Below are 56,511 nucleotides of genomic sequence, written 5' to 3'. Positions count from 1 at the left end.
CGGCGGCCTTCTGCGCCACCAGCATGATCTGGCGGCCAGCTTCCATGGCCACTTCGAGCGCCTTGATCGACTTGGGGCGACCCACGAAGAGCGGGATCACCATGTGGGGGAACACGACCACGTCGCGCAGCGGCAGCAGCGGCAGCGTGATTTGTTCAGCAGGCAATATCGGGTGTCCGGACATTGAGGAATCCTCTCTTTCTCAAACCGATGTAGGGCTTGAGCGATCAATTGCAAGAAGCCGTGGCGGCGCGAAGCCGCTGGCTGGGGCCGGACTGCGGGTTCGAACGCGCTTCAGGCGCTCGCTTTCTGCTCTCGGTAGACGAGCAAGGGTTTGGCTTCGTCTTCGATCGTGTGTTCGTCCAGCACGACCTTGGCCACGCCGTCGAGTGTGGGCAAATCGAACATCGTGTCGATCAGCGATTGCTCCATGATCGAGCGCAGTCCGCGCGCACCGATCTTGCGCTTGAGCGCCTTGCGGGCGATCGCCTGCAGCGCAGACGGGCGAATCTCGAGTTCCACGCCGTCCATCGCGAACAGCTTCTGGTACTGCTTCACAAGCGCGTTCTTCGGTTCCGTGAGGATGCGCACCAGCGCGTCGTCGGTCAGTTCGCCCAGCGTGGCGACCACCGGAAGGCGGCCGACGAGCTCGGGGATCAGCCCGAACTTGATCAGGTCTTCAGGTTCGACGTCGCGGAACACCTCGGAAACGCGCTTCTCGCTCTTCGCGTGAACGGTGGCACCGAAGCCGATGCCCGACTTTTCAGAGCGGTTCTGAATGACTTTCTCGAGACCGTCGAAAGCGCCGCCGCAGATGAAGAGGATGTTGGTCGTGTCGATCTGCAGAAAGTCCTGGTTCGGGTGCTTGCGCCCGCCCTGCGGCGGCACCGAAGCCATCGTGCCTTCGACCAGCTTCAGCAAGGCCTGCTGCACACCTTCACCCGACACGTCGCGCGTGATCGACGGGTTGTCGGCCTTGCGGCTGATCTTGTCGATCTCGTCGATGTAGACGATGCCTCGCTGCGCCTTGTCGACGTCGTAGCCGCAGTTCTGCAGCAGCTTCTGGATGATGTTCTCGACGTCTTCGCCCACGTAGCCGGCTTCGGTGAGTGTGGTGGCGTCGGCGATCACGAAGGGCACGTTGAGCAGGCGCGCCAGCGTCTGCGCCAGGAGCGTCTTGCCGGAACCGGTGGGCCCGATCAGCAGGATGTTGCTCTTGGCGAGCTCGATCTCGTCTTTGGTGCGGCTCATGTGCTTGAGCCGCTTGTAGTGGTTGTAGACCGCGACCGACAAGGTGCGCTTGGCCACGTCCTGTCCGATCACGTACTGGTCGAGGCTGGCCTTGATCTCGCTCGGCACCGGCAGGTCCGACTTGGCCGGTTTGGTTTCTGCGCCCTCGGCCGGCACTTCATCGCGAATGATGTCGTTGCACAGCTCGATGCACTCGTCGCAGATGAACACCGACGGGCCGGCGATCAGCTTCTTCACCTCGTGCTGGCTCTTGCCACAGAACGAGCAGTACAGAACCTTTTCGCTCGACGAGCCTTTTTTGTCGGCCATAAAAGTGGGGGTTTCTCAGGGCGTGGCAGGAGTGTTGAACGGATGATAGTTCAAAAGAAAACGGGGCCTTCCGGCGAAGAAAGGCCCCGTTCGTGGTGTTGTTGCGCAGGCTCTCGGCCGGCGCCACCGGTCGGCCGGAATCAGCCCGCGGCAGCGGGCGGCGTGGCGCGGTGCAGCAACACCTGGTCGATCAGGCCGTAGGCCTTCGATTCTTCCGGGTTCATGAAAAAGTCACGTTCCATGTCGGAACGGATCTTCTCGATGCTCTGCCCGGTGCGTTCGGCGTAGATCTGGTTGAGCTGCTCGCGTGTCTTCAGGATCTCGCGGGCATGGATCTCGATGTCGGTCGCCTGGCCTTGGGCGCCACCCGACGGCTGGTGAATCATCACGCGCGAATTCGGCAACGCGAAGCGTTTGCCCTTCGCACCCGCCATCAGCAGGAACGAGCCCATGCTGGCGGCGACGCCCATGCACAGCGTCGACACGTCGGGCTTGATGAACTGCATGGTGTCGAAGATCGACAGGCCAGCGCTCACCGAGCCGCCCGGCGAGTTGATGTAGAGCGAAATGTCCTTGTCGGGGTTTTCGCTTTCCAGGAACAACATCTGGGCGACCACGAGGTTGGCGGTCTGGTCGTTCACCGGGCCGACCAGGAAGATCACACGCTCGCGCAGCAGTCGGCTGTAGATGTCGTAGGCGCGCTCACCGCGGCCGGAGGTTTCGATGACGATCGGGACCATGCCCAGACCGTTGGTATCAAGCGCGCTCATGGCTTTCCTTGCAGAGGGAGATGGACGATAGGTTGGGATCGATTATGTCGCCACAAGAGCGAAGCGCGGGAATCGTTCGCCGCAACGCAAAAGAGCGCCGGCCTCGCGGCACGGCGCTCTCGCGAGACAGATCCGGAAATCAGTTCGCCATCAGTTCGTCGAACGGCAGAACCTTGTCGTTGACCTTGGCCTTCGACAGAACGAAGGCCGCCACGTTGTTTTCGACCACCACGGCCTCGACTTCGGCCAGCCGCTGGCGGTCGCCCAGGTACCAGCGCACCACTTCGGCCGGCTTTTCGTAGCTCTGCGCCATCTCTTCGATGTGTGCCTGCAACTGGTCGGGCTTGGCCTGCAGGTTGTTGCTGCGCACGAGTTCGCCGACGACGAGGCCCAGACGCACGCGCTTCTCGGCCTGCGGTTGGAAGATCTCGGCCGGAATCGGCGCCGTGTCGGCGTCCTTCACGCCGCGCTTCTTCAGGTCGGCGCGCGCCGCTTCGGTCATGCGCTCGACTTCGCCGCTGACCAGCGCCTTCGGCACGTCGAGCTCCGAAGCTTTGACCAGCGCGTCCATCACATTGGCCTTGTTGCGCGCCAGCACGCGGAACTTCACTTCGCGCTCGAGGTTCTTGCGCACGTCGTTGCGCAGCCCTTCGACCGTGGCGTCGCCGATGCCGAGCGACTTGGCAAACGCCTCGTTCACCTCGGGCAGGTTCTGCGACTCGATCTTCTTCAGCGTGACGAGGAAGTCGGCTTCCTTGCCAGCCACGTCCTGCCCCTGGTAGTCGGCCGGGAACTGCAGCGGGAAGGTCTTGGACTCGCCCGACTTCATGCCACGCACGGCGGCATCGAACTGCTCGAGCATCTGGCCTTCGCCGATCAGGAACTGGAACGCCTCGGCCTTGCCGCCGTCGAACGGCACGCCGTCGATCTTGCCTTCGAAGTCGATCGTCACGCGGTCACCCAGCACCGCCGGCTCAACCGCCGGGCGCTGTGCGAAGGTGCGGCGCTGCTTGCGCAGGATGTCGATCGTCTTGTCGATGGCAGCATCGGTCACCTCGGTCGACACACGTTCGACTTCGGCGCCGCTCAGGTCACCGACCTTGATGTCCGGATAGACCTCGAAGGTGGCGTCGAAGGCGACCTGGCCTTCTGCCGCGCCCTCTTTCTCGGTGATGCGCGGGGCACCAGCCACCCGCAGCTTGGCCTCGTTGACGGCCTCGGAGAACACCTGGCCGACCTTGTCGTTCATCACTTCGTAATGGACCGAGTAGCCGTAACGCTGCGCGACCACGCTCATCGGCACCTTGCCCGGGCGGAACCCGTCGGCCTTGACGGTGCGCGACAGCTTCTTCAGCCGGGTCTCGACCTCGCTGTTGATCGTGGTGGCAGCCAGCGTCAGCGTGATGCGGCGCTCGAGCTTATCGAGGGTTTCAACTTGAACGGACATGGTGTTTGAGCTCTGTAAATTTCATTGCTGGTGCGCGGGGCGGGACTCGAACCCGCACACCATTGCTGGCGTCAGGACCTAAACCTGGTGCGTCTACCAATTTCGCCACCCGCGCGAACGGCCTGCGGCCCGGCGGAAAACCCTTCCACCCGACCCGGCCTTCTCGGCGAACTGCGGATTTTAGCCGTTCGCGGGCGCCGTTTCGGCTCTGGCCGGTTTGACGCGGAACCAGGCCGCGTACATGGCCGGCAACGACAGCAGCGTCAGCGCGGTCGCCACGAGCAGGCCCCCCATGATGGCCACGGCCATCGGGCCCCAGAACACGCTGCGCGACAGCGGGATCATCGCCAGCACCGCCGCCGCCGCGGTCAGGATGATCGGGCGGCAGCGCCGGACCGCCGCTTCGACCACCGCCGTCCAGGCTGGCACACCACGCTCGCGGTCCTGTTCGATCTGGTCGATCAGGATCACCGAGTTCCGCATGATCATGCCCATCAGCGCAATCACGCCGAGCAGCGCCACGAAACCGAACGGGCGGTTCAGCACCAGCAGGGCTCCAGCCACGCCGGCAATGCCGAGCGGCGCCGTCAGGAACACGAGCACCGAGCGGCTGAAACTGTGCAGTTGCAGCATCAGCAGCGTGAACATGATGAAGAGCATCAGCGGCGCACCGGCCGCGATCGAGCCCTGGCCCTTGCTGCTTTCTTCGACGGCTCCGGCCACCTCGATGCGGTAGCCGGGCAGCATCTTGTCGCGCACCGGCTTGAACAAGGGGTCGAGTTGTGCCGTCACGGTGGCACCTTGCAGGCCTTCGATGATGTCGCCTTGCACGGTGGCCGCGTAGTCGCGCCCTTCTCGCCAAAGCACGCCCGGCTCCCACACGAAGTTGGCTTTCGCGATCTGGCTGATCGGGATGCTGCGGCCGCTCGTCGTGGGCAGGTAGCCGTTGCCCAAGTCGGTGAGCGCGTCGCGCTCGTCGAGGGGCTGGCGCAACACGATGTCGATCAGCTTGTCGCCGTCGCGGTACTGGCCGATCGTCGTGCCGGTATTGATCGTGCGCGCCGCCTGCGCGATCGACTGGCTCGAGACGCCGAGAGCGCGCGCCTTGTCCTGGTCGACCTCGAGCCTGATCACCTTGACCGACTCGTTCCAGTTGTCGTTGATGCCGCGCAGGTTCGGGTTGCCGCGCATGATCGCCTTCACCTCGTCGGCATAGGCACGCACCTTGGCCGGGTCGGGGCCGACGACGCGAAACTGCACCGGGTAAGGCACCGGCGGGCCGTTGGGCAACAGCTTGGCGCGGCCGCGCACTTCCGGGAATTCGGTCGCCAGAAGTTCCGGCAGCAGCTTGCGCAGCCGTTCGCGCGAGGCCATGTCCTTGGGCAGCACGACCATCTGGCTCGCGTTGCTCTGCGGGAAGATCTGGTCGAGCACGAGCACGAAACGTTCGGCGCCGCTGCCGACCCAGGTGGTGACGTGGTCAACACCTTCGAGGTTCATCACCCGCGCTTCGACGCGTTTGGTGACCGCTTCGTTGGCGGCGTAAGAAGTGCCTTCGGGGTACCAGAGGTCCACCAGGATCTCGGGCCGGCTCGAATCGGGGAAGAACTGGTTCTGCACCTTGCCCATGCCCAGCAGCCCGAGCACCAGCGTGCCGATGGTCAGCCCGATCGTGATCCAGCGGTGCTTCACGCACCAGTTCACCGTGGCGCGAAAACGCGAATAGAACGGCGTGTCGAAGAGTTCGTGCGGTTCACCAGCCACGCCCGCGTGCGGGCTGACCTTCAGGATGCGGGTGCCGAGGTAGGGCACGAAGTACACCGACACCAGCCACGAGATCAGCAGTGCCGCGGCCGTGACCGCGAAGATCGCGAAGGTGTACTCGCCGACGGTCGACTGCGCCAGGCCGATCGGCAGGAAACCCACCGCGGTGATCAGCGTGCCGGTCAGCATCGGCATGGCGGTGGCTTCGTACGCGAAGGTCGCGGCGCGCACCTTGTCGTAGCCCTCCTCCAGCTTGCGCACCATCATCTCGACCGCGATGATCGCGTCGTCGACCAGCAGCCCGAGCGCGATGATCAGCGAGCCGAGCGAGATCTTGTGCAGGCCCACGCCCCAGTAGTACATGGTCACGAAGGTGATCGCCAGCACCAGCGGGATGGTCACGCCCACCACCATGCCGGGCCGCCAGTCGATCGTGAACTTCCACGAGTTCGGCTTGAAGTGCAGGCCCAGGCTGATGAAGCTCACCAGCAGCACGATGACCACGGCTTCGATCAATACGCGCACGAATTCGCCCACCGACGTCGACACGACCTTCGACTGGTTCTGGAACTGGTGCAGTTCGATGCCTGCAGGCAGGTCGGCGCGGATCTCGGCCGTGACGCCCTGCAGCGCCTTGCCCATGTCGATGATGTCGCCGCCCTTGGCCATCGAGATGCCGAGCGCGATGACCTCGTGGCCCTGGTGGCGCACTTTCACCTGCGGCGGGTCGACATAGGCCCGCTGCACCTGCGCGATGTCGCCGAGCCTGAAGCTGTTGCCACCGGCCCGGATCGTGAACGCGCGCAGTTGTTCGACCGAGTTGAACTGCCCGCCCACCCGCACCTGCACGGAGTCGGTCGGCCCGTTGATCGTGCCGGCAGATTCCACGGCGTTCTGCTGGCCGATCTGCGCCAGCACGGTGTTGAAGTCCAGGCCCAGTTGCGCCAGCCGCTTCTGCGAAATCTCGACGAAGAGCTTTTCGTCCTGGGCACCGAACACCGCGACCTTGTTGACGTCTTTCACCTTCAGCAGGCGCTGGCGCACGCGGTCGGCCTGGTCTTTCAGCTCCTGGTAGGTGAAGCCGTCGGCCGAGAGTGCGTAGATCGAACCGTAGACGTCACCGAACTCGTCGTTGAAAAACGGGCCGATCACGCCGGCCGGCAAGGTGGCGCGCATGTCGCCGATCTTCTTGCGCACCGTGTACCAGATCTGCGCCATCTCCTTCGGCGGCGACGAGTCGCGCACCTGGAAGATGATCAGCGCTTCGCCCGGCTTGGAGTAGCTGCGGATCTTGTCGGAATACGGCACTTCCTGGAGCGTCTTCTCGAGCTTGTCGGTCACCTGCTCGGCCACCTGCTGCGCGGTGGCACCGGGCCAGAACACGCGCAGGGCCATCGCACGGAAGGTGAACGGCGGGTCTTCGTCCTGGCCGAGCTGGAAGTAGGCAACCGAGCCCAGCACCATCAGAACGATCAGCAGGTAACGCGTCAGCGCCGAATGGTCTAGCGCCCAGCGCGAGATGTTGAAACGCGAAGGCGTGCCCGCGTGCGCTGCGGGTTGTGCGGGTTCTTCGGGGGTCACGTTCGGGCCGCTCACTTGACGGTCACCGGCGTGCCCGCCCGCGCCGAAGCCGAGGCCGCCGAGGCGCCAGGCTCGACGTAGAACTTCACCTTCTGCCCCGGGTTCAGCACATGCACACCGGCCGTCACGACGATCTGTCCCGGCGCCAGGCCGCTCGAAACGACAACCTCGTTGCCGTCGGCGCCTGCGACCTGAACGGCACGCGAACTGACCGTCATGGCCTGCTTGTCGACCAGCCACACGCTGCTGCGGCCCTGTTCTTCACGCAAGGCCGATAGCGGCAGCTTGGTCACGCCCGGTGTCTGCGGCAACTCGACCTGCACCGCGGCGGTCTGGCCCAGACGAATGCTACTCGCCGAGGCGTTGCCGATGTCGGCCTTGACGAGGAAGGTGCGCGTGACCGGATCGGCGGCTGCCGAAATCTCGCGGATCGTCGCGGGCAAGGGCTCGCCGCCGGCGCCCCACAAACGCACCTTGAACCGCCCCGGCGTGGTCGCCAGCGCCTTGATCATGCCGACCTTGTCTTCGGGCACCGAAAACACCACGTCGCGCGGCCCGTCATGCGCCAGACGCAGCACCGGCGTGCCGGCGGCGGCCACCATGCCGGGTTCGAGATCGACCGCGGTGATCACGCCACTGGCGTCGGCCAGCAAGGTCGAGTAGCCGGCCTGGTTGCCTTGCACGCTGGCCTGTGCCTTGGCCTGCTCGAGCTGGGCACGGGCCGTCTTCAGGGCCGACTCGCGTCGTTCGAGTTCGGCGGCGCCGATGAAGCCCTGGTCGTGCAGGTCTTTGTAGCGCTTGAAGTCGGCGGCGTACTGGTCGAGGCCGGCCTGCGCCACCGCCACCGCGGCGCGCGAAGCGTCTTGCCCGAGGCGCAGGTCGGCCGGGTCGAGCTGGGCCAGCACTTGCCCGGCCTTCACCGAATCGCCGAGGTCGACGGCCCGCTTGAGCATCTTGCCGCCGACGCGGAAGCTCAGGCGCGATTCGGTGCGTGCACGCACCTCGCCGGCGTATTCGTAACTCCCCCCGGCCGACTGCGCCGCCACCGTCAGCGTGCGCACCGCGCGCACCGGGTCGGGCGCAGGTTCGGTCTTCGAGCAAGCCGCGAGGCCCAGGGCTGCGGCAAGTGCGATGGGCAGGGCGTGACGCATGGCGATCCTAAATGACTGACTGGTCAGTAATATATTCGGCGGTCTGGTTGCTGTCAAACGGCTGCGTGGCGAATCGCGAGCAACCCGTATGCCCGCCTGGCACGCAGCATGGACAATCACGGCCGTGAGCATCGACCACTACGAAAACTTTCCCGTCGCTTCCGTCTTGTGCCCGCCCGCCTTGCGCCCGGCGGTCGCCGCGATCTACTGGTTCGCTCGGACCGCCGACGACATCGCCGACGAGGGCGACGCCAGCGCGGCCACGCGGCTCGCCGATCTGGCCGCCTACCGCGCCGACCTGCTCGCGGCGGTGGCAAACGGCGCGCCGTCGCAGCGCTGGCCCGGCGTCTTCGGCCCGCTGCTGCGCACGATTCAGGCCCACAGCCTCCCCACTGCCCTGTTGCTCGACCTGCTGAGCGCCTTCGAGCAGGACGTGGTCAAACATGGCTACGCCGACCGCGCCGAGCTGCTCGACTACTGCCGGCGCTCGGCCAACCCGGTGGGCCGCCTGCTGCTGCACCTGTATGGCGTGCGTGGCGGCGAACAGCTGCGCCAGTCGGATGCGATCTGCAGCGCCTTGCAACTCGTGAACTTCTGGCAGGACCTGGGTGTCGACACGCGCCGCGGGCGCCTTTACGTGCCGGCCACCGACTGCGAGCGCTTCGCGCTGCCGGCCTCCGCGCTGCTCCAGGCTCGGGCCGACACGCCGGCCGTGCGCGCGCTGGTGCGAGAGCTCGTCGCCTGGGCCCGCGAGCTCATGCTGCAAGGCGTGCCGCTGGTTCACGCCGTGCCGGGCCGCGCGGGTTGGGAGCTGAGGCTGGTGGTGCAAGGCGGCTTGCGGATCCTCGACAAGATCGAAGCGCTGAAGTTCGCGACCCTGAGCACACGCCCTGCGCTGCGCTGGTACGACGCACCACTGCTGCTGTGGCGCGCGCTCTGGATGCGTGCACCGACCGCGCTGGTCGCCAGGGAATCCGCATGACGCCCGAGCAGTACGTGCAAGACAAGGCCGCGCGCAGCGGCTCGAGCTTCTACTACGCCTTTCTGTTCCTGCCACCGCCGCGGCGTGCCGCCATCACGGCCTTCTATGCGTTCTGCCGCGAAGTCGACGACGTGGTCGACGAAGTCAGCGACCCGGCCGTCGCTGCGACCAAGCTCGCGTGGTGGCGCAAGGAAGTGGCCAGCAGTTTCGGCGGCCAACCGAGCCACCCGGTGATGAAGGCGCTGTTGCCGCACACCGCCGACTACGGCATCACCGCGTCTCACCTGCTGGCGGTGATCGACGGTTGCCAGATGGACCTCGATCAGTCGCGATACCTCGACTACGCGGGCCTGGCGCACTACTGCCACCTGGTGGCCGGTGTCGTCGGTGAAGTCGCGGCCGGCATCTTCGGCCGCACCGACCCGGCAACCACCGCCTATGCCCACAAGCTCGGCCTGGCGATGCAGCTCACCAACATCATCCGCGACGTGGGCGACGACGCGCGCCGCGGCCGCATCTACCTGCCGGTGTCGGAGCTGAAGCAGTTCGACGTGAAAGCGCAGGAGATCCTGAACCGAGGCTACAGCGAGCGCTTCACCGCGCTGATGAAGTTCCAGGCCGAACGCGCGCACCGCCTCTACGACGAAGCCTTTGCGCTCTTGCCCGACGCCGACCGCGTGGCGCAGAAACCCGGCGTGATGATGGCCAACATCTACCGCACGCTGCTGCGCGAGATCGAAGCCGACAACTTCCAGGTGCTGCACCAGCGCACCTCGCTCACGCCGCTGCGCAAGCTGTGGATCGCGATGCGCACGAACTGGCGCGGCCGCTAGTGGCCGGGCCGCGCTCGGTTGCGGTCATCGGTGCGGGCTGGGCCGGTTTGGCGGCGGCGGTCGAGGCCGTGCGTTGTGGTCATCGGGTCACGCTGTTCGAGATGGCGGCGCAGGCCGGGGGTCGTTCGCGCGCTGTCGAGCTGGCCGGCACGGCGCTCGACAACGGGCAGCACATCCTCATCGGCGCGTACACGGAGACGCTCGCGTTGATGCGCACGATCGGTGTCGACATCGACCAGGCCTTGCTGCGCACGCCGCTGCGCATCACCTACCCTGAAGGCTCGGGCTTGCAGCTCGAAGCGGGCTCGCCGGTGTTCGCTTTCGCCCGCGCCGTGCTGCGGTTGCAGGCCTGGCACTGGCGCGATCGTGTCGCGCTGCTGGCCGCAGCCGCTGGCTGGGCGCTGCGTGGCTTCAACTGCGACCCGTCGCTCACGGTCGGGCAACTCACGCGGCGCTTGCCCGCGCGCGTGCGCCACGAACTGATCGACCCGCTGTGCGTGGCCGCGCTGAACACCCCGTCGTCCGAGGCCAGCGCGTCGACCTTCCTGCGGGTGCTCAAAGACGCGCTGTTTTCCGGGCCAGGGTCGGCCGACCTGCTGCTGCCACGCGTCAATCTGAGCGAGTTGCTGCCGCTGCCGGCCCTGCGCTGGCTTCAGGCGGCGGGGGCGGGCACGGTGCTGGCGCAACGCGTGAACCGGGTGGCGGCCGAAGGCGACCGGTGGTCGGTCGACGAACAGGTGTTCGATCGCGTGGTGCTTGCCACCAGCGCGGTCGAAGCCGCGCGGCTGACGCAAGGCCTCGCGCCGGACTGGGCCCGCATGGCCGCCGGCCTGCGCTACGAACCGATCGTGACGGTCTACCTGCGCAGCGAAGGCACGCGCCTTCCCGAGCCGATGCTCGCCTTGCGGGCCAACGCGAACGCGCCGGCGCAGTTCGTGTTCGACCGCGGCCAGCTTGGTGGCGCACCGGGCTTGCTGGCCTTCGTCATCAGCGGCGCCCAGCCGTGGGTCGACGCGGGCCAGGCGGCCACGCTCGACGCGACCATGAACCAGGCCAGATCGGTGCTGGCGGCATGCCTGCGAGGCCCGCTCGAGTCGGTTCAGGTGCTGTCGGAGAAGCGCGCCACGTTTCGCTGCACGCCGGGTCTGCAGCGCTCGCCGATGCGAATCGCTGCGGGGCTGCATGCCGCCGGGGACCACGTCATCGGCCCTTACCCGGCCACCCTGGAGGGCGCCGTCCGCAGTGGCGTCGACGCGGTTCGCGGGCTTGACTGAACCGCTCGCGCGAGGCACTTCAACGCGCCTTCGCTCTCCCGGATTGCAGCCCATGCTTTCGCCATGCAAAATTGCGTGGAGTTGACGGAGAATGCAGGCCATGGCGAAACGTGAGAACAAGACCCCGACGATCCAGGTGCTCGAACGCGCGTTCGGTTTGCTCGACGTGCTGGCGTCGTACCAGGACCCGGTATCGCTCAAGCAGATCAGCGAACAGACCGGGCTGCACCCGTCGACCGCCCACCGCATCCTCAATGACCTGACGATCGGCCGGTATGTCGACCGCCCCGAAGCCGGCAGCTACCGCCTGGGCATGCGCCTGCTCGAACTCGGCAACCTGGTGAAAGCGCGTCTCGACGTGCGCGACGCCGCCCTGGGCCCGATGCGCGAGCTGCACAAGCTGACGCACCAGCCGGTGAACCTGTCGATGCGCCAGGGCGACGAGATCGTGTACATCGAACGCACCTACAGCGAGCGTTCGGGCATGCAGGTCGTGCGTGCGATCGGCGGCCGTGCGCCGCTGCACCTCACGTCGGTGGGCAAGCTGTTCCTGGCCCACGACGATGCGCAGCGTGTGCGTGCGTATGCGACGCGCACCGGCCTGGCCGGTCACACCCGCAACAGCATCACCGACATCGCGGCGCTCGAGCGTGAACTGACGCGCGTGACGCAATACGGCACGGCGCGCGACGACGAAGAACTGGAGTTGGGCGTGCGCTGCATGGCCGCCGGGATTCTTGACGACCAGGGGCAGCTGGTGGCGGGCTTGTCGATCTCGGCGCCGGCCGACCGGCTGGAAGACGCCTGGCTCGACCGCCTGAAGGCGACCGCAGCGCAGATTTCGGCGGCGCTGGGCTACCGCGCCGTGCCAGAGGGCGTTGCGATCAGGAAGTGAGCCTGGGCAGGCCGACAACCGTCGGTGCGGGCGCGGCCGGCGTTTCGTTGATCCAGCGGCGCACACGCTCGGCGTCGCCGATGCGCGAGTACTTGCCGGCGGAATCGAGGAACACCATGATCAGCTGGCGACCGGCCAACTTGGCCTGCATCACGAGGCAACGGCCGGCTTCGGTGATGTAGCCGGTCTTCTGCAGGCCGATGTCCCACTCGGGGTTGCGCACCAGGCCGTTGGTATTGCGGAACTGCATCGGCCGGTTGCCGACTTCGACCAGGAATTCCGGCGAGGTCGACAGTTCACGAATGATCTGGTGCTCGTTGGCCGCGCGAACCAGCGTGGCCAGGTCGCGCGCGCTCGATTGGTTCTTGCTCGACAAGCCGGTCGGCTCGACGTAGTGCGTGTCGTTCATGCCGAGTTCGCGTGCCTTGCGGTTCATCGCCGCCACGAAAGCCTCGAGGCCGCCCGGGTAGGAGCGGCCCAGCACATTGGCAGCACGGTTCTCTGACGACATCAGCGCCAGGTGCAGCATTTCTTCGCGGCTGAGTTGGGTGCCGACCTTCAGACGCGAGCGGCTGCCTTTTTCGGTGTCGATGTCGTCCTGGCTGATGCTGAGCATTTCATTCAGCGGGAGCTTGGCTTCGGTCACGACCACGGCCGTCATCAGCTTGGTGAGCGACGCAATCGGCAGCACGGCGCCAGGGTTCTTGCTGAACAGCACTTCGTTGGTGTCGGAGTCGAGCACGAGCGCCACGCTCGACTTCAGGTTCAGCGCGTCGGCCGTGTTCTGCAGGCCGTAGAGTTGCCCGAACGAAGGGCGTGCCGGCTCGAAACGGACGACTCTGGCCACGTGGCGGGTCGATACGCGCCGGCTGGAACGCAGTACTTGTTTGGAAGCACGCGAAGAGGCGGCAGAGGCGGTGGCGCCCTTCTTCTTGGCGGCGGTGCGCTGCGCGGCGTCGGCGGACGAGGGCAAGGCGAAGGCTACAGCGGCAACCAACGCCAGCAGCCCGGTCGTTACAAATTTGTGAATGGTTGCCACAGCAGTCCTTTGCGCCAGTGCGGCGAATGTTAACTGAAAGGAAAAAAGCGCGCAAGATCAAAACCTTACGCGCCTTTTCTCAAGTCAGGACTTGGATGCCGGGTTCCGTGAAATAGTTACCCCTGTGCAGCGACGCGTTCGATCTTGCTGTGCAGCTTGTTCAACGCGGAAAGATAGGCCTTGGCTGACGCCACGACGATATCCGGGTCCGAACCCACGCCGTTGACGACCCGGCCGCCGTTTTGCAGCCGAACCGTCACTTCGCCCTGGGATTCTGTGCTGCCCGAGGTGATGGCATTGACCGAATAGAGCAGCATTTCGGCGCCAGTCTTGAGCTTCGATTCGATTGCCTTCAGGCTGGCGTCGACCGGGCCGTTGCCGTCGCTTTGCGCGTGGTGTTCCACGTCGCCAGCCGAGAACGCCACGCTGGCCTGCGGCCGCTCACCCATCTCGGAATGCTGCGAAAGCGCCAGCAACCTGTAGTGTTCGTGCTCGGCGGTCACCGATTCGTCCATCACCAGCGCCAGGATGTCTTCGTCGAAGATGTCGCTCTTGCGGTCGGCCAGTTCCTTGAACTTCGCGAACGCGGCGTTGACTTCGGCTTCCGATTCCATCTGGATGCCGAGTTCCGTGAGGCGCAGCTTGAACGCGTTGCGGCCCGAGAGTTTGCCGAGCACGATCTTGTTCGCTGCCCAGCCCACGTCTTCGGCACGCATGATCTCGTAGGTGTCGCGCGCCTTGAGCACGCCGTCCTGGTGGATGCCGGATGCGTGCGCGAAGGCGTTGGCGCCCACCACCGCCTTGTTCGGCTGCACGACAAAACCGGTGGTCTGCGCGACCAGGCGTGACACCGGCACGATCTGGGTTGCGTCGATGCCGAGTTCCAGTCCGAAGTAGTCGCGACGCGTCTTCACGGCCATCACCACTTCTTCGAGCGAGCAGTTGCCGGCGCGCTCGCCCAGGCCATTGATGGTGCATTCGACCTGGCGCGCGCCGCCGATCATCACGCCGGCGAGCGAGTTGGCCACGGCCATGCCGAGGTCATTGTGGCAATGCACCGACCAGACGGCCTTGTCGGAGTTCGGTATGCGCTGGCGCAGGTTCAGGATGAAGTTGCCGTAGAGCTCGGGGATCGCGTAGCCCACGGTATCGGGCACGTTGATCGTGGTGGCACCTTCGGCGATCACGGCTTCGAGCACGCGGCACAGGAAGTCGGGGTCGGAGCGGTAGCCATCTTCGGGCGAAAACTCCACGTCGCCCGACAGGCTGCGTGCAAAGCGCGTCGAGAGCTTCGCCTGCTCGAAGACCTGCTCGGGCGTCATGCGCAGCTTCTTTTCCATGTGCAATGCACTCGTCGCGAGGAACAGGTGCAAGCGCGTCGAGTGGCCACCTTTGAGCGCCTCGGCCGCACGCGAGATGTCGCGGTCGTTGGCGCGGGCGAGCGAGCAGACCGTGCTGTCCTTGATCGCGTGCGCGATCGCTTTCACGCACTCGAAATCGCCGTTCGACGAGGCCGCGAAGCCGGCTTCGATCACATCGACCTTCAGGCGTTCGAGCTGGCGGGCGATGCGCAGCTTTTCGTCCTTGGTCATCGAGGCGCCAGGCGATTGTTCACCGTCGCGCAAGGTGGTATCGAAGATGATGAGTTTGTCGGCCATGCGAATGCTCCTGGTGAATCCTGTCGATCTTAGGCGAGCGCCTGTTCGTTGCCCTGCTTGACCGCGCGGCTTGAGCGGCTCAGCCCCGAGACGATGGCCTTGAGCGACGCCGAGACGATGTTCGCGTCGATGCCGACGCCGAACAGCGTTTGCCCTTCGCCGATGCCATCGCCGACGCGCAGTTCGAGGTAGGCCACCGCACGCGCATCGGCGCCGCTGCCGATCGCGTGTTCGTGGTAGTCGAGCACACGCAGCGCGGCACCCGTCGCGTGGTTCAGGCCGGCGACAAAAGCGTCGATCGGCCCGGTGCCCGTGCCGTCGACGTGCAGGCGCTGCCCCGCCATCGTCACCTCGGCGCCCAAACGCACCGCGCCATCGCCCTGCTCTGCGATGACCGGGTTCGAGACCGCGTTACGGCCGGCGTCGCCGAGGCCGTACTCACACTCGAAGATGCGCCAGATGTCGGCCGCCACGAGTTCCTTGCCGCTGTCGTCCATCACCGCCTGCACAGCCTGGCTGAACTCGATCTGCAGGCGCCGCGGCAGTTCCAGCCCGTACTCGCTTTCGAGCAGGTAGGCGATGCCGCCCTTGCCCGACTGGCTGTTGACCCGGATCACCGCGTCGTAGCTGCGGCCCAGGTCTTTCGGGTCGATCGGCAAGTAGGGCATCTGCCAGACGTCGCCTTCTCTGCGCGCCGCAAAGGCTTTCTTGATCGCGTCCTGGTGCGAGCCCGAGAACGAGGTGTAGACCAGGTCACCGGCGTAAGGGTGGCGCGGGTGAACGGGCAGCTGGTTGCAATGCTCGACGCAGCGGCGCACTTCGTCGATGTCGGAGAAGTCGAGCTGCGGCGACACGCCTTGCGTGTACAGATTGAGCGCGATGTTGACCAGATCGACGTTGCCGGTGCGCTCGCCGTTGCCGAACAAACAACCTTCGATGCGGTCGGCGCCCGCCATCAGGGCCAGTTCGCCCGCGGCCGTGCCCGTGCCTCGGTCGTTGTGCGGGTGAACCGAGAGCACGATCGCATCACGCCGTGCCAGATTACGGTGCATCCACTCGATCATGTCGGCGAAGATGTTCGGCGTGGAATGTTCCACGGTGGACGGCAGGTTGATGATGCACGGGCGATCGATCGTCGGCTGCCAGGCCTCGGTGACCGCATCGACCACGCGTTTCGAGAACACCAATTCCGTGCTCGAGAACATCTCGGGCGAGTACTCGTAGCGGAAGTCGGTGTCGGGCTGCGCGTCGGCCAGCGTCTTCACGAGCTTCGTGTTCGTCACGGCAAGTTCCACGATCTGGTCTTCGCTCATGCCCAGCACCACTTGACGCATCACCGGCGCGGTCGCGTTGTACAGGTGCACGATCGCGCGCTTCGCGCCTTGCAGCGACTCGAAAGTGCGGCGGATCAGCGGCTCGCGCGCTTGAGTGAGCACCTGGATCGTCACGTCGTCGGGGATCAGGTTCTGCTCGATCAGCAGGCGCACGAAGTCGAAGTCGGTCTGCGAGGCCGAGGGGAAACCGACCTCGATCTCCTTGAAGCCGATGCGCAGCAGCATCTGGAACATCTTCAGCTTGCGGCCGCTGTCCATCGGCTCGATGAGCGCCTGGTTGCCGTCGCGCAGGTCGGTGCTGAGCCAGATCGGCGCCTCGGTCAGCACGGCGTCGGGCCAGCGGCGGTTGGCCAGGGCGACCGGGGCGAAAGGCCGGTATTTCTGCTGCGGGTTTTTCAACATGGTGGTTCCAGAAGAGTCGGGGTGGACCAGCAGCTGTTGAAAAGACAAACGGCCCGCTGCTGGTTGCATGCGGGCCGTTGAGGTCGAAACGTGTTGACGTGTGCGATCAGCGAGCCCGCGGGTCTCCTAGAAGAAGCAGTAGCGCGATCGCGGGCAGGAACGTCATGGATCGGACTCTAACACGCGCGAATCAGCGATGCAGGCCCTGCTCGTCGGGTTCGTCGGTCGACGTGGCAATCACGCTCACCGGCTTGCCCTTCATCCTGCGCCAGCCGTAGATCGCGTAGCCCGACAAACCATAAACGCAGAAGATCGCGAACAGCACCTTCGGCGGGTCGAGCGCCACCAACGCGATCGCCAGTGCGATGGCCACGATCACGATGAACGGGACGGTGCGCCGCGAGCCCACGACCTTGAAGCTGTAGAACGGCGCGTTCGTCACCATCGACAGGCCGGCAAAGAGCGTCACTGCGAAGGCCGTGTACGCCAGCGCCGGTATCTGCGAAACGCCCTTGAAGCCCGCGTCGTCGACGACCCAGATCAACCCGATCACGAGCGCCGCCGCGGCCGGGCTCGGCAAACCCTGAAAGAAGCGCTTGTCGACCACGCCAATGTTGACGTTGAAGCGCGCCAGCCGCAGCGCTGCCCCCGAGATGTAGACAAAAGCTGGAATCCAGCCCGCCTTGCCCAGGTCTTTGAGCGCCCAGATGTAGATGATCAGCGCCGGCGCGGCACCGAAACTCACCATGTCGCACAGGCTGTCCATCTGCTCGCCGAAGGCGCTCTGCGAGTTCGTCATGCGCGCCACGCGGCCGTCAAGGCTGTCGAGCACCGCGGCGCAGAACACCGCGATGCAGGCCAGCTCGAAACGGCCGTTGATCGCCATCACGATCGCGTAGAAGCCCGAGAACAACGCCGCCAACGTGATGGCGTTGGGCAGCATGTACAGCCCCTTGCGCCGTGGCCTTGTGTCGGCCACGGGCACGGGTTCGTCGTCAGGGTGATTCGGGGCTTCGTTCATGCGCCGGAGGATACCCTTGCGAGCTCAGTTCTTCGACTGATCGACCAGGCGGTTCTTCTTGATCCACGGCATCATCGCGCGCAACTGCTCGCCGACCACTTCGATCGGGTGCTCGGCGGTGATCCGGCGGCGGCTCATCAAGGTCGGCGCGCCGGCGCGGTTCTCGACGATGAAACTCTTCGCGTATTCGCCGGTCTGGATGTCCTTCAACACCTGCTTCATGACCTTCTTGGTCTCGTCGTTGACGATGCGCGGGCCGGTCACGTACTCGCCGTACTCGGCGTTGTTCGAGATCGAGTAGTTCATGTTGGCGATGCCGCCTTCGTAGATCAGGTCGACGATCAGCTTGAGCTCGTGCAGGCACTCGAAGTAGGCCATCTCGGGCGCGTAACCGGCTTCGGTCAGCGTCTCGAAACCGGCCTTGATGAGTTCGACGGCGCCGCCGCACAGCACGGCCTGTTCGCCGAACAGGTCGGTCTCGGTTTCTTCGCGGAAGTTGGTCTCGATCACGCCGGCCTTGCCGCCGCCATTGGCTGCTGCGTAGCTCAGCGCCAGGTCGCGCGCCTTGCCGGTCTTGTCGGCGTGCACGGCGATCAGGTGCGGCACGCCGCCGCCCTGCGCGTACGTCGACCGCACGGTGTGGCCGGGGGCTTTCGGGGCGACCATCCACACGTCGAGGTCGGCGCGCGGCACGACCTGGCCGTAGTGCACGTTGAAACCGTGCGCAAACGCGAGCGACGCGCCCTGCTTGATGTTCGGCTCCACGTCGTTCTTGTAGACCGTGGCGATCTGCTCGTCGGGCAGCAGCATCATGACCACATCAGCCTGCTTCACGGCGTCGCCCACGTCGGCGACCTTCAGGCCGGCCTTCTCGGCCTTGGCCCACGACGGCCCGCCCTTGCGCACGCCGACGGTGACCTTCACGCCGCTGTCGTTCAGGTTCTGCGCGTGGGCGTGGCCCTGCGAACCGTACCCGATGATGGTGACGTTCTTGCCCTTCACGAGGCTCAGGTCGGCGTCTTTGTCGTAGTAAACCTTCATGTCTATCTCCTTGGGAAAAATCGATTCGATGGGTGATCAGGCGGTCGTCGTTGGCAGACCGTTCAAACTCTGAGGATGCGCTCGCCGCGGCCGATGCCGCTGGTGCCGGTGCGCACGGTCTCGAGAATGGCCGCGCGGTCGATGGCTTCGAGAAAGGCGTCGAGCTTGCCGGTGTCGCCGGTGAGTTCGATCGTGTAGCTCTTTTCGGTCACGTCGACGATGCGGCCGCGGAAGATGTCGGCCATGCGCTTCATCTCTTCGCGTTCCTTGCCGACGGCGCGCACCTTGATGAGCATGAGCTCACGCTCGGTGAAAGCGCCTTCGGTCAGGTCGACGACCTTCACCACTTCGATCAGTCGGTTCAGGTGTTTGGTGATCTGCTCGATCACTTCGTCGGAGCCGGTCGTCACGATGGTCATGCGCGAAAGCGAAGCATCTTCGGTCGGCGCGACGGTCAGGCTTTCGATGTTGTAGCCGCGGGCAGAGAACAAGGCGACCACGCGCGAGAGCGCGCCGGCCTCGTTTTCGAGCAGCAAGGCAATGATGTGTTTCATGTGTCGTTGTGAGCGCGCTCTTCAGACCGCCGGCGGTAACCGGTCGGCCCTTGGCCACGCTGTTCCGAGTGAATGGATGAGAAGTGAAAACGCCGAAGCGGATCGGTACGTTCCACCGGAGCCCGGGCTCGGCGCGGTAACGCCCTGCCCCACGCCGGTGTTCAGTGCCTCACAGGTCTTCGGACCCCAACAGCATTTCAGAGATGCCCTTGCCCGCCTGCACCATGGGCCAGACGTTTTCGGTCGGGTCGGTGCGCACGTCGAGGAACACGGTGCGGTCTTTCAGGCGGATGGCTTCGCGCAGCGCCGGTTCCACGTCGGAAGGCTTCTCGATCTTCAGGCCGATGTGGCCATAGGCCTCGGCGAGTTTCACGAAGTCGGGCAGCGCGTCCATATAGCTGTGCGAATAGCGTCCGCCGTAGTCGAGTTGCTGCCACTGCCGCACCATGCCGAGGTAGCGGTTGTTGAGCGAGATCACCTTGACCGGCGTCTTGTACTGCAGGCAGGTCGAGAGCTCCTGGATGCACATCTGGATCGAGCCTTCGCCGGTGATGCAGAACACATCCGACTCGGGCTTGGCGAGCTTGATGCCCATGGCATACGGCAAGCCCACGCCCATCGTGCCCAGGCCGCCGGAATTGATCCAGCGGCGCGGCTCGTCGAAACGGTAGTACTGCGCCGCCCACATCTGGTGCTGGCCGACGTCGGAGGTGATGTACGCGTCGCTGTCCTTCGTCAGTTCCCAGAGCTTCTCGACCACGTACTGCGGCTTGATCACCTCGGTGCTGTTCTTGAACTTCAGGCAGTCACGCTTGCGCCACTCGTTGATCTGGCTCCACCAGGCCGACAGCGCTGGCACGTCGGGCTTGACGTGCGCTTCTTTCAGTTGCGCGATCAGTTCCTGCAGCACGTCTTTCACGTCGCCGACGATCGGGATGTCGACCTTCACGCGCTTGGAGATCGACGACGGGTCGATGTCGATGTGCACGATCTTGCGTTCGACCGAGGCAAAGTGCTTGGGGTTGCCGATCACCCGGTCGTCGAAGCGCGCGCCCACAGCCAGCAGCACGTCGCAGTTCTGCATCGTCATGTTGGCTTCGTACGTGCCGTGCATGCCGAGCATGCCCAGGAACTTCGGGTCGCTCGACGGCATGGCGCCCAGGCCCATCAGCGTGTTCGTGACCGGAAAGCCCAGCAGGTTGGCGAGCTCGCGCAGTTCGGCCGACGCGTTGCCGAGCACCACGCCACCGCCGGTGTAGATGTAGGGCCGCTTCGCAGCGAGCAGCAGTTGCACGGCCTTGCGGATCTGCCCGCCGTGGCCCTTGCGCACCGGGTTGTACGAGCGCATCTCGACCCGCTCGGGGTAGTGGAAAGGCGTGCGGTATTGCGACACGTCTTTCGGAATGTCGACGACCACCGGGCCGGGCCGGCCAGTGCGCGCGATGTGAAAGGCCTTCTTCATCGTCATCGCCAGGTCGCGCACGTCTTTCACGAGAAAGTTGTGCTTGACGATGGGGCGGGTGATGCCGACGGTGTCGCATTCCTGGAAGGCGTCGAGCCCGATCGCCGGCGTAGGAACCTGCCCGGTGATGATCACCATCGGGATCGAGTCCATGTAGGCCGTGGCGATGCCGGTGACCGCGTTGGTGACGCCGGGCCCCGAGGTGACGAGCGCCACGCCGACTTCACCGGTGGCACGTGCGTAGCCATCGGCCGCATGCACGGCCGCCTGCTCATGGCGCACCAGCACGTGTTCGATCGTTTCTTGCTTGTAGAGCGCGTCGTAGATGTAGAGGACCGCACCACCCGGGTAACCCCAGAGGAACTTGACGCCTTCGGCCTGAAGGCAGCGGACCAGGATCTCGGAGCCGTTCGGCTCGACGGCGGGAGATTGCGCTTGTGCCGAGGCGGCGCGCTTGACTTCTGCGGGTGACATATCCATGTTCAAGAGACCTTTGTGAATTTCTCTGACGAAAAACCATCGGTGCGCCTCTCCTCGTCCTTGTGAGACGGGTTTGGTGCCTGAGGGCCCAGCCACCCAGTGCCCCGGTTGGGCACTCGGCCTGAAGCCAATCTGTTGTGCAACCCGCGATTATGGCACCGCATTGCTGCATCGCCGCAACCCCGTGGGCCGGGTGACATAATCGCGGCCGTCTCTCCGGGCAAGCGCCTGCGGTCAGCTTTCATTGGCATCCGACAAAGAACTCTCCGACTTCCTCAAGAGCGTCGAAAAGCGTGCCTTCAAGCGGGCGCTGTATGCCGTTCGGGACGAAGATGCCGCCCTCGACATCGTGCAGGACACGATGATCCGGCTGGCCGAGAAGTACGTTGACCGCCCGGCGGCTGAACTCCCGCTGCTGTTCCAGCGCATCCTCTCGAACGCGACGATGGACTGGTTTCGCCGCAAGAAGGTGCGAACCGCCGTCGTCAGGAATTTTTCGGAGTTCGAAGGGCCAGACGGCGAGGATTTCGACATCCTCGAGACGCTGCAGGCGCTGGGAGGCTCACTGGCAGCGGAAAGTGCAGACGATTCCGTGTCGCGGGCGCAGATTCTGCTTGCGATCGAGGCCGAAGTGGCCCAGTTGCCCGGGCGTCAACGAGAAGCCTTCCTGCTGCGTTACTGGGAAGAACTCGATGTCGCCGAGACCGCTGAAGCCATGGGCTGCTCGGAAGGCAGCGTCAAGACGCACTGCTCCCGCGCGGTGCACACCTTGGCCAAGGCCTTGCAGACAAAGGGAATCACGCCATGAACAACCTGACCATTTCACCGCCGACCGCCGTTCCCTTTTCGCCGCAGCCTGCTGCGATCGACGCGGTACAGGCGCGTTTCGCCCTTCGCGTGGCGGCGCGGCTGACCGAGCGCTCGCTGAACCTCGAAGCCGACGTCGGCGAGCGCCTGCGCTTCGCGCGCGAAAAGGCGCTTGAAAAGGCCCGTGCCAGCCGGGCGGCCAGCGCCACCGCGCCGGTCGGCTCGGTGTCGGGCGGCGCCTTGCTGCTCGGCCGTTCCGGGTCGGGCTGGTGGATGAAGCTCGCCGCGGTGCTGCCGGCGCTGGCCCTGATCGCCGGCCTGCTGCTGATCCAGCAGTCGCAGACCAACGAACAGATCTCGGCCGCTGCCGAGATCGACGCGGCCTTGCTGGCCGACGACCTGCCGCCGGTGGCCTACAGCGACGCCGGGTTCGCAGAGTTCCTCAAGACCCCACGCGAATGACGGCGGCGGCCATGTCGCCCCCGAGGCTTTCCATCCGGCTCGGCGCGACCTGCATCGCGTTGTCGCTGTCGTTCGCCGTCGTGGGCGCGCTCGGGCTCGTTCATCAGGTTCAAGCCGCCGGAGCCTCCACACCGGCCCCGAAGAGCCCCAGCGCCCCCGCGGCGGAACGGGGCGTGCGCTGGCAAGACCTCAACCCGGCACAGAAATCGGTGCTCAAGCCGCTGGAGCGCGACTGGGCTGGCATCGATGAGCCGCGCAAGCAGAAGTGGCTGGAACTCTCGGCACGTTTCCCGCGCATGTCACCCGATGAACAGTCGCGCGTGCAGGCGCGCATGGCCGAGTGGGCCAAGATGACGCCGCAGCAACGCGGCCAGGCACGCCTGAACTACCAGGACGCCAAGCAGTTGCCGGCTCAGGACCGCCAGGCCCGTTGGGAGTCGTACCAGGCGCTTTCGCCCGAACAGAAGCGGCAACTGGCGGCGCGCGCTGCACGGCCGGCCGCGCCGGCTTCCTCGTCGACGTTGGCCGACTCGGCGCGCCGACCGGTGGCGCCTGCGACTCCGCTCGTGCGTGAGGCGCCCCAGGCCAAGTCAAATCTCGTGCCGAACCCGGCATTCGCCGTTCCGCGCAAGCCCGTCGAGCCGACCGTGACCCGTGCCGGCCCCGGCGCCACCACGACGCTGATGTCCAGGCGCCCGGCGCCACCTTCGCATCAGCAGACCGGCTTGCCGAAGATCGCTGCCACGCCCGAATTCGTGAACAAGGCGACTCTGCAGCCCAAGCGCGGGCCGCAGGCCGCGGCCACGCGCTCTGCAAAGGCTTCCGAAGCCGAGCCTGCTCAGCACCAATGACGGTGCATGTCGAGCGTGGTGCGGCCGTGGTCGCACCCAGCCTGTCACGCCGGATGGCGTGCTTTGTGTACGAAGGCATGATCCTGTTCGGGATCGGGCTGATACCCGGTGCCATCGGCGCGCTGTTCGTCGCGCTCACCGGCCACCAGCACCCTTTGCAAAGCGACACCGCGCTGCGCGTGATCACCTTCACCATCTATGCGGTGTACTTCACCTGGTTCTGGTCTGTGCGGGGCCAGACCTTGCCGATGCAGACCTGGCGCATCCGGGTGGTCACCGCCCAAGGCGCTGCGCTCACGCAGCCACGCGCGCTGGCGCGCTTTGTCGCCAGTTGCGCATGGTTCGCGCCGGCAGCCCTGATCGCCTCGTTGAACGGCTGGACGCGCTGGCAAGGCCTGGGCGCGATCGCCGTCGGGGTCGTCGCCTACGCGTTGTTGGCGTTGCTGCACCCGCAGCGCCAGTTCTGGCACGACGTGATCTGCGGCACCCGCCTCATCGATGACCGCGCCGCGAAGGCCGGCTGAGAGCGGCGCCGGCGCGGCGCCGTTCGAAAGGCACAATTCGGTCGCATGAGCAACCCACACAAGGGCCGGACCGGCCTCGACCGCGTGATCAGGGCGACCGGCTATTCGATGGCCGGTCTGAGCGCGGCCTATCGCGGCGAAAGTGCTTTTCGCCAGGAGTTCTGGCTCGCGCTGCTGATGTTCCCGCTGGCGTTCTGGATCGGGCGCGGCTGGGTCGAAATCGCGCTGCTGGCCGGCTCGCTGATGCTCGTGCTCATCGTCGAACTGCTCAACTCGGGCATTGAAGCCGCGATCGACCGCGTGTCTTTCGAACTGCACGATCTGTCGAAACGCGCCAAGGACCTGGCCAGTGCGGCCGTGTTCCTGTCGTTGCTGCTGTGCGCCGGCATCTGGCTGGCTGCGCTGTGGCACCGGTTCGTGGTCTGAGGGGGCGCCGATGAACTCGATGTCGATCTGCGTCTATTGTGGCTCCCGCCCCGGCGAATCGAGCCTGCATGCCAACGCGGCACGGGCCGTGGGCACCGAGATCGGCCGGCGCGGCTGGCAGTTGGTCTACGGCGGCGGGCGCGCCGGGCTCATGGGCGTGGTGGCCGACGCGGCCCTGGCGGCCGGTGCTTCGGTCGTCGGCGTGATCCCGCAGTCGTTGATGGCGCGAGAACTCGGCCACACCGGCTTGACCGAACTGCACGTGGTCGAGACCATGCACGAGCGCAAGATGATGATGGCCGAACGCAGCGACGCTTTTCTGGCTCTGCCCGGTGGCATCGGCACCTTCGAAGAGCTCTTCGAAGTGTGGTCGTGGCGCCAGCTGGGTTACCACGACAAGCCGCTCGGGTTGCTGAACGTGGCCGGGTACTACGACGCGCTGATCGCGTTCCTGCACCAGAGCCGTGACCACGGCTTCATGTCGCAGATGCAACTCGACCTTCTGCACGTCGATGTCGACCCGCTGGCCATGTTGCAGCGCCTGGGCGAGTTGTCGCCGCTCGCGACCGCGCCCGACGACTACCGGCGCATCTGAGCGCCGGCTCGAGCCCGCTGCCTCAGATCGCGTCGTCGTTGATTTCGCCGGTGCGGATGCGCACGACCTGTTCGACGTGCGTCACAAAGATCTTGCCGTCGCCGATCTTGCCGGTCTTGGCGGCCTTGACGATCGCTTCGATGCAACGCTCGGCGTCGCCGTCTTTCACCACCACCTCGAGCTTCACCTTCGGCAGAAAGTCGACCACGTACTCGGCGCCGCGGTAGAGCTCGGTGTGGCCCTTCTGGCGGCCGAAGCCCTTGACTTCGGTGACCGTGAGGCCGGTCACGCCGACCGCGCCCAGCGCTTCACGCACTTCCTCGAGCTTGAACGGTTTGACAATCGCGGTGATCTGTTTCATGGCCGGTTCCTGCAAGGATTGATCTCGCCCGAGTTTACGCGCGGAACTTCGAAGTGATGGGGTAGCGCCAATCGCGCCCGAAAGCGCGGTGCGTGATGCGGATGCCCACCGGCGACTGGCGGCGTTTGTACTCGTTGATCTTGATGAGCCGCGTGACCCGCTCCACGTCCTTGGCGTCGAAGCCCGCGGCCACGATCTCTTCGATGCCCTGGTCTTGTTCCATGTAGCGCTGCAGGATGCCGTCGAGCACTTCGTAGGGCGGCAGGCTGTCCTGGTCGGTCTGGTCGGGCCGCAGTTCGGCCGAGGGCGGGCGCGTGATGATGCGTTCGGGGATCACCTCGGCACCTTGCGCGTTCTTCCATCGCGCCAGGCGGTAGACCAGCGTTTTCGCCACGTCCTTGATGACCGCGAAACCGCCGGCCATGTCGCCGTAGAGCGTGCAGTAGCCCGTGGCCATCTCGCTCTTGTTGCCGGTGGTCAGCACGATGGAGCCGAACTTGTTCGACAAGGCCATCAGCAGCGTGCCGCGAATGCGCGCCTGGATGTTCTCTTCGGTCGCGTCTTCCTTCAGCCCCGCGAATTCTGCGGCCAGGCTCTGCTTGAACGCGTCGAACATCGGCACGATCGAGATCTCGTCGTAGCGCACGCCCAGGCGCTGCGCCATGTCGCGTGCGTCGATCCACGAGATGTCGGCGGTGTAAGGCGACGGCATCATCACCGTGCGCACGCGCGCAGCGCCGAGCGCGTCGACCGCCACCGCCAGCACCAGTGCCGAGTCGATGCCGCCGCTCAGCCCGATGATGATGCCGGGAAAGCCATTCTTGTTGACGTAGTCGCGCACGCCCACGACCAGCGCCGCCCAGGCCTGCGCTTCGATGCACGGCACTTCGGCCACGTCACCGAGCGAACTCCTGGCAGTCACCTCGACGATCAGCAGCGCCTCGTCGAACATCGGCGCGCGCGCCGTCACCTGGCCTGCTGCATCGAGCGCGAACGACGCGCCGTCGAACACCACTTCGTCCTGCCCGCCGGCCAGGTGCGAATACAGCAGCGGCAGCCCGAGCTGGCGCGCACGATCGGCCATGCGCTCTTCGCGCTCGGCCAGCTTGCCCAGGTGGAACGGCGACGCATTGAGCACGCACAACACTTCGGCGCCGGCCGCCTTGGCCGCCAGGCCGGGTTCGTCGAACCAGGCGTCTTCGCAGATGTTCAACCCGAACTTCAGGCCCTCCACCTCGAACACAACCGCGCCCTGCCCCGCGTCGCGGCCCGAGGCGAAATAGCGCCGCTCGTCGAACACCTGGTAGTTGGGCAACTCACGCTTGCAATAGGTGGCCCTGACGCGCCCCCCTTCGAGCACCGAGGCCGCGTTGTAGCGCTGCGGCACCGAGACCGAGTTCGACCTAACATCACCCCGATCACCAAACTGATGCGGATGCCCCACCACCACGAACAAGCCCGGCAAGTCGGCCAGCGCACGGGCGCAATCGGCCAGCGCTTCGGCGCAGGCCTGCATGAAGGCCGGGCGCAGCAGCAGGTCTTCGGGCGGGTAGCCGCACAGGCCGAGCTCGGGTGTGAGCACGAGGCGGGCTCCACTGGCATAGGCGTTGCGTGCCGCGTCGACGATCAGGCGGCCGTTGCCCGCGAGGTCTCCGACCGTCGCATTGATCTGCGCCAGAGCCACTTTCACCGAAGGTTTTGCTGACATATGCGCGACGAAGTGCGGGGCGAACCCGGGGCTGAAAAACAGGGGGCGAAAGAGCCGTTTGATTATGTCATTCGGGTCTTCGACGACCCCGCCGCGATCGACGCTGCGCAGTGGAACGCGCTGCTCGACGCCCAGGCTTCGTCGACACCCTTCATGCGCCACGACTACCTGCTGGCAATGCACACATCAGCCAGCGCCGTCGGTGCCACCGGGTGGATGCCGCAGTTCCTGGCGGTGACGCTTGACGAGGTGCTCGTTGCCGCGTGCCCGCTCTACCTGAAAGACCATTCCTACGGCGAATACGTCTTCGACTGGGCCTGGGCCGACGCCTACCAGCGGCACGGGCTGCGCTACTACCCCAAGCTGCTCGGTGCGGTGCCGTTCACACCGGTGCCCGGCCCGCGCCTGCTGGCGCGCGACCAGGCGGGCCGCCGCCTCTTGTTGCGCGCGATGCGCCAGTTCGCGCACGATGCCAAGCTGTCATCGGCGCACCTGCTCTTCCTCGACGACGCCGACGCACAGGCCGCGCGCGACGAAGGCTGGATGATGCGCAGCACGGTGCAATTTCACTGGCGCAACCGAGAGCCTGCGCCCTACGCCGACTTCACCGAATTCCTGGCCGGCCTGCAGCGCGAGAAACGCAAGAAGATCCAGCAGGAACGCCGGCGTGTGGCGGATGCCGCCGTCACGTTCACCACACACGTCGGCGCGGACATCGGCCAAGCCGACTGGGACTATTTCTACCGCTGTTACTGCCAGACCTACCGCGAGCATCATTCCACGCCCTACCTCACACGCGAGTTCTTCGCGCAGATGGCGACCGCGATGCCGCAGAACTGGCTGCTCTTCACGGCGTGGCGCGCGGGCGAGCGCGTCGCCGTTTCATTGATCTGCATCGACCCGGCTCGTCGGGCCGCATTCGGCCGCTACTGGGGCGCGACCGAACACATCCCGTGCCTGCACTTCGAGGCCTGCTACTACCAGCCGCTCGCCTGGTGCATCAACAATGGCTACGAACGTTTCGAAGGCGGCGCCCAGGGCGAACACAAGATGGCCCGCGGCCTGCTACCGGTGCAGACCTGGTCTGCGCATTGGCTCGCCCACCCGCAGTTCGCGCAGGCGGTAAGCGACTTCCTCGAGCGTGAAGGCACCGGCGTAGCGAACTACATCGACGAGCTCAACGAACGCCGGCCGTTCAAGACACCCGCCTGAACCCGGCTCACGGCCCCTTGAAGTCGCCAGCGAACGCCGACACAAAACGCTCGGGCGTGAGGTACTTGCGCAGTGCCGCGTTGACCTGCTCGAGCGTGAGTTTCTCGATCGCCGAGTCGACCTGCGCCGCGACGGCGAAGCTGCGCCCGAGGTAGAGGTTGTTCGCCAGTGCGCCGGCCACGCCGGCGTCTTGCGCGCGTGAAAGGCGCCGGAACGCGAGCACGCTGGTCTTCGCCTCGGCCAGTTCCTGTGCGGTAAAGCCGTCCTTGAGCGCACGCGTGGTCTCCTCCTGGAACGCGGTCTCGACCTTCGCGCGGTTCTGCGGCGCGTAGATGGCGCTCGCCTGCCAGGGCGAATTGGCGTCGAGGTTGTTCCACTGCACGCTGCTGCGCACGTCGTAAGACAGGCCCTCACCTTCGCGGATGCGCTTCCACAGGCGCGAGCTGCCGCCCGAGCCGAAGATGTGGTTGGCGAGCGTGAGCGCCGGGTAGTCGGCATCGGTGTCGGTCAGCGGCACGCCCAGTCGCACCAGCATGTAGGCGTTCTGCTTGTCGGGCGTGAGCAGCAGCAGGCGATCGGGCTTCACCGGCAGCAAGGGCTGCGGCACACGCGCAAAGGGCGCGGGGCTCGCCCAGCCGCCGAACGCGGCTTGCAGCGCGGCTTCGACTGCGGCTGCGTCCATGTCACCGACCGCCGCGAACTCGGCGTTCGACGCGCCATAAAAACGGGCGTGGAATGCGCGCAGCTTGTCGACGCTGACGGCGTTCACGTCTTCCACCATCTCTTCGAACGTGCGAGCATGGCGGACATCACCGCGCGGGTAGGTGTTGCCCAGCCTCGCCACGGCGTTTTGCGCCACCACGCTCGGCTCCTTGCGGCGTTGTTCGATGCCGGTCAGCGCCAGGCGGGTTCGCTCCACCAGCGCATCGGCCGGGAACACCGGGTTGCGCAACAACTCGCCGACCAGGGCGATCGCGGCCGGCAGGTGCTCACGACGCGAAGCGAGCGTCAAGCTCACGCGGCCGGCCGCGGCGCTGATCGAGAGCTGGGTCTTGAGCTTGTCGAGCCTGTCCTCGACCTGCTCGCGGGTGAGTGTCTTGCTGCCCTTGTCGATCAACTCGGCCACGGCGGTGGCGACTTCGCCCTGCCCCGACAGACTCGCCGCGTCGCCGAAGTGGAGCGTCAGCACCGCTTGCACGGCGCCACCACGCGAGCCCTTGGGCAACACGGCGGCCTTCAGCCCGCCGACCGAGAAGCGCCGGGTGCGCGCGTCGATGTTCGCGGGCGTGGCCTCGAACGCCTCGACCGGCGCTGCTGCCGCCTTCGGCTTGAACGCCTGCATCGTGCTGGCGATGTCGACCTGGGCCTGGGCCGGGGCGCGCTGTGGTTTATCGGTCGGCACGAAGGTGGCCAGCGTGCGGTTGTCGGCCACGAGGTACTGCTCGGCCACGCGCTGCACCTCGGCAAGGGTCAGGGCCTGGACCCAGTCACGCCGCAGGAAGAACAGGCGCCAGTCGCCGAGCGCGACCGATTCCGAGAGCACCACGCCCACCTTCTCGGGGTTGGCGAACGACTCCTCCCAGTTCGTCATCCACTTCAGCTTGGCACGTGCCAACTCGTCTTCGGTGATCGGCTCGGTGCGCACCGACTCGACGGTGGCCAGCATCTCGGCCTGGCCCTTTTCGACGTCCTGCCCCGGCGCGAAGTTGGCGATCGTGAACAGGGCGCTCGGGTCGGCCAAGCTCCAGGCAAAAGCGCCCGTGTCGGCAGCGAGCTGCTTTTGCGTGAGCCGCTTGTGCAGCCGCCCGGTCGGCGCTTCGCCGAAGATCACGCCGAGCAGCGTGGCGGCCGCGAACTCTTTCGTTCCGCCTGCCGGCACGTGGTAGCCGGCATAGCTCATCGGCGCACCCCCGGTGCGCCGCAGCGTCACGCTGCGCGGGCCGTCTTGTGCCGGGTCGAGCGTGTAGAGCAGCGGCAGCGTGCGGGTGGGCTTGGGGATCTTGCCGAAGGCTTCGGCCACCCAGGCCAGCACACGGGCGCGGTCGAACTTGCCCGAGACGATCAGCGTGGCGTTGTCGGGCTGGTAGTAGAGGCGGTAGAAGGCCTGCAGGCGCGGGATGTCGACGTTCTCCACGTCGGCACGGGCCCCGATGATCGAGTTGCCGTAGTGGTGCCAGTCGAACATCAGCGCCATCGACCGCTGCAACAGGATGCGGCTCGCGCTGTTCTCGCCCGATTCCATCTCGTTGCGCACGACCGTCATCTCGGTGTCGAGGTCCTTGCGCGCCACATAGCTGTTGACCATCGCGTCGGCCAGCCAGCCCAGATACCACTGCAGGTTGTCGTCGTTGGCGGAGAAGCTGGCGAAGTAGTTGGTGCGGTCGAACGAGGTGCTGCCGTTCGCGGCCATGCCGCGCTTCTGGAACGAGTCCCACACCTTCTCGTTCTTCGGCGTGCCCTTGAAGAGCATGTGCTCCAGCAGGTGCGCCATGCCGGTCTCGCCGTAGTTCTCGTGGCGCGAGCCCACGCGGTAGGTGATGTTGACCGTGGTCGTCGGCTTGGAGTCGTCGGGCACCAGCAGCAGTTGCAGCCCGTTCGGCAGCCTGTATTCGTCGATGCCTTCGACGGAGGTGACGCTCTGCAGCCCCGGTGGCAGGGCTTGTGCCATCGGCGCGGCGGCCGCGAACAGCGCCAGAGCAGAGAGAACGATCGAGCGCAGGAACTTCGGCATGGCACAAGCGGGTGGCGAGGGAGCCCGCAGTTTAGGGGCGGCCGAATGCCCCCTCGTGCGGCTGCGCTTCGGCTGCCGGCCCGCTGCGCCGCTTCAGGGCTTCTTGTAGCTGGCGATGCCGCTGCGAATCTCTTCCTTCGCGGCTTCGGGCCCTTCCCAACCCTGGATCTTCACCCACTTGCCCGCCTCGAGATCCTTGTAGTGCTCGAAGAAGTGCTGGATCGCCTTCAGGCGCATCTGGTTGATGTCTTCCGGCTTTTGCCAGTGGGTGTAGATGGGCAGGATCTTGTCGATGGGTACCGCCAGAACCTTGGCGTCGCCACCGGCTTCGTCTTCCATCTTCAGCACGCCGATCGGGCGGCACGTGACCACCACGCCGGGCGTGAGCGGGAACGGCGTGATCACGAGCACGTCGACCGGGTCGCCGTCGTCCGACAAGGTCTGCGGCACATAACCGTAGTTGCAGGGGTAGTGCATCGCGGTCGTCATGAAGCGGTCGACGAAGAGCGCGCCGGTGGCCTTGTCGACCTCGTACTTGATCGGGTCGGCGTTCATCGGGATCTCGATGATCACGTTGAACTGCTCAGGTGCCTTGGCTCCGGGGGTGACGTCTTGCAAACTCATTGTGGTTTCCTGCGGTGCTCGTACAAACCCCGATTTTATGTCGGCAATTTTTGCGGGCCTTGTTCGAAACTGACACCGCCGTACCGATGGAAAACACCATGCCGGCGTCGTTGCCTTGTCATGCCCCATCCCGTAGCATGCCGCGTGGTTCGGCGGGCCGCGCCAGTGCAAGTGCGGCCGGTCTGATTTGCAGGTTTTCACCATAGCACTCGACGAGGAAGGATCCCCCTTGATCACATCATCCATGGCGCTGTATTTCGCGCTGGCCTGCGGTTTGGCCGCAGTTGTCTACGGCTTCGTGCAACGAAGCTGGATCCTGAGCCAGAGCGCAGGCAACGAGCGCATGCAGGAGATCGCCGCGGCGATCCAGCAAGGCGCCGCCGCTTACCTGGCGCGGCAATACAAGACGATCGCCCTCGTGGGTGTGGTACTCGCCATCCTGATCGGCGTGTTTCTCGACGGCACCAGCGCAGTGGGCTTCGTGCTTGGCGCCGTGCTCTCGGGCGCCTGCGGTTTCATCGGCATGAACGTGTCGGTCAAGGCCAACGTGCGCACCGCACAGGCCGCGACCAAGGGCATCGGCCCGGCGCTCGACGTCGCCTTCAAGGGCGGCGCCATCACCGGCATGCTCGTGGTCGGCCTGGGGCTGCTGGGCGTCACGATCTTCTTCATGTTCCTCACCGGCAACGGCAACCTCACGCCCGACAAGACGATCTCGTCGGTGCTCAAGCCGATGCTCGGCTTCGCCTTCGGCGCGTCGCTGATCTCGATCTTTGCGCGGCTCGGCGGTGGCATCTTCACCAAGGGCGCCGACGTGGGTGCCGACCTGGTGGGCAAGGTCGAAGCCGGCATTCCCGAAGACGACCCGCGCAACCCGGCGGTGATCGCCGACAACGTGGGTGACAACGTCGGCGACTGCGCCGGCATGGCCGCCGACCTGTTCGAGACCTACGCCGTCACCCTCATCGCCACCATGGCGCTCGGCGCGCTGGTGGTCAAGGGCAGCGCCACGATGGCCGCCGTGATCTACCCGCTGATCCTCGGTGGCGTATCGATCATCGCTTCGATCATCGGCTGCTCCTTCGTGAAGGCCTCGCCCGGCATGAAGAACGTGATGCCGGCGCTCTACAAGGGCCTGGCCGTCGCGGGCGTGCTGTCGCTGATCGCCTTCTACTTCGTCACCACCAGCGTGATGCCGGCTGATGCGCTAGGCGCCGGCACGCACATGAAACTCTTCGGCACCTGCGCCGTGGGCCTGGTGCTGACCGCCGCGCTCGTGTGGGTGACCGAGTTCTACACCGGCACGCAGTACAGCCCGGTGCGGCACATCGCACAAGCTTCGACCACCGGCCACGGCACCAACATCATCGCCGGCCTCGGCGTCTCGATGCGCTCGACCGCGTGGCCGGTCTTGTTCGTGTGCGTCGCCATCCTGGTGTCGTACTGGCTTGCCGGCTTGTACGGCATTGCGATCGCTGCGACCTCGATGCTGAGCATGGCCGGCATCGTGGTGGCGCTCGACGCCTACGGCCCGATCACCGACAACGCCGGTGGCATCGCCGAGATGTCTGAGCTGCCGAAGAGCGTGCGCGACGTGACCGACCCGCTCGACGCGGTGGGCAACACCACCAAGGCCGTGACCAAGGGCTACGCGATCGGCTCGGCCGGCCTGGCGGCGCTGGTGCTGTTCGCCGACTACACCCACTCGCTCGAAGGCCGCGGCATGAGCGTGAGCTTCGACCTGTCGGACCCGAAGGTGATCGTCGGCCTGTTCATCGGCGGCCTGATCCCCTACCTCTTCGGCGCGATGGCGATGGAAGCCGTGGGCCGTGCAGCCGGCTCGGTGGTCGTCGAAGTGCGGCGCCAGTTCCAGGACGGCGCGATCATGTCTGGCAAGCGCAAGCCCGATTACAGCGCCGCGGTCGACATGCTGACCACGGCCGCGATCAAGGAAATGATCGTGCCGAGCCTGCTGCCCGTGGTGGTGCCAATCATCGTCGGCCTGCTGCTCGGGCCGGCCGCCCTCGGCGGCCTGCTGATGGGCACGATCGTGACCGGCCTGTTCGTGGCGATCTCGATGTGCACCGGCGGCGGCGCCTGGGACAACGCCAAGAAGTACATCGAAGACGGCCACCACGGTGGCAAGGGCAGCGAAGCGCACAAGGCGGCCGTGACCGGCGACACCGTGGGCGACCCGTACAAAGACACCGCCGGCCCGGCCGTGAACCCGCTGATCAAGATCATCAACATCGTGGCGCTGATGATCGTGCCGCTGCTCTCGACCTCGGGCACCGGCGGCGCTTCGGCGCACATGGCGGCACCCGCAGCGCCGGCGGCGGTGGTGGCTGCTGCGGCACCGTCGATGGCGGTAGCGGCGGATGCGGCTTCGTTCAAGGTCGAAGGTGGCGTCGTGAAGTTCTACTTCGCCACGGGCAAGGCCGAACTGGCAGGCGGTGCCGACGCTGCACTCGCCGACGTGGCCAAGGGCGTGGCGGGCGGCAAGAAGGCCGTCGTCAGCGGCTACACCGACGCGACCGGCGATGCCGCGAAGAACGAAGAGCTCGCCAAACAACGCGCCTTCGCGGTGCGCGACGCGATCAAGGCGGCTGGCGTGGCCGAAGACAAGATCGAATTGAAGAAGCCCGAAACGCTCACGGCCAGCGGCGCGAATGCCGAAGCCCGCCGGGTCGAGGTGTCGCTGCAGTAAGAGGCAGCGTCCGCAAAGACAAAAGGCCCGTGTTCTTGCGAACACGGGCCTTTGCTTTTGAGTGGTCGGAACGGCAGGATTTGAACCTGCGACCCCTTGTCCCCCAGACAAGTGCGCTACCAAGCTGCGCTACGCCCCGATGAAGCCAGGATTATAGATTGAAGCGGCGCACTGGCCGGCCGTCACACGGTCAGCAGGCTGCGGATCGAGATGAGTTCTTCGCGCATCTGCGGCATCGACAAGGTCAAGGTGGAGACCTCGGGCTGCGGCAGGTCCGACACGTCGACGGCCACGGCCTCGGGCGCTTCCGGCAAGTCTTCTAGATCGGGCAGTTCGTTGTCGTCGAAGGCTTCGGGCACCTGCACCGAAGCGCGGCCTTGCCCGGCTTCGGTGAGCCGGTTTCGGGCGCCACTGATCGTGAAGCCCTGTTCATACAACAACTCGCGGATCCGGCGGATCAACAGCACTTCGTGGTGCTGGTAGTAGCGGCGGTTGCCGCGCCGTTTCATCGGCTTGAGCTGCGTGAACTCCTGCTCCCAGTAGCGCAACACATACGGCTTCACGCCGCACAACTCGCTGACCTCACCGATGGTGAAGTAACGTTTTGCGGGGATGGCTGGGAGCGCTTTCTCCATGAAAATCAACAAGATCGATGGGGAAAGCTAAGACTTTACTCGAACTCCTCCTCTGGCGGGATGTCGCCTTGGACAACGCCTTTCAATTTGTGACTAGCGTGAAAAGTTACAACATTTCGAGCCTTGATCGGGATCGCCTCGCCAGTCCGCGGGTTGCGCCCGGGGCGCGGTGCCTTGCGGCGGATGTTGAAGTTGCCGAACCCCGACATCTTCACGTCGTCGCCCGACACGAGCGTGGCGTGGATCAGGTCGAAGAAGGCCTCGACCATGTCCTTGGACTCGCGCTTGTTGAGCCCGAGCCTCTCGAAGAGCAGCTCGGCGAGTTCGGCTTTCGTGAGCGTGGGCGTCTCGATGGTCGGCAGTTGCACGGCACGCACCGGCAGCACGCTGTCTGATTCGTCGTCACCGTGCTCGAGGTCGGGCGGGTTCATGCCAGCCATCTCCTAGGCCCGCAGCCGCACGCCGAGGCGTTGGCTCAGTGCCGCCAGCACGTCGGCCACGACGGCTTCGATGCGCTCGTCGGTCAAGGGGGCCTCGTCGTCGAGCAGCTCGAGGCGCACCGCGAGGCTGCGCTCGCCGGCGGCCATGTCGGCCGGCACCACTGCGGGTTTGTAGACGTCGAACAGGCGCGCTGACCGCACGAGGCCTGTGTGGGCGGAGGCGATCGTGTTCATCAGGCTGTCGTGCGTCACGGCCTCACCGGCAATCACGGCCAGGTCGCGCCAGACCGACTGTTGCCGCTGGATCGGCGCAAACGCCGGCAGCTCCCGCTCCATCAGCGCCGCCATGTCGAGCTCGAACAACTGCGGCGCAGCCGGCAGTTCGTAGGCCTGGCGCCACTTGGGGTGCAATTCGCCGGCAAACCCGACCGGCCGCCCGTCGGCTTCGATGCGCGCGCAGCGGCCCGGGTGCATCGCCGGGTGCTCGGCGGCGACGAAGCGCACCGTGGCGGGCGAAAACAGGGCTTCGATGTCGCCCTTGATGTCGAAGAAATCGACCGTCCTGTCCTTGGCGGCCCATTGCGTCGCCTCTGCCGTGCCAAAGGCCAGGCCGGCCAGGCGCATCGGCTGGTGAATGCCGGCGACGCTCGCATCGCCATCGGCCACCAGCGCGTCGCGCAGGTACACCCTGCCCGCTTCGAACACCCGCACGCGCGGCGCCTTGCGGGCCAGGTTGAAGCGCAGCACGCCCACGAGGCTGCCGATCAGGCTCGAGCGCATCACGGCCCAGTGGCTGGCCATCGGGTTCAGCAGGTTGATCGGGTCGGCATTGCCGGCGAGCTCACGCTCCCAGCGTTCGTCGACGAAGCTGAAGTTGATCGTCTCCTGGTAGTCGAGCGAAGCCATGCGGCGGCGCACGGCATCGGCCCCGCGCTGCGCTTCGCTGCGCACGCGGGCCGTCAGGTCGGCACGCGGCGGCGCATCGGGCAGGCTCGCGTAACCGAGCACGCGGATCACTTCTTCGATCAGGTCTTCTTCGATCTGCAGGTCGAAGCGCCAGCTCGGGGGCGTGACAGTCAGCGCACCGGGCGCACTCGTGAACGCCAGGCCCAGGCGCTGCATCACGGTTTCGCACTGCTGCTGCGTCACCGGCATGCCGATCACCTTGGCCGCGCGCGCCACGCGCAGCGTGACCGGCTTGCGCAACGGCAGGTTCGGTGCCTGGTCGTCGATCGGGCCGGCTTCGCCGCCGCAGATGTCGAGAATGAGTTGGGTGATTCTCTCGATGTGCTCGACCGTCGTGGCCGCATCCACGCCGCGCTCGAAGCGGTGGCCGGCGTCGGTGCTGAAGTTGAAGCGGCGCGAGCGCCCCGACACCGCTTCGGGCCACCAGAACGCCGCTTCGACGTACACGTTCTTCGTGTCGTCGGACACCGCCGTGGCGTCGCCGCCCATGATGCCGGCGAGCGACTCGACTGCTTCATCGTCGGCGATCACACCGACCTGCGCATCGACTTCGATGGTGTTGCCGTTGAGCAGCTTGAGCGTCTCGCCCGCACGCCCCCAGCGCACGTCGAGCCCGCCGTGGATCTTGTCGAGATCGAAGATGTGCGAAGGCCGCCCGAACTCGAACATCACATAGTTCGAGATGTCGACGAGCGCCGTGACCGAACGCTGGCCGCAGCGGGCCAGCCGGTCGACCATCCACGCCGGCGTCTTGGCGCGGGTGTCCACGTTGTGGATGACGCGGCCCGAGAAGCGCCCGCACAAATCGGTGGCGTTGATCTTCACCGGCAACATGGCCGCATGCCGCACCGGCGCGGCCGGGAACGCCGGCGCCCGCAGCGGCGACCCGGTCAGCGCCGACAGCTCGCGCGCGATGCCGTACACGCTCAGGCAGTGCCCGAGGTTGGGCGTGAGCTTGAGCGTGAGCAGCGTGTCGTCGAGCTGCAGGTGCTCACGGATGTTCTGGCCGACGGTTGCGGCGTCGTCGAGGATCAACAGGCCGCCGTGGTCTTCAGAAAGTTTCAGTTCGCGCGCCGAGCACAACATGCCCTGGCTCTGCACACCGCGCAGGTTGCCGAGCTTGATCTCGAAAGGCTTGCCGCCTTCATCGGCCGGCGGCAGTTGCGCCCCGACCAGCGCGCACGGCACCTTGATGCCCGGGCGCACATTCGGCGCGCCGCAGACGATGTTCAGCGTCTCGCCGGTGCCGGCGTCGACCTGGCACACGTTGAGGCGGTCGGCGTTCGGGTGGCGTTCGACCGCCAGCACCTGCGCCACCACGACCCGCTCGAATGGCGGAGCCACCGGGCGCGCCTCTTCGACCTCCATGCCAGACATCGTGAGCAGTTCGGCCAGCGCCGTGCTGCTGAGGGGCGGGTTGCAGAACTCGCGCAACCAGGACTCGGGAAATTGCATCTCGTCGACTCTTCAGAACTTCAATGCGATCAGTTGAATTGCGACAGGAACCGCAGGTCGCCTTCGAAGAACAGCCTCAGGTCGCTGATGCCGTAGCGCAGCATCGCCAGCCGGTCGATGCCGGAGCCGAACGCGAAGCCGATGTACCGTTCCGGGTCGAGGCCCATGTTTCGGATCACCTGCGGGTGCACCTGGCCCGAGCCCGACACCTCGAGCCAACGGCCTTGCAGCGGCCCGCTCTCGAACATGATGTCGATTTCGGCGCTGGGCTCGGTGAACGGAAAGTAGCTCGGCCGGAACCGCAGTTGCAGGTCTTTGGTTTCGAAGAAGGCCTGGATGAAGTCGAGGTACATCGCCTTCAGGTCCTTGAAGCTCACGTTCTCGCCGACCCACAGCCCTTCGACCTGGTGGAACATCGGCGAGTGCGTCGCGTCGCTGTCGACCCGGTAGGTGCGGCCCGGCGCGATCACGCGGATGTCGGGCATCACCGCCTGGCCTTCGTACTTCTTGGCGTGCGCGCGGGCGTAGCGCACCTGCATCGGCGACGTGTGCGGGCGCAGGTTGAGCCAGCGGCCCTCGGCGTCCTTCATGTCGACGTAGAACGTGTCCTGCATCGAGCGCGCCGGGTGGTTCTCGGGGTTGTTCAGTGCGGTGAAGCTGTACCAGTCGGTCTCGATCTCGGGGCCATCGGCCACGTCGAAACCCATCGAACCGAAGATCGCCTCGATGCGCTCGCGCGCGCGGCTCACCGGGTGCAGGCCGCCGCTGCTGCCGCGCTTGCGGCCGGGCAAGCTCACGTCGAGCGCTTCGCCCTTGAGCTGCGCTTGCAGTTCGGCATCGGCCAGCGCTTCGCGCCGCGCGTTCAGCGCCGCTTCGATCTGCTGCTTGGCGCCGTTGATCGAGGCACCACGTGCCTTCTTTTCATCGGCGGCCAGGGCCCCGAGCGCCTTCAGCTGCTCGGTGATGCGGCCGGACTTGCCGAGAAACCGGGCCTTGGCGTTCTCGAGATCGGCGGGCGTTGCAGCCTGCGCGAAATCGGCTTGTGCTTCCAGGACGAGAGGCTCGAGATCGTTCATCGCTTCACAAGAAAAAAGGCCGCGCAAACAGGCGGCCTTGGAGAGTGCTCACCCCGGTGGTGTTGCCACAACCAGGGCGCGCCGCGCTGCAAGGCACCGAAGTACCGAGCAGTTCACGACATTCAAGCCAGCTGGGCCTTCACCTTTTCGACGATGCTGCCAAAAGCGGCAGGATCGTTGATGGCCATGTCGGAGAGGACCTTGCGGTCGATCTCGATCGACAGCTTCTTCAAGCCGGCCATGAACTTGCTGTAGGTGACGCCGTGGCTGCGGCTGCCGGCATTGATCCGGGCGATCCACAGGTGACGGAATACGCGCTTCTTGGTCCGGCGGTCACGGTACGCGTATTGCCCGGCACGCATGACTGCTTGCTTGGCAATGCGGAACACGTTCTTGCGGCGGCCACGGTAACCCTTGGCGAGTGCGAGAACTTTCTTGTGACGTGCGCGGGCGGTGACACCACGTTTGACGCGAGGCATGTTCTATCCTTTCCTTGAAGCGGTTACAGACCAGCGAAGGGCATCATCTGCTTGATGTGCCCCATGTTGGTCTCGTGCACGGCGACAGAGCCACGCAGGTGGCGCTTGTTCTTCGTGGTCTTCTTGGTCAGGATGTGGCGCTTGAACGCCTGGCCCCGCTTGACGGTGCCACCTGGTCGAACGCGAAACCGCTTGGCGGCGCTTTTCTTGGTCTTCATTTTGGGCATGTGATGCTCCTTTTTAATTGCTCCTGCATGGCGCCGGCAAAACTCTCGCCGTCTTGTAAGCCATGAGGGGCTTCTGACAGCGCGCTGGTGACCAGACCAACGCACTGAACTCTCTCAAACCTTCAACCTACTTTCGCTTCGGTGCCAGCACCATGATCATCTGGCGACCTTCGAGCTTGGGCATGTGCTCGACCACCGACACATCGGCCAACTCGTCGCGAATGCGTTCCAACAGGCGCATACCGATGTCCTGGTGGGTGATCTCGCGGCCGCGGTAACGCAGCGTGACCTTGCCCTTGTCGCCGTCTTCTTCGATGAAGCGGCGCAGGTTGCGCATCTTGATGTTGTAGTCGCCTTCGTCGGTGCCGGGCCGGAACTTGACTTCCTTGACCTCGACGACCTTCTGCTTGCTCTTGGCTTCCGCCGCTTTCTTCTGCTCCTGGTACTTGAACTTGCCGTAGTCCATGAGGCGGCACACCGGCGGGTCGGCTTGAGCGACGATCTCGACCAGATCGACGTCTTGCTCGCCTGCGAGGCGCAAGGCCTCGGTGATGCTCACGATGCCCAGGGGTTCGTTCTCTGGGCCGTTCAGGCGGACTTCCGGAGCCATGATCTCGCGGTTCAGGCGGTGCTTGCGCTCTGCGTTCGGAGTACGGCGGTCAGCAAAAGTAGCGATGGTTCAAATCCTTCAACAGACCCCAAGGCAGCGGAGCCCAACAATGTTCGAAACGCGCCCCGCTTCCGGGTACGCCGCCACAAGAGTGACGGCGCAGGTGTTTTCACACTCTTTGGGCAATGTCGCCGGCGATCTTCTGCGCGAAGTCGGCCAGTGGCATCACTCCGAGGTCCTGGTTGCCCCGGGCGCGCACCGCAACGGACCCGTTTGCCTTCTCCTTGTCGCCCACGACCAGGATGTACGGGACCTTTTGCATTGAATGCTCGCGGATTTTATAGGTAATCTTCTCGTTGCGCAAATCAGACGCCACCCTAAGTCCTTGTTTTTGCAGCGTTTTGGCGACTTCCCGGGCGTAGTCGCCCTGCTGATCGGTGATCGGCAGCACGCTGACCTGCTGCGGCGCCAGCCAGGCCGGCAGCGCGCCGGCGTGCTGTTCGATCAGGATGCCGATGAAACGCTCCAGGCTGCCCACGATCGCGCGGTGCAGCATCACCGGGGCGTGGCGCTCGCCCGATTCGGCCACGTACTCGGCGCCCAGGCGCTCGGGCATCGAAAAGTCGACCTGCATCGTGCCGCACTGCCACTGCCGGCCGAGCGCGTCTTTCAGCGTGTACTCGATCTTCGGGCCGTAGAAGGCACCGTCGCCCGGCGCCACCTCGAACTCGCAGTTCGAGCGGCGCAGGCTTTCCATCAGCGCGAACTCGGCCTTGTCCCACACGGCTTCCGAGCCGATGCGCGCGGCCGGCCGCGTGGCCACCTTGTAGATGATGTTGGCGAAGCCGAAGTCGGCGTACACCTTCTGCAGCAGCGCCGTGTAGGCCACGCATTCGTCGAGGATCTGGTCTTCCAGGCAGAAGATGTGGCCGTCGTCCTGCGTGAAGCCACGCACCCGCATGATGCCGTGCAGCCCGCCGGTCGGTTCGTTGCGGTGGCACTGGCCGAACTCGCCGTAGCGCAGCGGCAGGTCGCGGTAACTCTTGATGCCCTGCTTGTAGATCAGGATGTGCCCGGGGCAATTCATCGGCTTGAGCGCGTAGTCGCGCTTCTCCGACTCGGTCGTGAACATGTTTTCGCGGTACTTGTCCCAGTGGCCCGTCTTCTCCCACAGGCCCTGGTCGAGCAACTGCGGGCCCTTGACCTCCTGGTAGCCGTTGTCGCGGTACACGCCGCGCATGTACTGCTCGACCTGCTGCCACAGCGCCCAGCCCTTGGGGTGCCAGAACACCAGGCCCGGCGCGTGTTCGTCGAGGTGAAACAGGTCGAGCTCGCGGCCGAGTTTTCGGTGGTCGCGCTTCTCGGCTTCTTCGAGCATGTGCAGGTACTGCTGCAGCTCGTCTTTCGTGGCCCAGGCCGTGCCGTAGATGCGCGTGAGCATCTCGTTGCGGTGGTCGCCGCGCCAGTAGGCGCCGGCCACCTTCATCAGCTTGAAGTGCCTGAGTTTGCCCGTGCTCGGCACGTGCGGGCCGCGGCACAGGTCTTCGAACGCGCCTTCGCGGTACAGCGACACGTCTTCGTTCGCGGGAATGCCGGCAATGATCTCGGCCTTGTAGGCCTCGCCGATGCTCTTGAAATGCGCCACGGCTTCGTCGCGCGGCAGCACACGGCGTTCGACCTTCTCGTCCTTCTTGGCCAGCTCGGTCATCTTGGCTTCGATGGCCACCAGGTCTTCGGGCGTGAACGGGCGCTTGTACGAGAAGTCGTAGAAGAAGCCGTTCTCGATCACGGGGCCGATCGTGACCTGCGCGTCGGGGAACAACTCCTTCACCGCGTAGGCAAGCAGGTGCGCCGTCGAGTGGCGGATCACCTCGAGGCCGGCCGCGTCCTTGTCGGTCACGATGGCGAGCGCCGCGTCGTTCTCGATCAGGAAGCTCGTGTCGACCACGCGTGCAGCGTCGCCCTGCCCCACGCGCCCGGCGAGCGCCGCCTTGGCCAGGCCGGTGCCGATCGACGCCGCCACTTCGGCCACCGTCACCGGGCCGGGGTATTCACGCTTCGAACCATCGGGCAATTGAATCGAGATCATTTGAAACTCCAGAAATGCAAAAGGCGCGGACTGAGCCGCGCCTTGAACGAAAGGGGAATGGGATGAAAGGTCGAGACGCGCGGTCGACTAGACCTTCTGGAAGAAGGTGGTAGTTCGCGGTGTCATAACCATCATGCCTTTCTCGCCCTTGTCGTTGAAAACCTGATTCTAGCCGCGCCCCGTCAGATCGGCATCAGCGAGACGTTGGCCGTGCGCTCGATCAGCCACAGCACACCCACCAGCATGGCCGCGAACGAGCCGCCGCGGATCACCCAAGAGCGGTACAGCGGCCGCTCGCGCAACAGGAACAACAGCGCCGCCACGCACACCACGATCAACAGCTGCCCGAGCTCCAGGCCCACGTTGAACTGCAGCAGCGCCCACGCGAAGGCCGAGGTCGGCAGGTTCAGCTCCGCCAGCACGCCGGCGAACCCGAAGCCGTGGATCAGCCCGAAGAAGAAGGTCACGATCACCCGACGCACCGGGAAGATCGGCCACACGTTGTCGAGCGCCGCGAGAATGATCGTCACCGCGATCGCCGGTTCGATGAACGACGGCGACATCGACACGATCTTCAGCGCCGCCAGGCCGAGCGTGATCGAGTGCGCCACGGTGAACGCCGAAACGATGCCCACGATCGGCAGCACCGCTTGCGACAAACGCTCGACCGGCCGCCAGCCGTGCGGCGTGCGCCGCATCACCGAAGGCAGCAGCAGGCACAGCAGAAACAGCACGTGGTCGTAGCCGGTCAGGATGTGGCGAACGCCTTCGCGCAGGAACTGCCAGCGCCCGCCGTCGGCGTGGGGCTCTGCGGCCGGCGCCGCAGTGGCTTGAACCGCCTCAGGCGCGCTGGCCGCCTGGCCCGGGTCGAGCATCGCCAGCACCAGCGGCTGGCCGGCCCGTTGAACGCGGGCGATGCCGCGGTGGGTCGGGTCGACTTCGCGGAACAGGCTGTAGCGGATCACGGGCGCTTGCGCGAGCACGCAGTCGGACGCGAGCATCAGCACCGCGTAGGCGCCGTCGTTGCGCCGCTCCAGCGCGCGATCGGTGGCGCGCAGCGGGCAGCCGTCGATTTGCAAGCGGCCGAGCGCGTAGTCCTGCACCCGCGGCCACGCGGCCTTCACCTCGGCCCAGGTGAGCTGGCCGTCTTCGTCGGCGTCGAGATCGAGCACGGCGTCGAGGTCACGCAGCGCAATGTCCCAGCGCAGCGTGGTGCCGGACGCGCTCGCGTCGAGCTGCAGGTAGGCGTCGCTCGACTTGTGCGCCTGCGCTGGCGCCACGGCAGCGAGCAAGGCGGCGCCCAGGCACAGCGCGCGCAGCAGTGCCGAGCGCATCAGGGCTTCACAGCAGCGCTTGAACACGTGCATCCTTCAGCCCCACGTCTCTGGCCAGGCGACCCGCTTCCTGCAGCGCGGCGGCCTGGCCGCTGGCACGGGCCGCCTGCGCCAGCACCAGCAGGTCGAGCGGCTCGCGCTGCTGGGCCACGTTGCCGCGTGCGAGCTCGAGCGCCTGTTCGGGCCGCGCGTCGACGAAGAGCGCGAACATGGCCTGCTCGCGGCCGTGATAGACCTTGGCGTCGGGGCGTTGGTTGGCCAGATTGATGCGCTCGCGCATCTCGGCCACGTCTGCCGCGGCCGAAGCGGCCTTGGCCTGTGTGCCGGCGATGGCCAGGCGCAGCACGACGGCATCGCTGCGCGCCTGGTCTTTCAGCAAGGCCAGCGCCTCGCGCGGCCGCTTCTGCTCGATCAGGAAATCGGCGTAGGCCAGCGTGGCATAAGCATCGGCGTCGAGTTTCAACGACGCGCGGAACGCCGCATCGGCGGCGCTCGCGCGTCCGGCACGCTGCTCCAGCTCGGCCAGGCTCGTCGTGAGCCACGCCTGCGTGGCGGCGGCCAGGCCCGGCGTGGCGAGCAGTTGTTTGAACGTTGCGCGTGCGCCATCGGCATCGCCCCGCAACGCGGCGTTCTCGGCCAGGCAGGCTTGTGCGTGCAGGGCCGAGCCGGCCTGCGCGACCTGTTTGCATGCGGCATCGGAATCGGCATAACGCCCCTGCACCCGCCGCACCGTGGCCAGGGTCAGCCACGCTTGGGGCCGCGGCTGTGCCGAAGGCCGCGCCAGCAGCCGCTGCAGGCTCAAAGCCGACGCATCGAACTCGTGCAGGTACTGCTGCAGGTTCGCGCGCATCAGCAAGATGCCGTCGGGCATGGTCGCTTCGTCGGTCCAGGCTTCGATCGCCGACATCGCCATGCCGGCGAAGCGCGGGTCGCCGAGCTCGTGCGCCTGTTCGAGGTAACGCTTCGCGACCGAGAGCGCCAGCACGGGGTCCTTCGGCTGCTGCGCCAGCTGCTTGCGCAGGCGCCGCGCTTCGGCACGGCCACCGCTCACGGCAGGCAGCACTTCGATCACGTCGCTGTCGTTCACCGGCACGATGGGCGCGGCCTGCGCACCGAGTGCGCCAAACAGCGCCAGCGCGACGACGAAGTTGAGAAGTGATGAGGTGTTCATTTGAAAACGAAAGAGGCGGCGAGCCCGCAAGCCCGCCGCCTCGTGCGGCTGGTCGCCGCGGTCAGTCTACGACGGCCGGCTCGGCGGCGTCATCGGCCGGTGGCACGACCGCGCTCACGTCGACCGGCTCCAGCGTGTCGGCCTCGGCGACCACCAGCCGCTTGAGATAGGCGATGAACCCGCCCACCGACTCGCTGGCCGAAGCCGGCACCTGGCTCGTCGCCGGCGGCGTGTCGTCGTCATGACCACCTCCGCAGGCCGCCAGAACCGCCGCGGCGCAGAGCGCGAGAACCCATGTCTTCTTCATGCTGTGCTCCTTGCGGCGGGTTTACTGTGCACCCGGCAACGGCGTGCCGACGTACGGGAAGGCGGTCAGCAGCGGGCCGGCAGCGCGCACCTTCGGCCCGGCCTGGTCGACCGCGTCGTGCAGGCCGAACACGGCGGTGCCGAGTGGCACGGCCGACGGCTTGCACGCCGCGCCGAGCTGGTAGGTGTTGGCGTCACCGTTGGCCACGCACAGGCCGCCCATCACCGCGATCAGCGAGATGTCGACGATGTCGTCGTTCGGGCGGCGTCCGTTCGGGTAACCGGCCAGGTCTTGCGGTGCCGGCCCGAGCAAACCACCGAGCAGGCCCAGGCGGTTCTGGTTCGCATACGCCGTCGGCGGGATCGCCGTGTTCAGGCGCAGCATTTCCGAGCCGACCACGTTCGCCGGCTGGTTCACGCCCTTGATGCCGGTCAGGAAGGTCGTGACGAGGTCGGTGCGCGGGAAGTTCGTGGGCGCGATGCCCGGCGAGGCGAGCGCGATCTCGACCAGCGCCGGCAGCGTCGGGTTGGTCACGTAGGTCGCGAACTGGCCGTCGTCTTTCGGCTTTGAGGCGTTGAACTTGTCCTTGTCGCCGAGGCCGATCACCACTTCGTTGACGAGCGGCATGCCCAGGCGCGAGACCTGCGTCCAGGCGCCGCCGGTCACCGCCGCGGTCTGGTAGCCGCTCTTCGGCGCGGCGCTGAGCAGGCTGCCCTGGCGCAGGCTGGCGGTGGTCCAGCCACCGATCACGGTGTCGGTAGAGCCGCTCGCCGTCAGGCAGGCGGTGGGCACTTCGATCGCCAGGCTGGTCACGTTCTTGTCGTTCAGCTTGTCGACGGCAGCGTCCTTGTTGGCCGGGTCGAGGATGAAGGCGGCGCTCGGCACGTTCACCAGGTCGAAGATCGCGCCCAGGTTCACGGCGAACGGGTCCTTGCGCTGGCCCACGAACAGCTTGGCCGGCGTGGTGCAACCCGGAATGTTCACGGTGTAGATGTGCTTGGCCGCATAGGCCGCGTAGTCGGGGATCGTCTTCGTGCCGATGTTGTCCGAAGGCTTGTTGAAGGTGGCGCTTCCGCCGGTGGCGTTGGTCACCGCGCCTTTGGTGCCGGTTCGGCGGTCACCACGCACCACGTCGACGGTGAAGGTCTCGTTCACGTTCAGCGCCGCGGCGTTCGGGTCGGTCACGCCGCCGAACTGCGTCAGCGGAATGGCCACGTTCTGGCCGCCGATGCTCAGCGTCTTGGCCTTCAGCGTGTTCTTGAACCTGAACTGGAAGGTGATGTCTTCCTTCGCGTCGCCGTTGTTGTCGATGTGGATCTCGTACAGCGCGTTCGGGTCGAGCTTGAAGTAGTTCGGGCCGCCGTAGGCGTCTTGCAGCGGCAGGTAGTCGGCGATCAGCGTCACGAAGCCGGTGCGGCCGGGTTCGTAGCTGTTGAACATGTAGAAGTCGGCGGCGTCGACCTTGGGCGTGGTCGTGATCGACGGTGCCTCGCGGTGGCTGGAGGCTTGCGCCGGCAGCGAACACAGGCCATATGCAGCGCCCAGGGCCGCCAGCAGCGGCAGCAGTCGGGTGGTACCCAGTCGTTGAGATTTCATGTCGTCATCCTTGGCTTGAAGTGGTTCGGTGGCGGCCAACGGTTCGCGCCGTGGCTGACTCCTCTTGACGCTGCGGGGGTGAGCCCGGGATCGCGTCTGCGGTGCCTTACGCCACCACCTTCAAGCTGGATGCAATCTTCGACAAAGTTTCTGTACCGATGCGTATCGGCCGGCCGCTTCAGGGCAGCGGCTGCACCTCGATCGGCAGGCGGCCACGCACCCATGCGGTGAATTCGTCGCGCAGCCGCTCGCTTTCTTTCACCGCTGTGGACCAGGCCGCCACACGTGCCTTGGTGTCGTCACCAAAATGCCGGAAGTCGGTGCGGTCGGGCAGCTTCGCGTTCGGCAGCGTCTTCACCCATTCCGGGTTCGGCGACAACACGATCAGGTTCGACAAGTGCGTGGTGGCGCGGTGGCGGTGCTTGAAGAACTTGTCGAGCCAGCCCGGGATCACGGTGCTCTGGAAGTGCGGGTACAGCACCAGCGCAGGCTCATCAACCGCGTCATCGGCCATCGACGCGTAGTTCAGGTGCAGGTGGTAGTCGGTGATGCCGCCGTCCCAATAGGCGCCGCGCGGGGCGCCCGGAATGTTGTGCACCGGGTCGAGCCAGTAAGGTATCGAGCAGCTCGCGAGAATGCTCAGGGCCAGGTTGTCGCCGTTCAGCGCCGCCGTGTGCGTGCGGTAGTCGTGCAGGTGAAAAGGCAACGGGTCGCGCGTGTCGGAGAACACCACGCGCTCCCACCAACCACTCATCGCGCGCCGGCTGACGGCGTTGGTGGCAAAGGCGCCGAAGTAGCTCAGCGGCGTGCTGATCGACGACAAGGCGCGGCCATGGCGGCGCAGCAGGTGCCGGCCGCGGCTCGTGAAAACGTGCAGCCGGTAGCGCGGGTTGGCGAGCAGCTCGCCCACCCGCCCGTCGAAACGCGCTTTCAGGTTGGCACCGAACACCTCGCTCACATGGCGTGGCGTGGGCGGCTTGCCGGGCGCGTGTTCGTAGTCCTGGTGGATGTAGTCGTGCGCCATCTGCGCCAGTGCGGCGGCGGGTTCGTTCAGGCTCGCCGCCGCCATGCGCCAGGCACCGATCGAGGCGCCGAGCAGGTGCACGGGGCGCGTGTTGCCCGCGAGCCATTCACCGAAGATGAACTGGTCGAGCGGGTTCAACACCAGGCCTTTCGGCCCGCCCGCCGCCGCCGGCACGGCGCGCACATGCCGCGCTTGCAGGCCGTGCTCACGCAAGGCCTTCAGGGCCCGCGGGCCGGCGTGCACGCTCAATGCTTTCACGCCGGCCACCGCATCGGCTCCGCGCGCCGTCTCAGCGCTTGGACTGCAGGCGCGCGAACGCGTCGGCCATCGCCGAACCACCGGCCTGCGGCGCTGGCGCGCCCCGGTGCGCCGCGACACGTTCGCCACGCTCCGGCGCGCGGTAGGCGTTGCCACCACGCTCGCCTTGCGGCATGGGCTTGGCGTCGAGTTTCATCGTGAGCGAGATGCGCTTGCGCGCCAGGTCGACTTCGAGCACCTTGACCTTGACGATGTCGCCGGTCTTCACCACTTCGCGTGCGTCGTTCACGAACTTGTTGGCAAGCTGGCTCACGTGGATCAGCCCGTCCTGGTGCACGCCCAGGTCGACGAAGGCGCCGAACTGCGCCACGTTGCTGATCGTGCCTTCGAGCGTCATGCCGGCCTGCAGGTCCTTGATGTCTTCGATGCCGTCCGAGAGGCGCGCCACCTTGAAGTCGGGGCGCGGGTCGCGGCCCGGTTTCTCGAGTTCGGCCAGCACGTCCTTCACCGTGATGGCGCCGAATTTTTCGTCGGCAAACGCTTCGGGCTTCAGCGCGCGGATCACATCGGCGCGGCCCATCACTTCGGCGACCGGCTTCTTCAGCGTGGCGAGCAGGCGTTCGACCAGCGGGTAGGTTTCGGGGTGCACGCCCGACTGGTCGAGCGCGTCGTCGCCACCGCGGATGCGCAGGAAGCCGGCGCTCTGCTCGAAGGTCTTGGCACCGAGCCCGCTCACGTCGAGCAACTGCTTGCGGCTCTTGAAGGCGCCGTTCGCGTCGCGCCAGCGCACGATGGCGCCGGCCACCGCCGTGCTCAGGCCCGACACCCGCGACAGCAGCGGGGCCGAGGCGGTGTTCAGGTCCACGCCGACCGAGTTCACGCAGTCTTCGATCACGGTGTTCAGGCTCTTCGCCAGGTCGCTCTGGCTCACGTCGTGCTGGTACTGGCCCACGCCGATGCTCTTCGGGTCGATCTTCACCAGCTCGGCCAGCGGGTCTTGCAGGCGCCGCGCGATGCTCACCGCGCCGCGCAGGCTCACGTCGAGCTCGGGCAGTTCCTTGCTCGCGTATTCGCTGGCCGAATAGACCGACGCACCGGCTTCGCTCACCACCACCTTCTGGATCTGCGTGCCGGGTGCGAGCTGCAGCAGGCGCTTGATCAGGTCGCCGGCGAGCTTGTCGGTCTCGCGGCTGCCGGTGCCGTTGCCGATGGCGATGAGGTTCACGCCGTGCGTGGCGCACAGGCGGCCGAGCGCGTGCAGCGAACCTTCCCAGTCCTTGCGCGGCTCGAGCGGGTAGACGGTGTCGGTGGCCAGCACCTTGCCGGTGGCGTCGACCACCGCCACCTTGCAGCCGGTGCGGATGCCGGGGTCCAGGCCCATCACCACCTTCGGGCCGGCGGGCGCGGCGAGCAGCAGGTCGCGCAGGTTCTCGGCGAAAACCTTGATCGCGACCTTGTCGGCCTCTTCGCGCAGGCGGGCGAACAGGTCACGCTCCAGGCTCAGGCTGAGCTTGACCTTCCAGGCCCAGGCGATGCACTTGCGGATGAGTTCGTCGGCGGGGCGCTTGGCGTGGCTCCACTTCAGGTGCACGGCGATGTGGCCTTCCGCGAGCACCGGCTTGCCGGGCACCACTTCTTCATCGGTGACCAGCTTCGCGTCGAGCAGCTCCAGCGTGCGGCCGCGGAACACCGCGAGCGCACGGTGCGAAGGCACGCTGCGGATCGGCTCGGCGTAGTCGAAGTAGTCGCGGAACTTGGCATGGTCGGGCAGCGTGCCGTCCTTGCCGGCCATCAATTTGCTCTGGAACAGGCCCTCGCCCCACAACCAGTCGCGCAGCTTGCGCACCAGCGTGGCGTCTTCGGCCCAGCGTTCAGAGAGGATGTCGCGCACGCCGTCGAGCACCGCGTGTGCGTCGGCGAAGCCGGCTTCGGCATTCACGAACGCAGCGGCTTCGGCGAGCGGGTCGAGCGACGGGTCGGCAAAGAGCTTGTCGGCCAGCGGCTCGATGCCGGCTTCGCGCGCGATCATGGCTTTCGTGCGGCGCTTCTGCTTGTACGGCAGGTACAGGTCTTCGAGCTCCTGCTTGGTGGGCGCGGCGTCGATCGCGGCGCGCAGGGCCGGCGTCATCTTGCCCTGCTCTTCGATGCTCTTGATCACCGCTTCGCGCCGCTCTTCGAGCTCGCGCAGGTAAGACAAACGCGCTTCGAGTTCGCGCAGCTGGGTGTCGTCGAGGTTGTCGGTCGCTTCCTTGCGGTAGCGTGCGATGAAGGGCACCGTGGCCCCGCCGTCGAGCAGCTCCACGGCGGCGTGGATCTGGGCCGGCCGAACCTTCAGTTCGGCGGCGATCTGCAGAAGAATCTTGTCCAAGGGAACGGGGCCACGCAGGCCGTCAAATCGAAGCGGCGCAGTGTGCCACAGGGCCTGTGGCTCGCCCGGTCGTCAGCGCAGGCCGAGCTGCTGTGCCGCGCCCTCGCCCGCCACCAGGCCGCTGGCGAAACAGGCGGTGAGCAGGTAACCGCCGGTCGGCGCTTCCCAGTCGAGCATTTCGCCGGCGCAGAACACGCCGGGCAGCGCACGCAGCATCAGGCCGGCATCGAGCGCTTCGAAGCGCACGCCGCCGGCGCTGCTGATCGCCTCGTCGAGCGGCCGCGCGGCGAGCAGCGGCAAAGGCAAGGCCTTGATGGCCGCGGCCAGCGCTTGCGGGTCGGCGATGGTCTCGCGCGGCAGCAGCTCGTACAACAGCGCGGCTTTCACGCCGTCGAGGCCGAGCCGGCTCTTCAGGTGCGTGGCCAGCGAGCGTGAGCCGCGCGGGCGGGCCACCTCGGCCTGCACGAAGTCGGCACTGCGACCGGGCAGCAAATCGATGTGTACGAGCGCGTGGCCATTCGCGGCAATCTGCTCGCGGGCCAGGGCCGAGAGCGCGTAGACGAGGCTGCCTTCGACGCCGCCTTCGGTGACCACGAACTCACCCGCCTGCGTGAAGCCCGCGCCGTCGGGCGTACTGATCGCCAGCGCCACCGTCTTCATCGGCTGGCCGGCGAAGCGGCTGCGAAAGTGCTCGGTCCACCCGCTCGCGAAGCCAGCTTCGGCTGCGCGGCCCACGTCGAAACCGCAGTTCGATGGCCGCAGCGGCGCCAGCTCGACACCCCGCGCTTCGAGCAACGGCACCCAGGCACCGTTGGAGCCGAGCCGCGCCCAGCTGCCCCCACCCAACGCGAGCACGACCGCGTCGAACGAAAACTCGAACGCGCCCGAAGGCGCCTCGAACCGCAGCGTGTGTGCCGCTGCACCGTCTGCTGCCCAGCCCACCCAGCGGTGCCGCATGTGAAAGCGCACCCCGGCGCCGCGCAGCCGGTGCAGCCAGGCGCGCAGCAGCGGCGCCGCTTTCATGTCGACCGGGAACACGCGGCCCGAGCTGCCGACGAAGGTGGCCACGCCGAGCGCCTGCGCCCAGGCGCGCACCTGGGCGGCGCCGAAGCGCTGCAGCAGCGGCTCGATCTCGGGCCGCCGCTGTGCATAGCGCGCGGCGAAAGATTCAACCGCCTCGCTGTGCGTGAGGTTGAGCCCGCCCTTGCCGGCCAGCAGGAACTTGCGGCCGACCGAAGGCATGGCGTCGAACAGCTCGACGCTGGCGCCCGCTGCGGCCAGCACTTCGGCCGCCATCAGGCCGGCCGGGCCCCCGCCGATCACGGCGACACGGCGTTGAGAAGTTGAAGGCTGGGGCATGGGTGGCGGGTCGGATCAGCTCGAGTCGGCGAGCGGCGGCGCAGTGTGGCACACGCGTTTCGGGTAAGAAGATCGGGTGTGGCGCGACAGAATGGCTTCGCCACCGTTTCTGGAGCAACCATGGCCTCGACCACCGCCGCCGCCACCCTCGTCACCCTGCTCGTGGCCACGACCGTGCAGGCACAGACGCCCGGCAGCTGCAGCGCGCGCAGCGGGCCCGGCATCGCGCCGGTCGTCGAGCTCTACACCTCGGAAGGCTGCAGCTCGTGCCCGCCGGCGGACCAGTGGCTCTCGCGCCTGAAGGCCGACCCCGGCGTCGTGGCGCTCGCCTTCCACGTCGACTACTGGGACCGGCTGGGCTGGAAAGACCGCTTCGCCAGTGCCGCCTACACACAGCGCCAGTCGCAGACGCAGCGCAGCAGCGGCGCGCGCTTCAGCTACACGCCGCAGGTGATCGTGGACGGCGCCGACCGGCCGGAGTGGTATCGCAGCGGCGCGCCTTCGTCGGCCAAGGGCCGCGCCACCGCGGTGGTGGAAGTGAGCCTGGCGCGTGAAGGCAACCGCTTCAACGCCAGCGTGGCCACCACGCCGAGCGCACCGGCGCGGCTGGCGGCTTATTGGGCCGTGACCGAACAAGGCCATGTGAGCACCGTGAAGGCCGGCGAGAACGACGGCGCCACGCTCAAGCACGACTACGTGGTGCGCGAGTACAAGCCGGTCGACGCGTGGCGCGCCACCCCCGGCGCACCCGCCGTGCTGGCCTTCGAAACGACGCTGGCGGCCGACGCCGCCCACCCGCGCGCCGTCAACCTCGTGGTCGTCGACGCCGACACCGGCCGGCCGGTGCAGGCGCTCAAGCTCGGTTGCTGAAGCGCGCCGACCAAGCGAGCTTCAAGCCTCGGCGCGTTTCACCGCCGACTCGGGCAGGCCGAACACCTTGTCGAAGGCCCAGGTGAACGCGATGGCGTAGACGAAGAAGAACGCCAGCAGGCCCAGGTTGGCCAGAAAGGCCGTGAGCGCCGAGGTGTCGAGCCACAGCGCCATCACCGGCACGAGGATCACCACGAGCCCGCCCTCGAAGCCCAGGCCATGCGCCAGGCGCCGCGCGAAGGAACGGCCGCGCACGGCCTGGCGCGCTTCCCAGCGCTCGAACAACGCGTTGAAGATGTAGTTCCACGCCAGCGCGATGCTCGAGAGCACGAAGGCCAGGCCCAGCGTTGAAGTGGCGGGCTTGTCGAACGCGACACTCAACACCGGGCCGACGAAGGCGATGGCGAAGGTTTCGTACAACACCGCTTGCAAGACACGTCGAAACTTGGGGCTCATGGTCGGATCGGGATGTCGGGGTCGGGGGAACGGCGGCGATCGGAAGCCTGCCCGTCACTGCATGCACAGCTTGGGCGCACACGCCGACGGCCCGAGCCATTGTGTGGAGTTGAAGAACAGCGGGTTCGCTTCGCGGTCGCGGTTGTAGAAGAGAGAAGCGCCGCCCTGGAGCTTCCAACCATGGAGCCGAACGCCAGCCACTTTTTTGACTTGCGTGACAAGCGGGTCGCCATGCACGCTGGTCAGTGCACGCAAGCCCTTTGAATGTGCCCACCAGGGCACGGCGGTGGCCACGCGTTGGAGCTTCTGGCCCGCGAACAGAAAGTTGACATACATCGTCGGCACGCCGTTCAGTGACTTCAGGTCGACCGCACACACGCGCGTGATGTTCGGCGCTTCGGTGTAGTCGGCGTCACAACGAATCGGGTAGCCGCTGAACCGCGCCCTGACCTCGGCTTCAGTCCAGGCTTCCGAAACCTGGTCCCACGAAAGATCGGCCGCTTTTCGATCTTCCGAAAAGTAGAGTCTGTACTCGCGGATCGGTGGGTTGCGCGTTTTCCAGAGCCAGAGCACTCCGGCCGCTAGCAGCAGAAGCACCAGCAGCAGCACACGAGGTGGTTTGACGTAGGCGGGCTGTTCGCCGGGCGATCGGGTCATGGTGCGTGGCAAACCACTTCGATGTTGTGCCCGTCGGGGCCGATGATGAAGGCCGCATAGTAGTTCGCGTGGTAGTGCGGCCGCAGGCCGGGCGCGCCGTGGTCGCGGCCACCCGCCGCCAGCGCCGCGGCATGAAAGGCGTCGACCTGATCGCGCCTTTGTGCCACGAACGCCAGGTGCAGGTGCGCCGGCTTCTCGTCGGTCTGGAACAGGCACAGCGACACCTGGCCGCCGGGCGCGCACAGTTCCACGCCGTAGCTCGGCGCCCCTTCGGAAACCACCGTGACGCCGAGCGGCGCGAGCGCTGCGAGAAAGAATGCCTTGCTCGCGGCGTAGTCGCTGGCCCCGAACTTGACGTGGTCGAACATGAATGCTCCTGAACTTCGAGTGCCAGCGCGTGCCGGGCACTTTCGAACTTTGGAGTCTGCCATGGTCGATTCGGCCGACGGTCGCTCGTCGTGTATGTGTAGCCTCTGCTGCGCACAGGCTCCGAACATCACTCAACGCACAGGAGATTCACATGACAAAGATGATCTTCGTCAGCCTGCCGGTCACCGACCTGCAAGCCTCGGTCGCTTGCTACAAGGCCATGGGCTTCGAGCAGAACCCGCAGTTCAGCGACGACAACTCCGCCTGCATGGTGTGGAGCGAGGCCATCTACGCCATGCTGCTCACGCACGCCAAGTGGCGCACCTTCACCCAGCGCCCGTTCCCGCCCGAAGGCGCGGTGAAGACGATGCTCTCGCTTTCGATGGAAAGCCGCGAAGCCGTTGACGCGATGAACACGGCCGCAGCCGCCCACGGCGGGCAAGCCGACGTGAACCCGGCCGAAGACATGGGCTTCATGTACACCCGCGACCTGGCCGACCCCGACGGGCACATGTGGGCGATCTTCTGGATGGACCCGGCGGCGATTCCGGCGGCGGACAAGAAGGGCTGAAACGCTGCGCGGTTGGGCAGGCCGGCCTGTCAGGCCGCGCCGGCGACACCCAGCCCACCGGCCCGAGCTTTCCAGTCCCGCCTGAGCAACCCATAGATCCACGAGTCGGAGACCTCGCCATCGACCACGCAGTCTTCGCGCCGCAGGCCTTCGAGTTCGAACCCCAGCTTCTGAAGGACCCGCGCCGAAGCAGCATTGCGCGTGTCGAGTTCAGCCTCGACCCGATTGAGGTCACGTGTGTCGTAGGCCCACTGCAGCATGGCGCCCACGGCCTCGGTGGCGTAGCCATTTCCCCAGGCGGGTTCGTCCAGGCAATAGCCGATGCCCAGGCTTCGGTAGACGGCGTTCCAGCGGAACATGGCGCACCAACCGATGAAGGCACCTGAGCCCAGCGTTTCGATGGCGAAGCGCGCTCCGCTGCCGTCTTGTTCCATCTGCCGGCATGCCGCCAGAAAGGCCTGCGCACGCGCCCGGTCTGCCCAAGGCGGCGAGTCCCAGTAGCGCAAGACGCGACGATTGCTCTGCAGGGCATAGATGGCGTCGGCATCGGTCTCGGCGAACGGCCGCAAGACCAGGCGAGCGGTTCGCAGCGTCGGGGTCGGGAATGGCGTGTCCATGGAAGGCTGCTCAAGCGATGGCTCAGGCGCCATCGCTCTTCTCGGCATCCAGCGCTCTCGCGAGCATTCGCTGCGCAGTGTTCTCCAGCTCGACCGCGCGCTCGAAGTGGCTCAGCCCGATCTGATTGAACACGCGCTTGAACTGGTGCGCCACGTCAGGCCGCAGCGCCGTCAGCCGCGATGCGAGCCGCTGCGCCGTGACTTCAAATTCGGCATCGGGCACCACTTGCCACACGAGCCCCCAGGCCTGCGCTTGTGGCGCAGAGAACTCTTCGCCCAACAAGGTCAAGGCTTTGGCGCGAGACAGCCCGGCGTAGGCCGGCAGCGTGGCGCTCAGCCCGCCGGTGACGAAGACGCCGAGCGACGCCTCGGGCAACTTGAACCGGCTGCCGCCGGCCGCGACCACGATGTCGGCGTTCAGCATCCATTCCAGGCCCGCACCGACCGTCCAGCCGTGCACGGTGCACAGCACGGGTTTGCTCAGGCGCACGATGGCCGTGGAGACCGCCTGCACCAGTTCGAGGTCAGTCTCGGTGGGTGGGGCAGACACATCGCGCCCGGCGCAGAACGCCCTGCCGGCGCCGCGCAGGCGCACCGCGCGCACCGAGTCGTCGGATGCCGCGGCATCGAGTGCGGACAGGAGTGAATGCGCGAGCTCGTTGTCGATGGCGTTGAGCTTGTCGGGGCGGTTCAGCGTCAGCGTCGCCAGGCCGTCACTCGTCTCGACCAATAGTTTGGGCTGGGTCATGGGCGGGGAGTGTGACGATCGGCGGGCGAAGCGCTTCCTCGTGGCGCTAACGTTTGCCATGAGCGGCTCGCGGAGGCGGGCTGCGGAAGGCCAAGAATGAAATGATGGCCTGTAGCGGCCTGCCGGAGCGGTTCCGCTCGATGAAAGGGCTACGCCGCATGGTGGCGAGCATGACTTTTGTCTTCAGAATTCCGCGAACTCTCGTGCTCGGCCATGGTTGAAGAGTTAGTTTGTGGTCGTTGAGAAAGTAGAAGGCGGCCAACTATCAAGGCGCCAAGTGTTGGGAGAAGGCAGATGAGAAGCAATTGCTTTGTAACCTGAAACCTCGTGTAGCTAGCGCTGCGAGCGGCCAAAGGGCTCGCAATGGTGTTCAGAATGACGAGCGTGATTGAGACCACTGCAATTGCACTGGACTATTGCTCATGGTGCCGCCCCTGTTGATTCGCCAAGTTTTGCCGATCTAAGCGCTGCGGCGCGTAGATGGACCTTCGCAATACACAAGGTTCCGCGAAGCCGATTGACGCGGCGGGTCCTGTTGACCGAGTGGTCAGGCCGCACCCTTTAGGCCGTTGG

At 66.2% G+C, this 56,511-nt stretch carries 52 protein-coding genes and 2 tRNA genes (2 of these 54 only partly in view); 14 read left to right on the top strand and 40 right to left on the bottom strand.

Features of this window, described 5'->3' with window-relative positions; all coding sequences use genetic code 11:
• From lon to AC30PD_RS12730, 7 genes are all read right to left on the bottom strand, one after another.
• Window positions 1–184, bottom strand: the beginning of a protein-coding gene (gene lon / locus AC30PD_RS12760) for an endopeptidase La (RefSeq protein ID WP_489536029.1). 2,240 nt of this gene lie to the left of the window's left edge; the window shows 184 of its 2,424 coding nt (coding positions 1–184); it begins with the start codon at window positions 182–184; its stop codon lies off the left edge, out of view.
• A gap of 110 nt (window positions 185–294) precedes the next feature.
• A complete protein-coding gene (gene clpX, locus AC30PD_RS12755; protein ID WP_489536028.1) occupies window positions 295–1,560 on the bottom strand; it encodes an ATP-dependent Clp protease ATP-binding subunit ClpX in 1,266 nt (421 codons plus the stop codon).
• A 140-nt stretch (window positions 1,561–1,700) separates the two neighbouring features.
• Window positions 1,701–2,330 carry an ATP-dependent Clp endopeptidase proteolytic subunit ClpP gene (gene clpP, locus AC30PD_RS12750; protein WP_489536027.1) on the bottom strand — a complete coding sequence of 210 codons (630 nt, stop codon included), beginning with the start codon at window positions 2,328–2,330 and terminating at the stop codon, window positions 1,701–1,703.
• Window positions 2,331–2,469: 139 nt separating this feature from the next.
• Window positions 2,470–3,777: a trigger factor gene (gene tig / locus AC30PD_RS12745; RefSeq protein ID WP_489536026.1), complete on the bottom strand. Its 1,308-nt coding sequence runs from the start codon at window positions 3,775–3,777 to the stop codon at window positions 2,470–2,472.
• Window positions 3,778–3,805: 28 nt separating this feature from the next.
• Window positions 3,806–3,892: transfer RNA gene (locus AC30PD_RS12740), tRNA-Leu, on the bottom strand.
• Between the two features lie 65 nt (window positions 3,893–3,957).
• On the bottom strand, window positions 3,958–7,122 hold the full coding sequence (locus tag AC30PD_RS12735) for an efflux RND transporter permease subunit (protein ID WP_489536337.1): 3,165 nt from the start codon (window positions 7,120–7,122) through the stop codon (window positions 3,958–3,960).
• Window positions 7,123–7,133: 11 nt separating this feature from the next.
• Window positions 7,134–8,273, bottom strand: coding sequence for an efflux RND transporter periplasmic adaptor subunit (locus tag AC30PD_RS12730; protein WP_489536025.1), 1,140 nt, complete (start codon window positions 8,271–8,273; stop codon window positions 7,134–7,136).
• Between the two features lie 124 nt (window positions 8,274–8,397).
• Here AC30PD_RS12730 and hpnC point away from each other — a divergent pair, with 124 nt between their 5' ends.
• From hpnC to AC30PD_RS12710, 4 genes are all read left to right on the top strand, one after another.
• On the top strand, window positions 8,398–9,255 hold the full coding sequence (hpnC, locus tag AC30PD_RS12725; RefSeq protein WP_489536024.1) for a squalene synthase HpnC: 858 nt from the start codon (window positions 8,398–8,400) through the stop codon (window positions 9,253–9,255).
• On the top strand, window positions 9,252–10,088 hold the full coding sequence (gene hpnD / locus AC30PD_RS12720) for a presqualene diphosphate synthase HpnD (RefSeq protein WP_489536023.1): 837 nt from the start codon (window positions 9,252–9,254) through the stop codon (window positions 10,086–10,088). Before hpnC ends, hpnD begins: the two co-directional genes overlap by 4 nt.
• The gene (gene hpnE, locus AC30PD_RS12715) at window positions 10,088–11,362 is read left to right on the top strand and encodes a hydroxysqualene dehydroxylase HpnE (RefSeq protein ID WP_489536022.1); all 1,275 of its coding nucleotides are present in this window, start codon (window positions 10,088–10,090) and stop codon (window positions 11,360–11,362) included. Before hpnD ends, hpnE begins: the two co-directional genes overlap by 1 nt.
• A 100-nt stretch (window positions 11,363–11,462) precedes the next feature.
• The gene (locus AC30PD_RS12710) at window positions 11,463–12,257 is read left to right on the top strand and encodes an IclR family transcriptional regulator (RefSeq protein ID WP_489536021.1); all 795 of its coding nucleotides are present in this window, start codon (window positions 11,463–11,465) and stop codon (window positions 12,255–12,257) included.
• Here AC30PD_RS12710 and pbpG read toward each other — a convergent pair.
• The 7 genes from pbpG to AC30PD_RS12675 all read right to left on the bottom strand — a co-directional run bounded on the left by pbpG (window position 12,247) and on the right by AC30PD_RS12675 (window position 21,248).
• Window positions 12,247–13,314, bottom strand: coding sequence for a D-alanyl-D-alanine endopeptidase (pbpG, locus tag AC30PD_RS12705; RefSeq protein WP_489536336.1), 1,068 nt, complete (start codon window positions 13,312–13,314; stop codon window positions 12,247–12,249). The genes AC30PD_RS12710 and pbpG overlap by 11 nt on opposite strands.
• Before the next feature lie 98 nt (window positions 13,315–13,412).
• Window positions 13,413–14,954, bottom strand: coding sequence for a 2-isopropylmalate synthase (locus tag AC30PD_RS12700; RefSeq protein ID WP_489536020.1), 1,542 nt, complete (start codon window positions 14,952–14,954; stop codon window positions 13,413–13,415).
• Between the two features lie 29 nt (window positions 14,955–14,983).
• Window positions 14,984–16,690, bottom strand: a complete 1,707-nt coding sequence (gene leuA, locus AC30PD_RS12695) for a 2-isopropylmalate synthase (protein WP_489536019.1) — start codon at window positions 16,688–16,690, stop codon at window positions 14,984–14,986.
• 190 nt (window positions 16,691–16,880) lie between these two features.
• The gene (gene pssA, locus AC30PD_RS12690) at window positions 16,881–17,711 is read right to left on the bottom strand and encodes a CDP-diacylglycerol--serine O-phosphatidyltransferase (RefSeq protein ID WP_489536018.1); all 831 of its coding nucleotides are present in this window, start codon (window positions 17,709–17,711) and stop codon (window positions 16,881–16,883) included.
• 24 nt (window positions 17,712–17,735) lie between these two features.
• Entirely contained in the window at window positions 17,736–18,752 is a 1,017-nt protein-coding gene (gene ilvC / locus AC30PD_RS12685) for a ketol-acid reductoisomerase (RefSeq protein WP_489536017.1), read from the bottom strand.
• 62 nt (window positions 18,753–18,814) lie between these two features.
• On the bottom strand, window positions 18,815–19,306 hold the full coding sequence (gene ilvN / locus AC30PD_RS12680) for an acetolactate synthase small subunit (RefSeq protein ID WP_489536016.1): 492 nt from the start codon (window positions 19,304–19,306) through the stop codon (window positions 18,815–18,817).
• A 169-nt stretch (window positions 19,307–19,475) separates the two neighbouring features.
• Window positions 19,476–21,248, bottom strand: coding sequence for an acetolactate synthase 3 catalytic subunit (locus AC30PD_RS12675; RefSeq protein ID WP_489536015.1), 1,773 nt, complete (start codon window positions 21,246–21,248; stop codon window positions 19,476–19,478).
• 244 nt (window positions 21,249–21,492) lie between these two features.
• On the opposite strand from AC30PD_RS12675, the gene AC30PD_RS12670 reads away from it, so the two are divergent.
• The 6 genes from AC30PD_RS12670 to AC30PD_RS12645 are packed head-to-tail and all read left to right on the top strand — an operon-like array spanning window position 21,493 to window position 24,913.
• Window positions 21,493–22,056, top strand: a complete 564-nt coding sequence (locus AC30PD_RS12670) for an RNA polymerase sigma factor (RefSeq protein WP_489536014.1) — start codon at window positions 21,493–21,495, stop codon at window positions 22,054–22,056.
• Window positions 22,053–22,517 (top strand): DUF3619 family protein, encoded by a 465-nt coding sequence (locus AC30PD_RS12665; protein ID WP_489536013.1) that lies wholly within the window; start codon window positions 22,053–22,055, stop codon window positions 22,515–22,517. The genes AC30PD_RS12670 and AC30PD_RS12665 overlap by 4 nt, the downstream gene beginning before the upstream one ends.
• An 11-nt stretch (window positions 22,518–22,528) precedes the next feature.
• Window positions 22,529–23,368, top strand: a complete 840-nt coding sequence (locus AC30PD_RS12660) for a DUF3106 domain-containing protein (RefSeq protein WP_489536012.1) — start codon at window positions 22,529–22,531, stop codon at window positions 23,366–23,368.
• Window positions 23,365–23,892 (top strand): RDD family protein, encoded by a 528-nt coding sequence (locus AC30PD_RS12655; protein ID WP_489536011.1) that lies wholly within the window; start codon window positions 23,365–23,367, stop codon window positions 23,890–23,892. Before AC30PD_RS12660 ends, AC30PD_RS12655 begins: the two co-directional genes overlap by 4 nt.
• Window positions 23,893–23,937: 45 nt before the next feature.
• Window positions 23,938–24,318: a diacylglycerol kinase gene (locus AC30PD_RS12650; RefSeq protein WP_489536010.1), complete on the top strand. Its 381-nt coding sequence runs from the start codon at window positions 23,938–23,940 to the stop codon at window positions 24,316–24,318.
• A 10-nt stretch (window positions 24,319–24,328) separates the two neighbouring features.
• Entirely contained in the window at window positions 24,329–24,913 is a 585-nt protein-coding gene (locus tag AC30PD_RS12645; protein ID WP_489536009.1) for an LOG family protein, read from the top strand.
• Between the two features lie 22 nt (window positions 24,914–24,935).
• Here the strand turns inward: AC30PD_RS12645 and AC30PD_RS12640 are convergent, their stop codons facing one another.
• The gene (locus AC30PD_RS12640; protein WP_489536008.1) at window positions 24,936–25,274 is read right to left on the bottom strand and encodes a P-II family nitrogen regulator; all 339 of its coding nucleotides are present in this window, start codon (window positions 25,272–25,274) and stop codon (window positions 24,936–24,938) included.
• 34 nt (window positions 25,275–25,308) lie between these two features.
• The gene (locus AC30PD_RS12635) at window positions 25,309–26,982 is read right to left on the bottom strand and encodes an NAD+ synthase (RefSeq protein ID WP_489536007.1); all 1,674 of its coding nucleotides are present in this window, start codon (window positions 26,980–26,982) and stop codon (window positions 25,309–25,311) included.
• Here AC30PD_RS12635 and AC30PD_RS12630 point away from each other — a divergent pair, their 5' ends adjacent.
• The gene (locus AC30PD_RS12630; RefSeq protein ID WP_489536006.1) at window positions 26,983–28,194 is read left to right on the top strand and encodes a GNAT family N-acetyltransferase; all 1,212 of its coding nucleotides are present in this window, start codon (window positions 26,983–26,985) and stop codon (window positions 28,192–28,194) included. It abuts the gene before it with no gap.
• Between the two features lie 7 nt (window positions 28,195–28,201).
• Here the strand turns inward: AC30PD_RS12630 and AC30PD_RS12625 are convergent, their stop codons facing one another.
• Together AC30PD_RS12625 and ppa are read right to left on the bottom strand one after the other, a co-directional pair.
• On the bottom strand, window positions 28,202–30,925 hold the full coding sequence (locus AC30PD_RS12625) for a M16 family metallopeptidase (RefSeq protein ID WP_489536005.1): 2,724 nt from the start codon (window positions 30,923–30,925) through the stop codon (window positions 28,202–28,204).
• Between the two features lie 93 nt (window positions 30,926–31,018).
• Window positions 31,019–31,549: an inorganic diphosphatase gene (ppa, locus tag AC30PD_RS12620; protein WP_489536004.1), complete on the bottom strand. Its 531-nt coding sequence runs from the start codon at window positions 31,547–31,549 to the stop codon at window positions 31,019–31,021.
• A gap of 244 nt (window positions 31,550–31,793) precedes the next feature.
• On the opposite strand from ppa, the gene AC30PD_RS12615 reads away from it, so the two are divergent.
• A complete protein-coding gene (locus AC30PD_RS12615; RefSeq protein ID WP_489536335.1) occupies window positions 31,794–34,256 on the top strand; it encodes a sodium-translocating pyrophosphatase in 2,463 nt (820 codons plus the stop codon).
• Window positions 34,257–34,318: 62 nt separating this feature from the next.
• Here the strand turns inward: AC30PD_RS12615 and AC30PD_RS12610 are convergent.
• The 16 genes from AC30PD_RS12610 to AC30PD_RS12535 all read right to left on the bottom strand — a co-directional run bounded on the left by AC30PD_RS12610 (window position 34,319) and on the right by AC30PD_RS12535 (window position 51,650).
• Window positions 34,319–34,395, bottom strand: a tRNA-Pro gene (locus AC30PD_RS12610).
• Window positions 34,396–34,438: 43 nt separating this feature from the next.
• Window positions 34,439–34,891, bottom strand: a complete 453-nt coding sequence (locus AC30PD_RS12605; RefSeq protein WP_489536003.1) for a MerR family transcriptional regulator — start codon at window positions 34,889–34,891, stop codon at window positions 34,439–34,441.
• Window positions 34,892–34,926: 35 nt separating this feature from the next.
• Window positions 34,927–35,322, bottom strand: a complete 396-nt coding sequence (locus AC30PD_RS12600; protein ID WP_489536002.1) for an integration host factor subunit alpha — start codon at window positions 35,320–35,322, stop codon at window positions 34,927–34,929.
• A gap of 12 nt (window positions 35,323–35,334) precedes the next feature.
• Window positions 35,335–37,752: a phenylalanine--tRNA ligase subunit beta gene (gene pheT, locus AC30PD_RS12595; RefSeq protein ID WP_489536001.1), complete on the bottom strand. Its 2,418-nt coding sequence runs from the start codon at window positions 37,750–37,752 to the stop codon at window positions 35,335–35,337.
• A 29-nt stretch (window positions 37,753–37,781) separates the two neighbouring features.
• Entirely contained in the window at window positions 37,782–38,828 is a 1,047-nt protein-coding gene (pheS, locus tag AC30PD_RS12590; protein WP_489536000.1) for a phenylalanine--tRNA ligase subunit alpha, read from the bottom strand.
• A 122-nt stretch (window positions 38,829–38,950) separates the two neighbouring features.
• Window positions 38,951–39,307, bottom strand: coding sequence for a 50S ribosomal protein L20 (rplT, locus tag AC30PD_RS12585; protein ID WP_489535999.1), 357 nt, complete (start codon window positions 39,305–39,307; stop codon window positions 38,951–38,953).
• A 23-nt stretch (window positions 39,308–39,330) separates the two neighbouring features.
• Entirely contained in the window at window positions 39,331–39,534 is a 204-nt protein-coding gene (gene rpmI, locus AC30PD_RS12580) for a 50S ribosomal protein L35 (protein WP_489535998.1), read from the bottom strand.
• A gap of 127 nt (window positions 39,535–39,661) precedes the next feature.
• The gene (gene infC / locus AC30PD_RS12575) at window positions 39,662–40,210 is read right to left on the bottom strand and encodes a translation initiation factor IF-3 (RefSeq protein WP_489536334.1); all 549 of its coding nucleotides are present in this window, start codon (window positions 40,208–40,210) and stop codon (window positions 39,662–39,664) included.
• Window positions 40,211–40,313: 103 nt separating this feature from the next.
• Complete coding sequence (thrS, locus tag AC30PD_RS12570) at window positions 40,314–42,233, bottom strand: threonine--tRNA ligase (protein WP_489535997.1); 1,920 nt, start codon at window positions 42,231–42,233, stop codon at window positions 40,314–40,316.
• A 182-nt stretch (window positions 42,234–42,415) separates the two neighbouring features.
• Complete coding sequence (locus AC30PD_RS12565; RefSeq protein WP_489535996.1) at window positions 42,416–43,567, bottom strand: HupE/UreJ family protein; 1,152 nt, start codon at window positions 43,565–43,567, stop codon at window positions 42,416–42,418.
• Between the two features lie 7 nt (window positions 43,568–43,574).
• Entirely contained in the window at window positions 43,575–44,738 is a 1,164-nt protein-coding gene (locus tag AC30PD_RS12560; protein WP_489535995.1) for a tetratricopeptide repeat protein, read from the bottom strand.
• A 61-nt stretch (window positions 44,739–44,799) separates the two neighbouring features.
• The gene (locus AC30PD_RS12555) at window positions 44,800–45,045 is read right to left on the bottom strand and encodes a hypothetical protein (protein ID WP_489535994.1); all 246 of its coding nucleotides are present in this window, start codon (window positions 45,043–45,045) and stop codon (window positions 44,800–44,802) included.
• A gap of 21 nt (window positions 45,046–45,066) precedes the next feature.
• Window positions 45,067–46,641, bottom strand: coding sequence for a DUF4331 domain-containing protein (locus AC30PD_RS12550; protein WP_489535993.1), 1,575 nt, complete (start codon window positions 46,639–46,641; stop codon window positions 45,067–45,069).
• 178 nt (window positions 46,642–46,819) lie between these two features.
• The gene (locus AC30PD_RS12545; protein ID WP_489535992.1) at window positions 46,820–47,923 is read right to left on the bottom strand and encodes a patatin-like phospholipase family protein; all 1,104 of its coding nucleotides are present in this window, start codon (window positions 47,921–47,923) and stop codon (window positions 46,820–46,822) included.
• 31 nt (window positions 47,924–47,954) lie between these two features.
• On the bottom strand, window positions 47,955–50,291 hold the full coding sequence (locus AC30PD_RS12540) for a Tex family protein (RefSeq protein ID WP_489535991.1): 2,337 nt from the start codon (window positions 50,289–50,291) through the stop codon (window positions 47,955–47,957).
• 72 nt (window positions 50,292–50,363) lie between these two features.
• Window positions 50,364–51,650, bottom strand: a complete 1,287-nt coding sequence (locus tag AC30PD_RS12535) for a TIGR03862 family flavoprotein (protein WP_489535990.1) — start codon at window positions 51,648–51,650, stop codon at window positions 50,364–50,366.
• A 120-nt stretch (window positions 51,651–51,770) separates the two neighbouring features.
• On the opposite strand from AC30PD_RS12535, the gene AC30PD_RS12530 reads away from it, so the two are divergent.
• Complete coding sequence (locus AC30PD_RS12530) at window positions 51,771–52,520, top strand: DUF1223 domain-containing protein (RefSeq protein ID WP_489535989.1); 750 nt, start codon at window positions 51,771–51,773, stop codon at window positions 52,518–52,520.
• A gap of 21 nt (window positions 52,521–52,541) precedes the next feature.
• Here the strand turns inward: AC30PD_RS12530 and AC30PD_RS12525 are convergent, their stop codons facing one another.
• The 3 genes from AC30PD_RS12525 to AC30PD_RS12515 are packed head-to-tail and all read right to left on the bottom strand — an operon-like array spanning window position 52,542 to window position 54,001.
• Window positions 52,542–52,976, bottom strand: a complete 435-nt coding sequence (locus AC30PD_RS12525) for a PACE efflux transporter (protein ID WP_489535988.1) — start codon at window positions 52,974–52,976, stop codon at window positions 52,542–52,544.
• Window positions 52,977–53,030: 54 nt separating this feature from the next.
• Window positions 53,031–53,585: a hypothetical protein gene (locus AC30PD_RS12520; protein ID WP_489535987.1), complete on the bottom strand. Its 555-nt coding sequence runs from the start codon at window positions 53,583–53,585 to the stop codon at window positions 53,031–53,033.
• A gap of 44 nt (window positions 53,586–53,629) precedes the next feature.
• Entirely contained in the window at window positions 53,630–54,001 is a 372-nt protein-coding gene (locus AC30PD_RS12515) for a VOC family protein (protein ID WP_489535986.1), read from the bottom strand.
• A 152-nt stretch (window positions 54,002–54,153) separates the two neighbouring features.
• On the opposite strand from AC30PD_RS12515, the gene AC30PD_RS12510 reads away from it, so the two are divergent.
• Window positions 54,154–54,573 carry a VOC family protein gene (locus AC30PD_RS12510; RefSeq protein ID WP_489535985.1) on the top strand — a complete coding sequence of 140 codons (420 nt, stop codon included), beginning with the start codon at window positions 54,154–54,156 and terminating at the stop codon, window positions 54,571–54,573.
• Window positions 54,574–54,602: 29 nt separating this feature from the next.
• On the opposite strand, the gene AC30PD_RS12505 is transcribed toward AC30PD_RS12510, so the two are convergent.
• From AC30PD_RS12505 to AC30PD_RS12495, 3 genes are all read right to left on the bottom strand, one after another.
• Window positions 54,603–55,190 carry a GNAT family N-acetyltransferase gene (locus AC30PD_RS12505; RefSeq protein WP_489535984.1) on the bottom strand — a complete coding sequence of 196 codons (588 nt, stop codon included), beginning with the start codon at window positions 55,188–55,190 and terminating at the stop codon, window positions 54,603–54,605.
• Between the two features lie 22 nt (window positions 55,191–55,212).
• On the bottom strand, window positions 55,213–55,938 hold the full coding sequence (locus AC30PD_RS12500; RefSeq protein WP_489535983.1) for an enoyl-CoA hydratase/isomerase family protein: 726 nt from the start codon (window positions 55,936–55,938) through the stop codon (window positions 55,213–55,215).
• A gap of 547 nt (window positions 55,939–56,485) precedes the next feature.
• On the bottom strand, window positions 56,486–56,511 hold the 3' portion of the coding sequence (locus tag AC30PD_RS12495; RefSeq protein ID WP_489535982.1) for a hypothetical protein. It continues 820 nt past the right edge of the window; 26 of the gene's 846 nt are visible here — the last part of the coding sequence; its start codon lies off the right edge, out of view; the stop codon is at window positions 56,486–56,488.

This window comes from Rhizobacter sp., from assembly GCF_032229685.1.
Lineage (GTDB): Bacteria > Pseudomonadota > Gammaproteobacteria > Burkholderiales > Burkholderiaceae_C > LMDS01.
The sequence above is the reverse complement of the archived record's forward strand: the minus strand, read 5'-3'. Positions and strand labels throughout refer to the sequence as shown.

Bases quoted from the DNA above. Each gene is read 5' to 3' on its own strand.
- AC30PD_RS12605 (WP_489536003.1), bottom strand. From the start codon at position 34,891: ATGGAGAAAGCGCTCCCAGCCATCCCCGCAAAACGTTACTTCACCATC.
- AC30PD_RS12710 (WP_489536021.1), top strand. From the start codon at position 11,463: ATGGCGAAACGTGAGAACAAGACCCCGACGATCCAGGTGCTCGAACGC.
- ilvC (WP_489536017.1), bottom strand. From the start codon at position 18,752: ATGAAGGTTTACTACGACAAAGACGCCGACCTGAGCCTCGTGAAGGGC.
- ilvN (WP_489536016.1), bottom strand. From the start codon at position 19,306: ATGAAACACATCATTGCCTTGCTGCTCGAAAACGAGGCCGGCGCGCTC.
- AC30PD_RS12665 (WP_489536013.1), top strand. From the start codon at position 22,053: ATGAACAACCTGACCATTTCACCGCCGACCGCCGTTCCCTTTTCGCCG.
- pheT (WP_489536001.1), bottom strand. From the start codon at position 37,752: ATGCAATTTCCCGAGTCCTGGTTGCGCGAGTTCTGCAACCCGCCCCTC.
- hpnD (WP_489536023.1), top strand. From the start codon at position 9,252: ATGACGCCCGAGCAGTACGTGCAAGACAAGGCCGCGCGCAGCGGCTCG.
- AC30PD_RS12505 (WP_489535984.1), bottom strand. From the start codon at position 55,190: ATGGACACGCCATTCCCGACCCCGACGCTGCGAACCGCTCGCCTGGTC.
- tig (WP_489536026.1), bottom strand. From the start codon at position 3,777: ATGTCCGTTCAAGTTGAAACCCTCGATAAGCTCGAGCGCCGCATCACG.
- leuA (WP_489536019.1), bottom strand. From the start codon at position 16,690: ATGTTGAAAAACCCGCAGCAGAAATACCGGCCTTTCGCCCCGGTCGCC.
- thrS (WP_489535997.1), bottom strand. From the start codon at position 42,233: ATGATCTCGATTCAATTGCCCGATGGTTCGAAGCGTGAATACCCCGGC.
- AC30PD_RS12600 (WP_489536002.1), bottom strand. From the start codon at position 35,322: ATGAACCCGCCCGACCTCGAGCACGGTGACGACGAATCAGACAGCGTG.
- AC30PD_RS12630 (WP_489536006.1), top strand. From the start codon at position 26,983: ATGCGCGACGAAGTGCGGGGCGAACCCGGGGCTGAAAAACAGGGGGCG.
- AC30PD_RS12625 (WP_489536005.1), bottom strand. From the start codon at position 30,925: ATGCCGAAGTTCCTGCGCTCGATCGTTCTCTCTGCTCTGGCGCTGTTC.
- AC30PD_RS12550 (WP_489535993.1), bottom strand. From the start codon at position 46,641: ATGAAATCTCAACGACTGGGTACCACCCGACTGCTGCCGCTGCTGGCG.
- pssA (WP_489536018.1), bottom strand. From the start codon at position 17,711: ATGAACGAAGCCCCGAATCACCCTGACGACGAACCCGTGCCCGTGGCC.
- pheS (WP_489536000.1), bottom strand. From the start codon at position 38,828: ATGAACGATCTCGAGCCTCTCGTCCTGGAAGCACAAGCCGATTTCGCG.
- AC30PD_RS12675 (WP_489536015.1), bottom strand. From the start codon at position 21,248: ATGGATATGTCACCCGCAGAAGTCAAGCGCGCCGCCTCGGCACAAGCG.
- AC30PD_RS12635 (WP_489536007.1), bottom strand. From the start codon at position 26,982: ATGTCAGCAAAACCTTCGGTGAAAGTGGCTCTGGCGCAGATCAATGCG.
- AC30PD_RS12730 (WP_489536025.1), bottom strand. From the start codon at position 8,273: ATGCGTCACGCCCTGCCCATCGCACTTGCCGCAGCCCTGGGCCTCGCG.
- AC30PD_RS12560 (WP_489535995.1), bottom strand. From the start codon at position 44,738: ATGAACACCTCATCACTTCTCAACTTCGTCGTCGCGCTGGCGCTGTTT.
- AC30PD_RS12525 (WP_489535988.1), bottom strand. From the start codon at position 52,976: ATGAGCCCCAAGTTTCGACGTGTCTTGCAAGCGGTGTTGTACGAAACC.
- AC30PD_RS12640 (WP_489536008.1), bottom strand. From the start codon at position 25,274: ATGAAACAGATCACCGCGATTGTCAAACCGTTCAAGCTCGAGGAAGTG.
- AC30PD_RS12615 (WP_489536335.1), top strand. From the start codon at position 31,794: ATGGCGCTGTATTTCGCGCTGGCCTGCGGTTTGGCCGCAGTTGTCTAC.
- AC30PD_RS12535 (WP_489535990.1), bottom strand. From the start codon at position 51,650: ATGCCCCAGCCTTCAACTTCTCAACGCCGTGTCGCCGTGATCGGCGGG.
- AC30PD_RS12500 (WP_489535983.1), bottom strand. From the start codon at position 55,938: ATGACCCAGCCCAAACTATTGGTCGAGACGAGTGACGGCCTGGCGACG.
- AC30PD_RS12565 (WP_489535996.1), bottom strand. From the start codon at position 43,567: ATGCGCTCGGCACTGCTGCGCGCGCTGTGCCTGGGCGCCGCCTTGCTC.
- clpX (WP_489536028.1), bottom strand. From the start codon at position 1,560: ATGGCCGACAAAAAAGGCTCGTCGAGCGAAAAGGTTCTGTACTGCTCG.
- AC30PD_RS12700 (WP_489536020.1), bottom strand. From the start codon at position 14,954: ATGGCCGACAAACTCATCATCTTCGATACCACCTTGCGCGACGGTGAA.
- AC30PD_RS12510 (WP_489535985.1), top strand. From the start codon at position 54,154: ATGACAAAGATGATCTTCGTCAGCCTGCCGGTCACCGACCTGCAAGCC.
- rplT (WP_489535999.1), bottom strand. From the start codon at position 39,307: ATGCCTCGCGTCAAACGTGGTGTCACCGCCCGCGCACGTCACAAGAAA.
- AC30PD_RS12655 (WP_489536011.1), top strand. From the start codon at position 23,365: ATGACGGTGCATGTCGAGCGTGGTGCGGCCGTGGTCGCACCCAGCCTG.
- AC30PD_RS12530 (WP_489535989.1), top strand. From the start codon at position 51,771: ATGGCCTCGACCACCGCCGCCGCCACCCTCGTCACCCTGCTCGTGGCC.
- AC30PD_RS12660 (WP_489536012.1), top strand. From the start codon at position 22,529: ATGTCGCCCCCGAGGCTTTCCATCCGGCTCGGCGCGACCTGCATCGCG.
- clpP (WP_489536027.1), bottom strand. From the start codon at position 2,330: ATGAGCGCGCTTGATACCAACGGTCTGGGCATGGTCCCGATCGTCATC.
- rpmI (WP_489535998.1), bottom strand. From the start codon at position 39,534: ATGCCCAAAATGAAGACCAAGAAAAGCGCCGCCAAGCGGTTTCGCGTT.
- AC30PD_RS12650 (WP_489536010.1), top strand. From the start codon at position 23,938: ATGAGCAACCCACACAAGGGCCGGACCGGCCTCGACCGCGTGATCAGG.
- ppa (WP_489536004.1), bottom strand. From the start codon at position 31,549: ATGAGTTTGCAAGACGTCACCCCCGGAGCCAAGGCACCTGAGCAGTTC.
- AC30PD_RS12645 (WP_489536009.1), top strand. From the start codon at position 24,329: ATGAACTCGATGTCGATCTGCGTCTATTGTGGCTCCCGCCCCGGCGAA.
- AC30PD_RS12555 (WP_489535994.1), bottom strand. From the start codon at position 45,045: ATGAAGAAGACATGGGTTCTCGCGCTCTGCGCCGCGGCGGTTCTGGCG.
- AC30PD_RS12515 (WP_489535986.1), bottom strand. From the start codon at position 54,001: ATGTTCGACCACGTCAAGTTCGGGGCCAGCGACTACGCCGCGAGCAAG.